The sequence below is a fragment of the Nocardia anocheti genome (assembly GCF_029675105.1).
Taxonomy (GTDB): Bacteria; Actinomycetota; Actinomycetes; order Mycobacteriales; family Mycobacteriaceae; genus Nocardia.
Genome location: NZ_JAQQFV010000004.1, coordinates 571,930 through 618,756, shown reverse-complemented (window position 1 = coordinate 618,756; position 46,827 = coordinate 571,930). Strand labels below are relative to the sequence as shown.

Below are 46,827 nucleotides of genomic sequence, written 5' to 3'. Positions count from 1 at the left end.
TCCAACTTCGGTTGGAGGGCCTTTTTGCGTTCGCCCTCCGACGATCCGCAGTCCGAACCGTAGATATTTCAGAAACCTCCGCGCGGCCGCCCCGCGTCAGTCACCATGATGCGACGTAGCTTCGGGAGGTCACCGTGGATTGGCTGTTCACTCACCAGTTTCTTCGTCGCGGCGCTGCCGCTCTCGTCCTGCCCGCCGCCCTGATCGGGGTCGTGGCCACCGCGGCACCCGCCAGCGCCGACCCGGCCCCCGATCCGCTGGCCGGGATCGCCTCGGAGGTATCGCGGGGCCTGACCTACGGTGTGCTCGGCGCCGCGAATTCCGTTGCGGGAGTGGCCGGTATCGAGCTGCCCGACACCTACGGACCCGAGACGGCCATCGTCGTGCTGGGCTACGGCCTGCAGCCCGACGGTTCCATGCGCGCCGAGCTGAGCAACCGGCTGCACGCGGCGCTGGTCCAGGCGTTCATGTCGCCGGATTCGCCGGTGATCGTCACCGGGGGCAACCCGCGCAACGGCATCACCGAGGCGCAGGTCATGGCCGACTGGCTGCATGTGCGCGGGGTGGCCCGAGACCGGATCTACGCCGAGACCGAGGCGGGTTCGACGGTGCAGAACGCCGAGTTCTCGGCGCGGCTGATGGAGGCGCTCGGGCTGCACAAGGCGGTGTTGATCACCTCCGCCGATCACATGCGCCGGGCGCTGGAGAACTTCCTCGACGCGGGTGTGCCGGTGGTCGCCACGATGACACCGGACCTCGCGCCGCTGTGGGCGCAACCTTTCGGGTCCGGTAGCTGAGCCCGACGCCGCGCCGATGTCGGTGCGGGCGTCTACGATGCGTCTGGCGTCACCACGGGCGTGGTGAGGCCGCGAGAGACAGGGGAACAGGGATGGACAGGCCGTCGTGGGCGCCGGAGGGTGTCGACATGCAGCAGCCGAGCCCCGCACGGATGTACGACGCGCTGCTGGGTGGCTCGCACAACTTCGCCGTCGACCGGATGGCCGCGGAGACGGGCACCAAGCTCGTCCCCGACCTGCCGCGCCTGGCGCTGAGCAACCGCGCCTTCCTGCGTCGGGCCGTGCGGTTCATGCTCGACTCGGGGATCCGGCAGTTCCTCGACATCGGCTCCGGCATCCCCACCGCGGGCAATGTGCACGAGATCGTGCACGAACTCGATCCGGGGGCGCGGGTGCTCTATGTCGACATCGACCCGGTCGCGGTGGTGCATTCGCGGACCATCCTGGACGGTCACGAGTACGCGGGCGCGCTCGAAGCCGACCTGCGCAAGTCCGACGACCTCATCGCCGCCGTCCGTGCCACGGGGCTCATCGACTTCGACGAACCGCTGGGCCTGCTGCTGGTCGCGGTGCTGCACCTGGTGCAGGACAGTGACGATCCGGCGGGCAAGGTGGCCGCGCTGCGCGAGGTCGTCGCGCCGGGCAGCTTCATAGCCATTTCGCATCTCACCTCCGAGCTGCGTCCCGAGGACGCCGGTAAGCTGGGGGAGCACTCGGCGAACGAGAGCAAGGTCGGGATCCAGTTCCGGCCCAAGCCCGCGATCGTCGAGATGTTTCGTGGTTGGGATCTGGAATCGCCCGGCGTGGTCGAGCTGCCACTGTGGCGGCCGGAGTCGGCGCGGGACCAGCACGAGAAGCCGGGCCGGTCACTGGGCCTCGGTGGGGTAGCGCGCAAGGGATGACACCGCCGGGCGGCGGACGATGACAGGGTGGATGAGCAGTGGGGTCGTGGGAGTTGGCGCAGCGGTGGGCTGACGTCCTCGACGGCGTCGTCGCTCCCACCCTGAACCGCTCCCAGATCGAGGACATGCTCGCCACCCTGTGCACCGGCCTGATCGAGGCGGCGCGCGGCGGCGAGAACCCCGATATCGCGCGCCGCGCGGCGCGGATGCTGGTGGCGGCCAACTATCGGGATTCCGCGGCGGTGAGCCGCACGGTGCGGGTGCTGTGCCATGACCTGGTCGACGCGTCCGTCGACGGCCCCGACGACCCGGCGCTGCCGCTGATCCGCGAGCGCGCCATCGACCTGGCCGCCGATTTCGCCGCCGGTTTCACCGCCGCCCTGCGCTCGGCGGCCCTGGCCGAGCAGGAGGCGACGCTGGCCGCCGTGCTGGCGGCCGCTCGCGAGGCCGAGCATCGCCGGGCACTGTCGGAGGCGCGGTTCGAGGCGGTGTTCGACGGGGCCCTCGTCGGCATCGGCACCGTGGACATGACCGGGCACGTGGTGAACTGCAATGCCACGCTGGCCACGATGCTCGGGCAGACACCCGAGACCATGCCCGGCCGCACGGTCGCCGACATCCTGGGCCCCCAGAACCTCAACCAGGCGTTCCAGGAACTGCAGCGGATGGTGGCGGGGGAGTCCGAGAGCTTCCGCACCGAGACCGAGCACCGGCATCCGGACGGGCGCGTCACCTATATCGACCTGTCGATGTCGGCGGTGCGCGACGCCGACAACGGCATCGAGTTCCTGATCGGCGTCGCGGTCGACGTCACCGAGCGCAAGCTGCTCGCCGACCGACTCTGGCGCGACGCCAACCACGACGCGCTGACCGGCCTGCCCAACCGCCCACACCTGTTCAACCGGCTCGCCGACGCCACCCCGCCGTTGGGCGTCTGCTACCTCGACCTGGACGGCTTCAAGGAGATCAACGATCTGTGGGGTCACCGGATCGGCGACCGGGTGCTGCGGGTGGTGGCCGACCGCATGCGCGAGACCGTGGCCAGCCAGGACGCGCTGGCGGCCCGGATCGGTGGCGACGAGTTCCTGGTGCTGGTCGAGCGCTGCGCGGGCGAGGCGCAGGTGCTCGCGCTGGCCGACGAATTGCTCGCCGAACTCACCCGGCCGCTGGAGGTGGACGGGCACGTCCTGGCCGTCGGGGTGAGTATCGGCACCGCCTACTTCGACGAATTGCCCCATGCCGTCGACGATCTCGTGCACACCGCCGATTCGGCGATGTACCGCAACAAGAACGACACGCGTCGCGATCCGGCCCGCTGAGCGAGCCGGATCGGGCACCGGTCAGATCGGCTGACGTTCCCGTCGCGCGGCCCTGGCCAGTGAGCGATCGCGCTGTTCCTCGAAGCGCAACACGTCGGTGCCGAGGCGGTCGAGGAAGGCGGCGAGGTCTTCGCGGCACTGCTCGCCGCGCGGGCCGAAGTCGGTGCGCTCGAAGACATTCCACTTGCGCAGGACCGACCACAGCACCTCCTCGAGATGCTGGCGCAGATCGTAGATGCCGTGCTTGGCCATCAGCACCCCGTTGCGCCGCCAGCCGGGCATCCCGGCGCCGGGCATCTGGAAGCCCTGCACGATGGTGTTGATGGCCTCGATGGTCTGGTCGGGCGCCAGGTCCAGCGCGGCGGCGCAGAGGTTGCGGTAGAAGATCATGTGCAGGTTCTCGTCGGCGGCGATGCGGGCCAGCATGCGGTCGGCGACCGGGTCGTCGCAGACGCGGCCGGTGTTGCGGTGGCTGACGCGGGTCGCTAGTTCCTGGAAGGTCACGTAAGCCACCGAGAACAGGAATCCGGCGCCGGAGGAGACCTGGATGTCGAAGCCGGGACGCTTGGCGTCGACCACGGCCATGGCCGAATAGCCGTTGGTCATGTGGATCATGCGGGCCTGCTCGAGCGCCACCGGATCGACGCCGCGGGTGACGACCAGGTAGTCGCGGAGGACGATGCCGTGCCGGTTCTCCTCGGCTGTCCAGCGGCCTACCCAGGTTCCCCAGGCACCGTCCTGGGAGAAGTTCTCGGCGATCTCACGGTGGTAGGAGGGCAGATTGTCCTCGGTGAGCAGGTTGGTGATCATCGCCGCCTTGGCGACCTCGCTGAGCTTGGATTGTCCCAGCTCCCAATCGTTTCCGCCCATGGCGGCGAAATCGCGGCCCTCGTCCCACGGGACGTAGTCGTGCGGATGCCAGTCCTTGGCCATCGACAGATGACGGTCGACATTGTCGGCCGCCACACCTTCCAGCTCGATGAGAAGTTCCAGTTGGGTGAGGTTCCTGGCCACGCTCGTTACCTTCCGTGCAAGTGAAAAGCATGAGTTGCGCTAGCGTAGACCCGCTGCGGAGCACCGCCGAACGACACGGTGCGGCAGCACATGTTTCTGAATTTGGGCGCGTCGCGCCGAGTACATATACGCTCCACCAGTTCAGCTCCATCAGCGGTACCCGATCAGTCGTGGCATTAGCTAGAGAGAGTGAGCGAAAAATTATGACGGACATCGTGGTCACTAGCCTGGCGGCGACCACGTCGATCGCGGGCGACGTCGACTCGACCTGGAAAGGTCTGCTCAACGGCGAAAGCGGGATCGACGTCCTCGAGGATTCCTTCATCGACGATTTCGAGTTGCCGGTCCGTATCGGCGGCCACCTCAAAGTTTCTCCCGCCGCCTCGCTGACCCGGGAAGAGGCGCGCAGGCTGTCCTATGTCGAGCAGATGGCGGTGGTCCTCGGTCGTGAGGTGTGGCGCAACGCGGGCAGTCCCGAGGTGGACCGCGACCGGCTCGGCGTCTCGGTGGGCACCGGGCTCGGCGGCGCCGAGTCGCTGATCTACGCGCGCGACAAGCTCGGCAACGGCGGCTACCGCAAGGTCTCCCCGCACACCGTGCAGGCCATCATGCCCAACGGTCCGGCCGCCTGCGTCGGACTCGAATTGGGCGCGCGGGCAGGGGTTTCCACGCCGGTGTCGGCCTGCTCGTCGGGCTCGGAGGCGATCGCCAACGCGTGGCGGATGATCGTGATGGGCGACGCCGACATGGTGGTCACCGGCGGGGTCGAGGGGTCCATCCAGGCGGTGCCGATCGCGGCGTTCACCCAGATGCGCGCCATGAGCACCCGCAACGACGACCCCAAGGCCGCCTCGCGGCCCTTCGACCGCGACCGCGACGGCTTCGTCTTCGGCGAGGCGGGCGCGATGATGGTGATCGAGACCGAGGAGCACGCCAGGGCGCGCGGCGCGACCATTCACGCGCGGCTGCTCGGCGCGGGCGTCACCTCCGACGGATTCCACCTCGTCGCACCCGATCCCGAGGGGACCGGCGCGGCCAGGGCGATGACGCGGGCGCTGCAGACCGGTGGGATCGGCCGCGAGGACGTCACCCACATCAACGCGCACGCCACCGCCACCCCCATCGGGGACACCGCCGAGGCCAACGCCATCGGCAAGGCTATCGGCGCCCACGCCTCGGTGTACGCGCCGAAATCCGCACTGGGACATTCGATCGGCGCGGTCGGCGCGCTGGAAGCCGTGCTCACCGTGCTCACCGTGCGCGACAGCGTCATTCCGCCCACGCTGAACCTGGAGAACCAGGACCCCGAGATCGATCTCGACGTGGTGTGCGGACAGGCCCGACCGGGCCGGGTCGACTACGCGGTGAACAACTCCTTCGGATTCGGCGGGCACAACGTGGCGATCGCCTTCGGACGGTACTGACACCAACTGCCACAAAAGGATTGGGAATGATCGGCGAGACATTCGACGACTATGTGGACGCGCAGGGCAATATCCGGATTCCCGGTGACCAGACCTTGATCGACTTCGTCGACAAGCACAGCGAGGCCAACGGCGACGATCTGGCCTACCGCTTCATCGACTATTCGCGCGAACGCGAGGGGGAATACCAGGAACTGACCTGGCGGGAATTCGGCGTGCGGCTGCGGGCGGTCGCGGCGCGGCTGCAGCAGGTGACCGAGCCCGGTGATCGGGTGGCGGTGTTGGCGCCGCAGGGCCTGGACTATGTGGTGGCGCTGTTCGCAGCGGTGTACGCGGGCAATGTGGCGGTGCCGCTGTTCGACCCGGAAGAGCAGGGCCACAGCGACCGGCTGCACGCGGTGCTCGGTGACTGCGATCCGGCCGCGGTGCTCACCGTCGGCAGCGCGGCCGCGGGCGTGCGCAAGTTCTTCCGCGAACTGCCCGCCGCGCAACGGCCGCGGATCATCGCGGTGGAGGCGATTCCCGACACCGTCGGGAACGGGTGGCGCAGGCCCGAGATCAATATCGACAGTGTGGCCTACCTGCAGTACACCTCGGGGTCCACCCGGGTTCCGGCGGGCGTGGAGATCACCCACCGGTCGGTGGGCACCAATCTGCTGCAGATGATCGACGCCATCGGCATCACCGAGAACGCGCGCGGAGTCACCTGGCTGCCGCTGTTCCACGACATGGGCCTGCTCACGGTGATCCTGCCGACCATCGGCGGCAAGTTCATCACCATCATGTCGCCGAGCGCGTTCGTGCGGCGGCCCTCACGCTGGATCAAGGAACTCGCGGCGCAGTCCGACGGTGCCGAGATCTATTCGGCGGCACCGAATTTCGCGTTCGAGCACGCGGCGGTACGCGGACTGCCCAAGGAATCGGAGTCGCTGGATCTGTCCAATGTGATCGGGCTGATCAACGGTAGCGAGCCGGTGTCGGTGGCCTCGATGCGCAAGTTCAACGAGGCGTTCGCGCCGTACGGGCTGTCCAAGACCGCGATCAAGCCGTGTTACGGTATGGCCGAGGCGACGCTGTTCGTCTCGGCGACCCGGCGCGAGGACGAGGCGCGGGTGGTCTACGTGGATCGGGCGCAGCTCAGTGCGGGCCGGATGGTCGAGGTCGACGAGCACGCGGCGCAGGCCGTCGCGCAGGTGTCGTGTGGGTATGTCGCGCGCTCGCAGTGGGCGGTCATCGTCGATCCGGAGACCGGCGTGGAGCGCCGCGACGGCGAGGTCGGCGAGATCTGGCTGCACGGTGACAATATGGGCATCGGGTACTGGGGTCGGGCCGAGGAGACCGCCGAGACCTTCCACAACCGGGTGACCAGGCGCAATCCCGTCGGCAGCCGGGCCGAGGGCGCGCCCGACGACGCGCGGTGGATGCGGACCGGCGATTTCGGCGCCTACCACGACGGCGAGCTGTTCATCACCGGCCGGGTCAAGGATCTGGTGATCGTGGACGGCCGCAATCACTACCCGCAGGATCTCGAGTACTCGGCGCAGGAGGCCAGCACGGCCCTGCGGCCGGGGTTCATCGCGGCGTTCTCGGTGCCGACGCGGGAACTGCCCGAGCCGGTGCGGGCCGCGGGTGGCGGCACCGACGAGATGGTCGAGGCGCTGGTGATCGTGGCCGAACGGGGCACGGGCGCGGCCAAACTCGAGCCGGGGCCGATCGTGGACGCGGTGCGCGCGGCGATCGCGCGCAGGCACGGAGTGATGGTGCGGGACCTGCTGCTGGTGCCCGCCGGATCGATTCCGCGCACGTCGAGCGGCAAGATCGCGCGGCGTGCGTGCAAGGCGGCGTATGTGGACGGCACGTTGCGCGGCGGGCATCGCCAGGACGCCTATCCGGACGCGCCGGTGGACTGAAGGTGGTTCGGCCACCGGGTGTTCCGGTGGCCGGATCTCAGTCGACGCAGGGGATGGCGTCACCGGGGACAGTGGTGACCGGGGCGCCCGCGTGGGGGAGCGGTGTCGCGGGCGCTTCGGTATCGGCCGCCGGGTCATGGACGGAGTCGGGCGCGGGGTCGGTGGAGTCGGCCGCATCGTCGGCGGAGTCGGACGCTTTCTCGGTGACGTCGGGCGCATCGTCGGCGGAGTGAGCGGGGTCCGGCGCGGCGAGGCCGAAGGCGGTGCGTACCTCGCGGCGGATGGCGGCGGGGTCGATGATGTTCACGTCCTGGCCGTCGATCACGTCGTAGCGCAGGACCGGCAGGGTGCGGAACTCGACGGGCAGGGTTCCGGCAGCGCCGAGTTCGCGGGCGAAGTCGAAGGGATTCCAGCCGTCGGAGAGCACGATGTCCTGGTGCGCCATCGTCATCAGGGACGACAGCTTGCTCAGGTCGGTGAGGGTGCCGGACTCGCGCAATTTCGCGGCCACTGCGGTGAGGAACGCCTGCTGACGGTGAGTGCGGTCCAGATCGCCGTGGAACAGGCCGTGGCGCTGGCGCACGAAGGCCAGCGCTTGGGCGCCGTCGAGGTGCTGGGGACCGGCGGGGAACACCGCGCCGGAGTACTCGCTGTCGTCCACGGGATTGTTCAGGCACACGTCGACGCCGCCGATCGCGGTGGCCAGGTCGTAGAAACCGGCCAGCGAGATCTCGGCGAAGCGGTCGATCGGCACCCCGACCAGATCGCGCACGGTCGCGACCACCGAGGCCCGGCCCGCCTCCCGGCCGCGCCGCTCCAGTACCACCGGGTCGGTCTCGCCCTGCTCGAGCAGGTGCGCGTGCACCGCGGCCTTCTTCAGGCCGTAGGCCTCTTTGATCTTGATCTGCTGGTAGCCGGGGATGCCGGAGACGCGCACATAGTTGTCGCGCGGGATCGAGAAAGCCACGACGCGGTCGCGGTCGGGTGGAATGTGCAGCAGGATCAGCGAATTGGCGTTGTAGCCGCCCTGGGTGCCGTCACCGGCGTGCAGGGCTGCCAGCACCTCCGGGGGCAGGTCGTTGCCGTCGAGATCCTTGCGGGTGTCCAGGCCGATCAGCAGGATGTTCACCGCGCCGCCCCGGGAGCGGGGCGCGTCCTGGCCGAGGGCGGTGGAGTGGGTGAAGCCGGATTCGACCTCGTTCTTGGCCGACCAGGCCATCCCGGTGCCGGTGAGCACCGCCAGCGCGAGGACCGCCGCGCACAGCCGCGCCAGGATCAGACAGAGCTGCCGCAGGCGGGTGAGCCAGCGCGGGCGGGGCGCGGTGGTGACCGGCCTGCCGACGCGCCGTGGTCCGCACCGGGACGGGTCCCGGCTCGGCGGCGCGCCCTGGTCGCGGGTCACCGCGTCGCACTACCCGCTTGCCACTGCTCCCACGGCACACTCCAGTCGCCGTTCTGCCACACCTCGAGCGGTGCGCCGCCGGTGTTGCGGATCTCCACCACGTCACCGGGCCGGGAGAATTCGTAGAACCACCGCGCGTTCTCGCCGCTGAGATTGAGACAGCCGTGCGAGACATTGGTATTGCCCTGCGCCCAGACCGTGTCGTCGAGTTGGTGCAGGTAGATGCCGTCGGTGCTGATCCGGGTGGCCCAACCGATGGTCTCCTTGTAGCCGAGCCGGGAGTTGACCGGCAGGCCGTAGGTGGAGGAGTCCATGATCACCGGGTTGGCCTTGTCCATGACGGTGTAGACGCCGGGCTGGGTCCAGAAGGAGATGGTCTTGCCCGCGATCTCCTCGCTGCCGCCCCGGCCCATCGAGGTGGGCATGGTCTTGATCAGCGTGCCGTTCTCGTAGACGCGCAGCTGCTTGTCGTTGTCGTCGACGATGGAGACATGCGAGGGGCCGACGGTGAAGCTGGTCTCGCTGTCCTCCTGGCCGTAGAGGCCGCCGCCGAGGTCCTTGCCGTAGATGTCGGCGGCGAGGGTGACCTTCGTACCCGGCGTGTAGTAGTTCTGCGGGCGCCAGTGGGCATTGCGGTTGTCGAGCCAGTACCAGGCGCCGGGGACCGCGGGTTCGGTGCGGACCGAGAGCATCTGCTCGGCGACGGCCCGGTCGGGCACGTCCTCGTCGAAGTGCGCGACCACCACCGTGCCGACGCCGTACTCCCCGGTCGGGGCCAGTGCCGCGCCGCCGGTGGTGCGGAAGTAGACCTTCGTCTGGTTGTTCGGGGCGAGGGTGGCGAACGACGAGGTGATCGGCCCGACGCGGCCGGTGACGGTGAGCGCCTCGGCCTGGATCGTGTAGGTGTGGCCGTAGCCCAGCGGTTCGGCGGGTTTCCAGGCGGTCTGGTCGGGGGTGAACAGGCCCTCGATCACGCGGCCCTCCTCATTGGTCATGGTGACCTTCGTGAGGGTGCCCGCGTTGGTGGCGACCCGGACCGGGCCGAGCGGGTCGACGTCGGTGGCGTCGGCGGCGGGCTCGATGGTGATGGCGGGCTCGGGTTCGGTGGTGGTCGCGGGGGCGTCGGTGCTCGACGAGTCGCACGCGGTGACGGCCACGGCGAGCGCGGCGACCAGACCCACCCCGAATTGCCGTCGGTCCACCGTCTCACCTCCTGCTCGCTGCACGACCCCGACCAGCGTAGCCCGGTGCGCGGCGTGGATCAGTCTTCGCTGCTGGTGCGTTCGCCGAGAAATCGGAGCAGGGCGGGGTCGGCGGAGGTGAAACGGTCGGCCTCCTGGCCGCCGGTGCACTCGAACAGGCCGATGGTCACCGTGTCGCCGCGGCGGCTCAGCACCCGCCAGATCGCGCCGGAATCCGCCCAGCGTCGCAGGGTGTCCACACGGTCCACGTCCATGCCATGCATGGTCGCACGATTACCGCTCGCGGTAGTTGGCCGCGACCAGGGCGAGGCAGCTGGCCGCGATCAGCGCGGTGATCACGTACATGACCGGGTAGCCGAAGCCGAAGTGGCCGTGCAGGGCCGAGAGCACCGCGGGCACGCCGAAGCCGAGGTAGCTCACCGAGTAGAAGACCGCGTTGAGCCCGGCCAGGTCGCCGGGGCCCGCGATGCGCTCGATCTGTTGCAGGCCCGCCACCAGGCCGATGCCGTAGCCGCTGCCCAGGACCACCGCGGTCAGCAGCGTCACCCAGATGCTCAGGGACGCGGCGGTCCAGGCGGCCAGGCCCATGCCCACGGTGAGCAGGACCAGCGCGACCACGGCGGCGCGGGCGGTGCCCGGCCGGTCGATGCGCCGGGCGACGGACTGGATGGTGAAACCGCAGCCCAGGGTGACCATGGTGACCAGGGCGGAGAAGGCGATCGGCGCCTGCTGCACGCGCGGCAGCATCAGCGTGGGGAGCACGGCGTAGGCGGTGGCGTTGGCGGTGAACAACCACAGCGCCACCGGCACCGCGACGCGCAGGAACCGGCGGTGCCCGGCGGCGGGGATCTTCAGATCCTCGCGCAGGCCCCGCGGGTGCGTCGGTCGGGTCACCGTTTCGGGGCAGCGGGTCAGCCAGACCGAGGCGGCCACGCACAGCACCGCGTTCACCAGATAGGCGGTGGAATCCGGCAGCGGACCCCACTGGGCCAGCGTGCCCGCCACCCCGGCGCCGAGGGCGAAGCCCGCGGTCAGACTCATCGCCGAGCGGCGCGCGCCGGTGCCCGCGGCCGCGGTGTCGTAGGGCGGCTGCGACAGTTCCTTGAGCCAGCTGCCGCCGACGGCCATCGCCAGGCCCAGCGCGACACCGCACAGCATCCGTCCGGCGGCCAGCATCGGCACCGAGTCGGCGCCCGCCGCGAGCAGCAGCGAGCCCGCCGCGGCGACGAGCGGGGCGGGCAGCATGAGCGGGCGGCGGCCGAAGCGGTCCGACAGCGGCCCGCCGATGAGCAGGGCGGGGACGATACCGAGGACGTAGTAGAACAGCAGCAGGTCGACCGCGGTGAGCGGTAACCCGTGCGCCTTGTACATCACCAGCAGCGGCGTGAACTCGTTGCCGCCCCACGCGATCGCCACCATCGCCGCGCAGACACCGAGCCAGGACCGCGCGCGCGACGTGCGGACAGCGGGCAGCCGCTCGCTGGTGAGAATCGCCATCACAGGCCCTTTCCGTCGTGCGCGCACCGGGGAACGCGTACGGGGCGAAATGGTGGCAACCGGTCTCATTTTAGGCGTGGACGTTCGCTGTACTACCGTCGGCCTGTGCGGGAGCTGCGGATGGGATGTGCCATGTGGACCCATCCGCGATGGCAGGAACGGTTGCCCGCGTCGGGGGAGCGATTGCGCGCCTACGCCGGGTACTGCGGCGCGGTGGAGGGCAACACCACCTTCTACGCGACGCCCTCGGCGTCGACCGTCGAGTCCTGGGCGCGCCAGACCGCGCCGGACTTCCGGTTCGTGCTCAAGCCGCCGCGCGCGGTCACCCACGAGCGCAGACTCGTCGACGCGGGCGCCGAGCTGGCCGCCTTCCTCGACGTGATGGCACCGCTCGGCTCGCGGGTGCACGCCCTGTGGATCCAACTGCCCGCCTCGTTCGGGCCGACCGATCTGGGCGCGCTGGCCCGGTTCCAGCGCGAACTGCCCGCCGGGCTGCGCTGCGCGGTGGAGGTGCGCCACCCCGCGTTCTTCACCGACGACCGCGCCGCCGTCCAACTCGAACGCGTGCTCGGTCGGATCGGGGCCGAATGGGTGCCCTTCGACACGACGGTGCTGTTCGACGGCCCGGCGGGCGATCCGTCGGAGTTCGAGGCGCGGGCCAAGAAACCGCGGGTCCCGCGCCGCACGCGCGCGCTCACCGAGTACCCGATTGTGCGCTACCACGGCCGCGCCGACCAGGACCGGACCGTGGCGGGCTGGCGGCCGTGGGTCGAGACCGTGGTGACGTGGCTGCGCGAGGGCCGTTCGCCGACGGTGTTCGTGCATACCCCCGACAACGCCTCCGCCCGCGAGCTGGCCCGCCGCTTCCACGACGAGGTCCGCGCCGAGCTCCCGGAGTTGCCCGCACAGCCGAGTCCGGCGCCGACCGAACCGATGACGCTGTTCTGAGGCGGACATCGGGAGGTGACCTGCCCCGATTCCACGCACACCTGTCGGACCCCCGTGGCATGCTGTGCGCCACTACTGGGGAGTGGGTGGGCCGACTCGAGGGGACCTGCCATGTCTACGGATCCAACGTCGTTGTCCTACGCGCCGCACTGTGAACCGCGGCTGTCGCGGTCGGGCGGTGAACTCCCGGCTGCCGCGAACAGCACTGCCGCCCAGGTGATTCGCGGCTATCCCCGGAACCGGCGCTCGGGGGCGCCGCTCGGTATCCGGCTCGCGGTGCGGCGGGGCTGTCAGCGCGACGGACAGTCCGGCACCGAGTCGACCGCGGGTGTCACCCGACGGCCGGACGTCGGATTCGCCGAGGGCGCCGAACGTTTCGCCGAGCAGGCGGTGCGATCACTGCTCGAGGTCATCGACCGGCGCCGCACTCTCGCCCAGCTCGACGCGCTGGTCGATCAGCGGGTGCTCTCGGCCGTCGAGACGATCCTGCGTCGCGATCTCGCGCCGGGCCGGTCGCTCGGGGCCGCCACCGCGATCAATGTGCGGCTGACGTCGAGGGAGACCGACGCCGCCGAGATGTTCGCCACCTATCAGCGAGGCAAGCGCACGCTCGCGCTGGCGGGTCGGGTCGAAATCACCACGCGGGGTTGGCGGTTGGTCGCGATGCGGCTGTACTGACGGCGATCGGCCCCGCACCGCCGCATCGGTACGGGGCCGAAGACCGGATGGTCCCCGCCGCCCGAAGAGCGGGGACCGGATGCCGCGCCGGACCTGGGGGAGGGTGGGGTTGTGCACCCCAGCGCGGCGGGGAGAGCTGGTGCGCGGTTTCCGTGGCCGGTCTCGGGCGGCGCACCACCTGTTATTCGGTGTGTGGGCGATCCCGGCTTGGTTGCGCGCCATCGTTTTCCGGGTTGCCGTCGGGAAGTCGGCGCGCGCCGTTGGCCACCTCGACGATGAGATCGTCATAGCCACAGGCGAGTTCGTGCAGCCGCAGCTGGGCCGCGCGCAGTTCGGATTCGCCGCCACCGGCCAGGGCGCGGTAGGTGAGGGCGGCGAAATGCGCCATGCGGTCGATCACGGCGCCGATGCTCTCGGTGTGCATGGGCGCGGTGTGCGCGGGGCGCGGCGAGCGGATCACCACCCAGCGGTCGATCTCGCACACCAGACGCGCGCGCTCGCCGTCGATCTCGCGGGTGTCGCCGGGGGCGAGCTGTTCGCGGCGTTCGTGCAGCGCGGCCAGTTCGTGTGCCGCGCACAGCACCGGATCGCCGTCGCCGGTGACGCCGCAGACGGCCCGCATCATCTGTGCTCGCGCGGGCAGCGACGGGTCCCGTCGTGGCCCACTCGATGCGCCGTCGCTGTCGGTCTCCACCCGCTCGCACCCGCCCTCGTCCGCTCCGCACGCCTGTCGACAGGCATTCGTCCCGGCGCGGAATCCGGATAGGTCACCGCGCCGACAGCGAAAACCGGCCGCGCACAGGTGCTGTGCGCGGCCGGTCGAGGTCATCGGGTGCGGCGAACCTACAGGCTGCGCGCGATGATCTCCTTCATGATCTCGTTGGTGCCCGCGTAGATCAGCTGGACGCGGTTGTCGACCCACATGCGCGCGATCGGGTACTCGTTCATGTAGCCGTAGCCGCCGAACAGCTGCAGGCAGGTGTCGGCGATCTGCATGGCCTTGTCGGTGGTCCACCACTTCGCCATCGCGACGGTCGGGATGTCGAGTTCGCCGCGCAGGTGCTTCTCGATGCAGTCGTCGATGAACACGCGCGCGATGCGGGCCTCGGTGGCCACCTCGGCCAGCTTGAACTTGGTGTTCTGGAAACCGAACACCGGGCGGCCGAAGGCCTCGCGCTCCTTGGTGTAGCGCAGGGTGTGGTCCAGGGCGACCTCCATGCCCGCGACCGCGCCCATCGACACGATCAGGCGCTCCTGCGGCAGCTGCTGCATGAGCTGGATGAAGCCCTGACCCTCCTGGGTGCCGAGCAGGTTGGTCACCGGGACGCGTACGTCCTCGAAGAACAGCTCGGAGGTGTCCTGGCCCTTCTGGCCGATCTTGTCCAGCACGCGGCCGCGACGGAACCCGGCGCGGTCGGCCTCGACCAGCACCAGCGAGACACCGGCCGCGCCCTGGGTGGGGTCGGTCTTGGCGACCACGATGATCAGGTCGGCCTGGGCGCCGTTGGTGATGAAGGTCTTGGAGCCGTTGATGACGTACTCGTCGCCGTCACGGATGGCCTTGGCCTTGACCGCCTGCAGGTCCGAGCCGGTGCCGGGCTCGGTCATGGCGATGGCGCCGACGACCTCACCGCTGGCCATCTTGGGCAGCCACTGCTTCTTCTGCTCCTCGGTGCCGTAGGCGAGCAGGTAGTGCGCGACGATGCCGTTGTGCAGGCTGACGCCCCACGAGGTGTCCACCGCGCGGGCCTGCTCCTCCATCAGCACGGCCTCGTGGGCGAAGGTGCCGCCACCGCCGCCGTACTCCTCCGGGATCGACAGACACAGCAGGCCCACTTCACCGGCCTTGTTCCACAGGTCGCGGTCCACGTGGTGCTGCTCGCGGTACTTGTCGATGTTCGGCACGAGTTCCTTGGCCATGAAAGCGCGGGCCAGGTCGCGCAGGGCGTCCAGGTCCTCGTTCATCCAGCTGGAACGATTGGCGGCCATCGAGTCTCCTTACGGCTCGGACATCACCGGTCCAGATGTGACCGGTGGTTACGGCTACCAGTGTGCACCAGTATTGGCGGCGTGACAATAATATCGGAGAAATAGCCTCTCACCAGCGGATCATCGGTAACGGAGACAGGGGATGGATGAGCGCGCGGCGCATCGTCAGCTCCGCGAGCTTGAGGTGGAAGCCGCTGTCCGGGAGTCGTCGGACGACGCCCGCGTAGGTCGCGAACGATAGGCCGAAGCGTCGCGCGCCGCACGAGACGTCGATCAGATCGGCGCGGCGGAACAACTCCACCGGATCGGCGGCGCGACCGGCCGGGCGGATGCGGTGGTGGTCGCGGATCATCCGGCAGACCAGTTCGGAGAGGTCCTCGCGGCTGTGCGCGATCAGCCAGTCGCCCGCCAGCGCGCAGGACGGCTCGAGATAGTCGAAGGTGGCCGCGGCCCAGATGCCCAGATCGTGGAAGGTCGCCGCGGTGACGAACTCCTCGCGCGTGCTCGGTGGCGGTCCCGGCTCGCCGGTGCGGGCGAAGAGCAGGTCGGCGAAGCGCAGCACCCGCAACACGTGGTTCTGGTAGGCCTTGCGGTCGGCGCCCAGGCGCGCGATCCACGGCTCGAGCCGGTCGGCGACGGCGCGGTCCGGCTCGGTGTACTCGGTCAATTCTCCACCCTCGGAATCGATCTCGCGGGTGGGCCCCGAACCCCTTCGGCGGCCCCCCGTTTCGCACCACCCTATTGCGCGCGCGGCCGGGTCGCCCGGTGAACCGACACGCCCGGCGTACTCGGGACACGAACACTGTTCGGCAACAGTCGAGCACCGAACGGCCGGAAACTCCGCTGCGGACGGCGGGCGGCGATTATCTTCGCAGCCCGCGAAATCCGCAGGTTCCGTTGCGCGTGTCGCGCGCGGCGCGCCGTGTCTGGGGAGCGGTGTCCGAGCATCGGTTTCGCGCTCGAGGGTGGATGGACTAAGAATGGCGTGTGCCGTTCACACGTGTGGTCACCCGCCTGCCTTCGCGACGCCGGGGCGGTGGTGTGGCATGACCATCGAGACTCCGCTCGAGGACGACGTCACCCAGCTCGCCCAGCGCGTGGAACGCGCGCGCGGGCGCCTGGCCTATCAGTTCGACCCAGCGCTCACCGACGCGCTGTCGGAAGACGAGCTGCGCGCCGAACGGGAACTGGCCGAACGCATCCGTGAACAGGATCGCGAACAGCGCTGGAAGCACACCCAGGCGATGGCGCAGGCGTCCGACCGGGCCCGCCAGACCACCGAAGCGATCGAGAAGGCCGACATGCGAGATCTGCTGCTCGCCAGAAAGGCGATGGCCTCCCAGCGGCGCGAATCGAGCCCGCACGCGAAGCTGGCTTCGCTGTACCGGCATCGGTCGTGGTCGCTCAAAGCGCTGGCGGGCGTCGTCGGCGCGGGCATGCTGTGGTCGGCGGTGAACGTCCAGCAGAACATCGCGCCGGGCGGGCCGAGCGATCCGCTGTTCTGGTTCAGCTATCTGCTCGAGGCGATGATCAGCGTGTGTCTGATCATCATCATGGTCGGCACCAACAAGGTCGCCGAGTGGGGCGTCATCGACAATCGGCGTCAGGTCGCGCTCGCCGAGCTCGCGCTGCTGGGTCTCACCGTCACCCTCAACACCTATCCCTATGTGCGCGACGGGCGCTGGTACGACGCCGCCGTGCACGCGGTGGCGCCGGTGATGATCGGTGTCGCGCTGCTCATCCACGACGCGGCCAGCGCGCGCTACGGTCTGGCCATCACCCGCGCGACCAGCCAGGTCAGGGACATGCCCGACCCGGCCGAGAGCCTGCTCAACCGGCAGCCCGCCGATTCGGTGCGCCTGACCTACCAGCCGCCGATGACCGGCACGCCCGGCCCCGAGCCGATCACCAGCACCGCGCCCACCGTGCCGGTCACCCGGGAGCCCGCCTGGACGCCGAGCGAGCCCGTCGGCAATGGTCGTCCCACCGAGAAGCGCAAGCGCTTCGGCATCGGCAAGCCCTCGTCCTCGGAGAAGGCCACCAAGAAGTCCGCGGTGCCCGCCGCCGCGCCCGAGCCCGCGCCGACGCCCGCCGCCGAGCCCGTCGAGCAGACCAAGCCCGCCGACGCGGTCCCCGCGGCCCGCAAGAGCACCATCTCCGATATCGAGGCCCGCGTCGAGAAGGCCTTCGCCGAGGCCAACTTCGGCTACGAGGCCATCGAGCCGGTCAATGTCTACGACACCGGCCAGTTCCGCATCGCCGAGAGCCTGGAGCAGGAACTCAACGCCATGCGTGAGGCCCGTCGCCAGGCCCGCAAGGAACGCGCGGGCTCGTAGGTCCTGAAACACCGTTCCGGCGGCGCACCCTCGTGGGTGTGCCGCCGGAGTCGTCTCTAGCCGAAGATGCTGCCGCCGGTTCCGGCCTGCTGGCCGCCGCCGGTGCCGCCGATGAGCCCGCCCGGGGGCAACTCCGAGGGCTGCACGATGACGAAGCCGCGGCCGGTGAACGACAGCGTGCTGGCCTCGCCGGTGCTGCGGCCCATCAGACGACCCAGGCCGAAGGAGTCGTTGCGTTTGATGCCGGTCTGCAAGCTGGAGGACCAGGCGACGGCGGCATTGGGGTCGGCGTAGGTGGCCTGGTCGACGGTGAGGACCACCGGCGACCCGTGGGTGGTGATGGCGATGCGGCCGCGACCGGTGAACACGCAGTTGAACAGGCCCGCGTTGGAGGCGTAGCCCGCGGCGCCCTGCACGCGGCCGATGTCGTACTGCAGGGTCGGGTCGAAGGCGAGCACATTGGCGCCGTTGATGGTGAGGCCGTCGCTGCCGTCGAGGTCGATGAGGTGCACGTCGGCGGCGCTGTTGGCCAGGAACAGGTCACCGCGCCCGCTGACCTTCATCAGCGGCACGCCCTCCCCGGTCAGATGCTGGCGGATGGCCCGCCCGATTCCGCCCGAACCCAGGGCCTGGAACTGCAACTCGCCCTGGTAGGCCACCATCGACCCGGACCGGGCCATCACCTCCCCGTTGAGCCCGACCTTCACCATCTTGCCGCCCTGCTTCTGGATGCCGAGGCCGTTGACCTCGGCGTGCGAGGGATCGAACAGGTCGCTGTGCACGGGCGGGGCTCCTTGCTGAGAGGCGAACGAAGAGTGCTGCTGGCCCGGGGTGTTCGGGACCGGCATACCGGGTGCGCCGGACGGACCACCCGGATACGGCGGCGGGTACTGGGCGGGGGAGTTCGGTGTCGCCGGGGGGAAATGGCCCGGCCCGGACGCGCCGCCAGGAGGCGCGGGTGGAGCGAACTGCCCGCCCGGCGGCGGCGCGAATTGTCCAGGCGGCGTGGGCGGGAACTGTCCGGGGGCTCCCGGCGGGGCAGCGGGATATCCGGGAGGCGGATTTCCGGCGGGTGGATAGGCGACAGTCGGAGCGGCACCAGCGGGTGGTGCCGGTTCGGGCTCGTCGTCGAGGTTGACGCCGAAGGCCGAGGCGATGCCCGCCAGACCGTCGTCGTAGCCCTGACCGATCGCGCGGACCTTCCAGCCGCCACCGCGCCGGTAGATCTCCACGCACACCACACCGCTCTCGGTGGTGAGCCCGGAGATCGGGAAAGTCAGGGTGTCCGAGCCGGATCCGATGGTGGCGGTGAGCTGGCCGACCGCGGCGAAGGTGGCGGGTCCGCGGCCGTCGAGGCTGGCGGTGACCACCACCCGGTCGATATCGGCGGGCAGCGCCGAGGTCCGCACCTGCACCACGTCGGGGCCCCCGTTGCCGTGCCGGTAGACCACGCCCGGCCCGGCGGGCTGGTTGAAGAACACGAAATCCGCGTCCGAGCGCACCTTCCCGGCCTCGGTGAGCAGCAGCGCCGATACGTCGACCGAGGCGGAACTGGCCACGGTCACGGTCAACTCGTCACCGGGCGCGGGCCGGTTCTCCCCACGAGCCAGCGCGGTCACGACACCACACCTCGCGAACGGGTGCTTTGTCCGATTCGGAAGTCTTCCACGACCTCGATAGTGCCGTGTGTGTCGCGACCGCGCCAGCGTCAGCCGCGATCCAGCGCAATCTCCAGATGCACCGTCTGGAAGCCGCTGTGTGGACCGCGCGCGTCGTGCACGATGTCACCGAAGGTCAGCCAGAACTCCAGCGCGCCGGGGGTGCGCGCGTCGGTGTGCAGGTAGAGCCGGTCGAACGCGGGGGTGTCGCGGACGTGATCCACGGCCGCCCGGACCAGCTGGGTGGCCAGCCCGTGCCGCTGGTGTTCGGGCCGGACGTAGACGCGGAACAGCTGGGCGGTGGTCTCGTCGGGATAGCGCGCGGCGAGTTCGGCCGGGTGCGGTGGATGCGCGGGGCCCTGGGCACGGATCGCCGTGGTGGCCACAACGGTCCCGTCGAGTTCGGCCACCCACAGTCGATTGCGCGGATGCCGCAGATACGCGCTGTCCGGATCGATCACGTCCTGGTGGTATTCGGGCAGGTAGCCGATGCCGAAGACCTGATAGAAGGTGTCGAGCATGACGCTGCGCGCGCCCGCGAGATCCTCCGCCCGCGCGAGCCGGACCCGATATCCGGCGGCGACGGCCGTCATCGCAGCGCGCCGAGTTCGCGGTCGAGCACTTCCAGTCCCTCGACGGCGACCGGCCCCGGGCCCGTGTACCCGAAGGGTGCCACGATGATCCGGTCGGAGCGGATCGCGTCCACTCCGGCCAGTTCCGCGCGCTGCCGCAGCGCCGCGCGCACCGATTCGGGGGTCTGGTCACCCTGGGTGAGCAGGATGATCACCTCCGGATCGCGGGCCAGCAGGGTCTCGGTGCCGATCTCGAAATTGCGCTTGGTGACATCGCCGTAGACGTTGTCCAGCCCGAGGATGCGCATCTGCTCGTCGACGGTGCTCTGGGTGCCGTAGGCCTTGAGCTGGGCACCGTCGCGCGAGATGATCAGCGCCGCCGCCTTGGTCCTGGTCCGGTCGTCGCGGTGCCGTGCGGTGACGGCGTCCACCCGCGCCCGCAGCGCGGCGACCTCGGCGTCGGCGGCGGCCGAGGTGCCGAACAGCTTTCCGTAGAGGGTGATGTCGGCGAGGATGTCGTCGAGCGAGCCCTTGGCGTCGCGGCAGTACCCGCGGGTGACGATCAGCGGAATGTTCACCGCGGCGAGGTCTTCGGGCGTCACCGAGAGCCCTTCGACGCTCACCACCAGGTCCGGGGTGCGGTTGATGATCTCCTCGCGCGCGAGTTCGGCGGTGGGCGCGGTGATCTCGATGCCGTCCAGGGCCGGGCCGTACTGACCGGGGAACGCGGCGGCCTCGAAGGTCCGGGTGACGATGTGGTCGGCGGCACCGGCGGCGGCGATGAGCGGCGCGGCCACCGACCCGACGGTGACCACCCGCTGCGGCGGACTGGCGAAGGTGACATCGCGACCGCAGCTCGAGATCGTCATCGGGAAGCCGGGCGCGGTGGCGGTGGTGGCCGGGGCGGGCGTGCCGCATCCGGCGACCACCATGCTGGTGAGCAGGGCGAAGGGGATCGCCGCGCGGCGCAGCGGGGTGGAGCGGGTGTTCATGGTGTTCCTTTCGGGGAGTGCGAAATTCAGGACGCGCGCAGCCTGCGGATGAGCACCAGCAGCAGTGGCGCGCCGACGGCGGCGGTGACGATGCCCAGCGGCAGCTCGCGCGGCGCGAAGACGGTGCGCGCGGCGACATCGGCGATCACCAGGAACAGCGCCCCGATCAGCGCGCTCACCACCAGCAGATGCCGATGCGTGCCACCGACGCACAGCCGCGCGACATGCGGCACGATCAGCCCGACGAAGCCGATGGACCCCGCGACCGCCACCACGGCGCCGACGGCCAGCGCCACGATCAGCAGGGCCCACAGCCGCACCCGCTGCGGGGCGACGCCGAGCGTGCGCGCGGTGTCCTCGCCCGCGGCCAGCGCGTCCAGACGCGGGGCCATGAGCAGCACCGCGAGGCAGGCCGCCGCGACGACGGCCGCCGTGGTCGCCACCGACGGCCAGCCCGCCGAGGCGAGCGAACCGAGCAGCCAGAACAGCACGGTCCGGGCGGCTTCGGGCCGATCGGAGGCGAAGACCAGGAAACTGGTGGCCGCGGCGAAGATGTAGCCGATGGTCACCCCGGCCAGCAGCAGTCGCAGCGAGGTGAGCTGCCCGTTCATCCGGGCGATCACGAACAGCAGCACGGTCGCGGCCAGCGCCCCGGCGAACGCGCTGGCGGCCAGCGCGGCGGTGGTGGTGGCCGCGGTGACACCGAACAGCAGATACACCGCGGCCCCGGTGGACGCGCCGGAGGTGACGCCGAGAATGTGCGGGTCGGCCAGCACATTGCGCACCACGGTCTGCAGCACCGCGCCGCTGACCGCCAGCGCGGCCCCGACCAGCGCGCCGAGCAGGACCCGGGGCACCCGGACCAGCCAGACGATGGAGTCCTGCGCGGTGCTCCAGTCGGCGACGTCCGGAAGGCCGAGGGTGTGCCCGCCGATGATGCGCAGCACCGTCATCGGCGGGACGGTCACCGGCCCGAGCCCGGCGGCCAGGACGATCGCGATGGCCAGCGCGGCGGTGAGTCCGCCGATCCACCAGCGGGTGCGACCTCGGTCGCGGCCGTGGTCGAGGTCGTCGACGCCGGGGTCGTCGAGCAGCGTCGTCGTCATCGGGCGGTGGCCTTTCGGTCGGCGGGATCGGTCGGTTCCGCCGCCACCTCGGCGGCCGGGCCGAACAGCAGTTGCACGGCGCCGAACGCGCTGGTCCGGCGCACGGTGATGCCGTAGACGGGTTCGAGGACGCGCGGCGTGAGGACTTCCTCGACCGGCCCCGCCGCGACGATGCGACCCCCGTCGAGCAGCACCAGCCGATCGCAGTAGCGCGCGGCGAGATTGAGCTCGTGCAGCACGACGATGGTCGTGGTGGTGGCGAGTTCGCGGACCAGGCCGAGCAATTCGTGCTGGTAGCGGATGTCGAGGTGGTTGGTGGGTTCGTCGAGCAGCAGGTGGTCGGCCTGCTGGGCCAGGGCCCTGGCGATGAGGACGCGCTGGCGTTCGCCGCCGGAGAGGGTGGCGTAGGCGCGGTCGGCGAGACCGCGCGCGCCCACGCGTTCCAGGGCGGCCGCCGCCGCGATCCGGTCCGCGCGCGAATACCCCTGGAACGCGCCGACCCACGGGGAGCGGCCCAGCAGCACGGTCTCGGCGACGGTCACCGGGGTGTCGGGTGGGGATTCCTGGGCGACCACGGCCAGCCGCGCGGCCAGGTCGCGTCCGCGCAGGTCCGCCACCGGCGTCTCGTCGATCACCACCGTTCCGCCCGCTGGCCGCAGCGCGCGATACATCAGCCGCAGCAGCGTCGACTTGCCCGACCCGTTGGGGCCGATCAGCCCGACGGTCTCGCCGCGCTCGGTGTGGAAGGTGATGTCGTCGAGGGTGATTCGTCCGTCGTAGGAGAAGCGGAGCTGGTCGACGGTGATCATGACGGAGTACTCCCGGGGAGGGCGGCGGGGTGGTCGACGGGATGGGGTCGCGCGGTGGGGCGTGGCAGCGGTCGCCACGAGTGATGGACGCTGGTCGCGCAGGCGAATTCGGCGCAGATCGCCTGGGCGGAGGCGAGTTTCGCGGGGTAGTCGGGGTCGTCGTCGGCGAGCAGGATGCCGGTGGTGGTCCCGCTGTGGGCGACCACCACGCCGAGCCCGCCCAGCGCCCGCGTCGCCGCGATGGTGGATGCCAGGTGCGGGCGCTCGCGCAAGGTCGTGCTGAGTACCGCGCTGCGGGTGGCCACCGCGCCGATTGTGGCGAGGTCACCGTGTGCGACGGCGGTGCCGAGTTCGGTGAGCAGTCCGCTGTACTCGCGCTTGGTCGTAGCGGTGAAACACGGTTCGACACGGTTGAATTCGACGGTGTCGATCAGCCCGCCCTCGTCGCTGGTGACGATGGTGAGCGCGGGCAGGGTGCCCAGTCGGGCGAGCAGCCGGACCTCCCGGTGGCAGTAGGCGACCGTGCCCGGATACATCACCCCGTCGGAGGGCTCGATGACGCGCAGGTCGGCCTCGAGTTCGGTGATCGGCAGCACCCGGCGTTCGGCGTCGGCGACGGCGCGCGCGGTGGCGACCAGATCGGCGGTGGAACTGGCCAAGCCCTTGCCCTCGGGCAGGTCGCCGCGCAGGGTGAGTCGTCCGCCGCGCAGCACACGGGACCTGGCGACCATGGCGCGGGCGAGCCGCCGCGCCTTCGACTTGTGCGGCGGGGAAACGCTGACCGGGTCGTCGCCCGGCTCGAACACGGCGACCGACCCCCGGCGGATGGGCAGCGTGACGAGGAAATGCCGATCGTGCTCGGTGACGCCTTGCAGCAGTTCGCCACAGCTACCGACCGCGCGCCCGGTGCCGACTCTTGGTGGGGGAGTGTACTGAGCCGTCATCGTGGTGCTGACCTTTCGGAAGGTGCCGTGGCGTGCGGAGTTTCCGCGGATCGGTCGTCGGGCAACAGATTTCGCCGATGCAGGGCGAGAACCGCTGCCGCCGAGGTCATCCCGGCGCCCGCGCACAGCAGGGCGGGCGGCCAGCTCAGCGCGCCGCCGGTGCGGTCGAGAACCGCGCCGGTGAGGGCGGTGCCCGCGACCGTGCACAGGCCCGAGGCCAGGTAGAACGCGCCGAAATAGGTTCCGGTGAGCCGGTCGGAGGCGAAACGGCCGATGGCCTCGTTGACGAAGGGCTGGGCCGCCGTCACCCCGAGGGCGAGCACGACCGCGGCCAGCACCACCGGCGCGACGCGAATCATGGTGTCGGCGAGACCGTTTCCCGCGGTGTCGGCCAGCCCGGCGCAGGCGGGCGGGATCAGGAAGGCCCCGCCGATGACGGCCATCCCCAGCGCCATCGCCGGACCGCGCCGCGGCGAGCGCGCCAGCACCCCGGTGACGCGCACCTGCAGGACCACCACGGCGATGGTCTCCACCACGAACAGCGTGGCCACCGCCGCGGGCCCGTGTCCGGGTGCGGCACTGTCCTGGGCCTGGAGGGTGAACAGGAAATAGATCTGGCTCTGCAACGCGAACATGGGCATGAGGGCCAGCGCGAACGCCCAGAACCGGCGGTCGGTGAACACCGTCGCGAAATCCGTGCCGAGCCCGGCCGTGGGCGTGGGCACCGGACGCACCGGCAGCAGCGCCCACTGCAGCACCGCGAGTACCGCGAAGATCGCCGCGGCCACCACCGCGCTCATCCGGAAACCGGCCGCGATCAGCAGGGTTCCGACCACCGGCCCGATCGCGGCACCGGCATTGCCGAACACGGCGAACAGCGCGAACGCCTGCGCCGAGCGGGTGCCACTGTCGCGGGCGATGAGCGCGCGGACCGCCGGATTGAACAGCGCCCCGGCGAACCCGGTCAGCACCGCGGCCGCCAGCACCACCGGCAGCGAACCGCCGACGGCGAACAGCGCGAATCCGATCGCCCGGATCGCCAGCCCGGCGGTGATCACCCCGCGCGCGCCCAGCCGGTCGGCCGCCGAACCGCCGACCAGGAACAGCCCCTGCTGGCTGAGATTGCGGACGCCGAGCACGACGCCGACCACGGCCGCCGACAGGGCCAGATCGTCGAGCAGATAGTCGGCCAGGAACGGGACCAGCAGGTAGAAGCCGATATGGCCGACGAGATGGTTCATCAACAGCAGTCGCACCGCCCAGGGCAGCGCGGCGAATTCCCTCACGCGGGCACCTCGGCGGGATCGCGGACCAGCGCGCAGCGGCCCCAGCTGCGCACCTCCTGGTCGGGGTCGGCGACGGTCGTCGGCGCGGTGGCTGGCGTGGCGAACAGGCCGTGCGCCCGACACCAGGTGTCGTCGTAGATGGTGCGCAGGTAGCGGTGCGGTCCGTCGGGGAACACCGTGAGCACCCGGCTGTCCGGTTCGCGCGCGGCTGCCCAGCCCGCCACCAGCGCGGCGGCACCGGTGCTCCAACCACCCGCGAGACCCGTCGCGGCGGCCAGCGCCCGGCACGAGGCGACGGCTTCGGCCGCGCCCACCCAGTGCACCTCGTCGAAATCGGGATAGGCCACATTGCGCGGCAGGATGCTGCTGCCGAGCCCGCGCATGAGTCTGCGCCGGTCGGGCTGACCGAAGATCCGCGAGCCGACCGCGTCCACCCCGATCACCCGCAGCTCGGGCCAGCGGCCGCGCAGCACCTGGGTGAGCCCGGCGCAGTGTCCGCCCGACCCGATCGAGGCGACCAGCACGTCGACCCGCTCGACCTGGTCCAGGATCTCCTCGCCCATCGCGCGATAGCCGCTGGCGTTGTCAGGGTTGTCGTACTGGTCGGGCCAGTACGCGCCGGGCAGCTCGGCCCGCAACTCGGCCAGCCGGTCCAGCCTGGCCTGCTGCCAACCGCCGATCGGATGCGGTTCGGTGACCACCTCCAATCGCACGCCGTAGGCCGAGAACAGCGCGCGCAGATCGGGTTCCAGTTCGTCGTCGACGACCAGCACCACCGGATGGCCCAGCGCCTTGCCCGCCAGCACGAGCCCCATCCCCAAAGTGCCACTGGTGGATTCGATGATCGGCGCACCCGGTGCCAGCTCACCCCTGCTCGCGGCGGCCCGCAACATCGACACGGCGGCCCGCGCCTTCATCCCGGCGATACTCGCGGACTCCAATTTCGCGGTATACCAGCCTGTTCCGGCCGGAATCCGGACGACCGGCGTGCGCCCGATCAGGTCGAGCAGGGCGGGCTGGGGCGCGATCATCGCGGCTCCCGATAGGTGACGATGGTGCTGGGCCCGCCGTCGAGGGAGAAGAACGGGTACGGCTCCGCCGAGACCGCGTGCACCCCGCTGCCCAGGAACCACGGCAGCACCGCGCTCCCGGTCTGCGCGAACAGCACCAGCGACAGCTCGCGTTCGAGCGCCACCCTCCGAAGGTCGTCGAAACTGCCGTTCCCCAGCGACATTCCGGTGACCAGCAACCCGTCGTAGTCGCCGGGCGCCGCCGCGACCGACTCGAACACCGGCTCACCCCACTCGGTGACCCCACCCGCCAGATCACACGGCAGGTACCCGATCGACCGGGCCCGCAGCTCGGCGAGCAGCGACCCGACCACCCCGACCACCAGGACCCGACGCACCCCGGCGGGCAACAGATCGACCACCACCGCGGCCCGGCGGCGGGATTTGGTCAGCGAGGTCGGCCCGTCGATCACCACGGGCGTGCCCTCGGTTCCGGCCGCGCGCGGGTGGGGACAGCTGTGCATCAGATATACGTCCAGGGCGGCGACGCGGACGGGTGGTGACGGGTGGTCGAGCAGCTCGGCGACGGTGGCCGCCACACAGTCGTCGACGAGTTCGTCGGTGGCGGAACCGGGTTCGACCCCGCACGAACCCACCGCGGCACCGACGCGGACGCTGAGCACCTCGTTGCGGTAGCCGCCGGTGCGGCCGGGGTGGCGGGTGCCGTAGCTGGTGCGGAACGCGGTCGAGGCGCGCAGGGTGGCCGGGTCGGGCCCGAGCAGGCCGTCGCGAGCGGCGCCCAGCAGCTCGGCCAGCGAGGACGGACGCAGGGTGGACACGATCACGCGGCACCGCCGTCGAGCTCGAACCGGACACCCGCGAGCAGCGTGCGGGCGAGATCGCCTGCGGTGCCGGGCTTCTCGTCGGTGACCAGCACGTGGCCGAGATAGCTGTTGTTGTCGGTCGCGGGGCGCACGGCGGTGCCGAGGTCGGCCAGCCGGTGCTCGACGACGCGCGGGTCGTCGGCCCAGCCGTCCGTGCCGTCGATTCGGGTCAGGGTGCCGGTGCGGTCGGGCACGGCGAAGGCCACGGCCGCGCTGGCGACGCCGGTGTCGCGCGGGGTGAGATCGGGGATCGCGCCTGTGACGACCTGGGCTTGGACGGCGGTGAGATCGATCCCGGTGACCCGGCGCACGAGTTCGGTGATCCGGTTGCCGCCGGGACGGGGGTTCACCTCGATCAGTCGCGGACCCCGGGCGCCGAGCCGGATCTCGGTGTGCGCCACCGTCGCGTCGAGTCCCAGCGCCTCGACCGCCGAGACCGCCAGTTCGGCGATCGCGGTGGCGTCGGCCGGGGCGAGCGCGGCCGGGAACATGTGCCCGCACTCGATGAAGGCCGGAGCGCCGGTGAGCTGCTTGTCGGTCACGCCGATCACGGTGGTCCGGCCACCGGCGGTCACCGTCTCCACGCTGAATTCCGGTCCGTCCACGCACTCTTCGAGCAGGATCTGCGGGGCGCGCCGCTGGCCGCGCGCGTTCACGGCGAAGGCGGCGATCCGGTCGACGGCGGCGCGCAACTCGTCGTCGTCGGCGACCAGGCCGACGAACATGCCACCGCACAGGTCGACCGGCTTGACCACCAGCGGATACCCGATCTCCTTCGCCGCGACGGCGATCTCGTCCCAGCCCTGCGCGACGGCGAATTCCGGCCCGGCCACGCCCGCGGCTCGGGTGATCCGCCTGGTCCGGTCCTTGGCGCAGGCATCGGCGACCGCCGCGCGGCCGGGACCGGGCAGCCCCAGTTCCGCGGCGATGGCGGCGACCGTCGGCAGGTAGTAGTCGCAGGAGGTGAGCACCCCGTCGAAACCGAAGACGCCGTGCAGGTCTCGCACGAACGGCAGCAGCGTCGCCTCGTCGTTGGTCTCGGCCGTGAAGACGTTCTCCGCCCCGAGCAGGGGGTGCGGATGGGTGGTCGCGGTGCGCAGGTAGTGCCCGAGATCCCTGGTCAGAAAGCTGAATCGATGTCCGCTGTCGGCGATGCCCGCCGGGAGCAGGCTGCTCATCGAGCCGACCCAGCTCTCCACCATCAGTAGATGTCCCACGTGTTCCTCCATGCCCTCATCGAGGTGTAAATGATAACCATTATCGTTAACATGTCGATAGCCGAGCACCCGTTCGGCGGAAATCTGATGAGGAAACCCATGTTGTTGAGGAAAATCGTTGTGCCCGTCGCACTTTCGCTGGCGGCGCTGAGTGTTACCGCCGCGACCGGTCAGGCGCAGGCGCCCGAGCAGCCGGTCTCGTTCACCGCGCACGCCACCGACACGGCCTCGATCATCGAGATCGAGCACGGCGACCTGGTCGTCGCCGACGGCGCCCTCCAGGTCCGCGACCGGGCGGGCACCGTGGTGGCCGCGACCCCGCTGACCTTCACCATCGACGACTTCCGGTTCCCGATCGCCGCCGAGATCAGCGGCGGCAAGGCCACCCTGACCCCCGAGCTGGACATGGCCAAGGCGGTCTACCAGCCGGTCGCGCTGCCGTTCGAGGACAAGGCGCCGTGGAAGTCGGAGTACGACCGGGAGCAGGCCGCCTGGTCGCGGATGACCAGCACGATCAGCCTCGGCGCGGCCGTGGCCACCCTGGTCGGCGGAATCGGCGGGGCCGCGGTCGGCTGCGTCCTGGGCGGTATCGCCGGTGCCACCGTCGCCTCGGCGACCATCATCGGCCTGTTCGGACCGTTCATCCCGGCGGCCGCCGTGGGCTGCATCGGCGGCGTGCTGGCCATGGGCTCGCTCGGCGCGGTCGCGGGCCAGATCCTGATCACCGCCCCGGTGGCGATCGGAGCGGCCATCCAGTACTTCACCACCATCAACCAGCCCTTCACCGCGCCAGCGAAGTAAGCGATCGGTCCTGCGGCGGGGGCCGTCGCGCATTACGCTGCGGCTATGAGCTCCGCCGTCCATGGATTCACTGATGACGCCCTCGGCACGCTGGACGCGGTCGGCGTCGCCGCGGCACTGCGCGCCGGGGAGGTGAGCCGGGCCGAGGTGATCGCGGCCGCGATCGAGCGGACCCGAAGGGTGGACCCCAGCCTGGACGCGGTGCAACTGGCCTGTTTCGAGCGGGCGCAGTCGTCACCGGAGACCGCGGGGGTGTTCGCCGGGGTCCCGGCCTTCGTCAAGGACAACACCGATATCGCCGGGCTGCCCAGCTGCCACGGGTCGGCGGCGTTCACCCCGCACCCGGCCACCGCGACCGACGGACCGGGCGCGCAGTTCCTGCACTCGGGCGTCGTCGTGCTGGGCAAGTCGACGCTGCCGGAGTTCGGTCTCACCGCCAGCACCGAGTTCATCGGCCGCGCGCCCACCCGCAATCCGTGGAATCCGGAGTACTCGGCGGGCGCGTCCTCGGGCGGGTCGGCGGCGCTGGTCGCCGCGGGCGCGGTGCCGATCGCGCACGCCAACGACGGTGGCGGCTCGATCCGCATCCCGGCCGCGGCCAACGGCCTGGTCGGGCTGAAGACCACCCGCAACCGGCTGTTGGACCAGCCCGGCGCGCGCAGCCTGCCGGTGCAACTGGTCACCGAGGGCGTGCTCACCCGCTCGGTCCGCGACACCGCGCACTACCTGGCCGCGGTCGAGCAGTTCCGGCCGAATCCGAAGCTGCCGCCGGTCGGGCTGGTCGAGGGTCCGACCGCGCGCCGCCTGCGTATCGGCCTGATCACCGCCGACGTGCTGGGTCGCCAGGTACATCCCGACAACGCGACGATCTTGGCGTCGGCGGCCGAGGTACTCACCGGGCTCGGCCACGAGATCGTCGAGATGCGCTTGGCGGTGGACCCGGGCTTCGTCGAGGACTTCAAGCAGTACTGGGCGGTGATGGCCGCGGCCATGACGCTGTCGTTCCGGATCGGGCACCGCGGCTATTTCGACGCGGGCAAGCTCGATCCGTTCACCAAGGGTCTGATCGGCCTGGTCAAGCGCAATCCGTTCGCCACCGCGGCGGCCACCTGGCGGCTGCGCGCGGGCACGGCCACCTACGACCGGCACTTCGCCGATGTCGACGTGCTGTTGACCCCGGTGCTCTCCCATCCCGCGCCGCGCATCGGTGAGCTGGCTCCGGGCCAGCCCTTCGAGGAACTGTTCACCAAGCTGGTCGACTACGTCGGCTTCACGCCGCTCAACAATGTCGGCGGTGGGCCCGGCATCTCGGTGCCGCACGGCCTGCTGCCCGCGGGTCTGCCGGGTTCGGTCCAGCTCGCCGCGCGTCGCGGCGACGAGCGGACCCTGCTCGACCTGGCCTATCAGCTGGAGTCGACGAGCCCCTTCCCCCGGATCGTCGACCGTCCCGCCGCCGCGGGCGCCGCCTGATCAGTTCGGCCGCGCGGCCACATTGATCGGGCGCAGCCGTCCGGGGCTGGCCGTTCCGGCCTCGAAGGCCCAGTGCTCCCCGGTCCAGCCGGGGTGGTCGAGCCGCCAGCGGGCGACCAGTCGCGCGTCCTCGAGCGAGGTGACGACACCGGCCGAGCCGGTGTACTGCAACCGCTCGTACTTGTGACGGGTGATGGTGTCGACCGAGTCGACGGTGGCGAGCGAGGACATGGACCCTCCGGGGATCACGAGAGACGGTGAGATGTGTGACGAGAGCGCTCCCCGGACGGCTGGTCCGGGTGGCCGCGGTGGCGCGTCACCGCTCGATGCCGAGTATGCCGCGCACCGTCTCGCCACGGTGGTCTTTTTGAAAATCCTGTTCTTCCGATTAACAGGTATTCGCCTGGGCATCGCGAAGATCGGTGAAAGAGTTACGCCTCACCAATGAGGGCGTACGCGGCCGGGAGTCACCACGCGCGCGAGAGCCTGCCTGACCTGCGCAAGCGTGCCCGCGCCGAGCGTTTCGCCCCACCCGCGAGTGAATTCGGCCAGGGCCGCGTCGGCCGCACGGGTACAGGCCCACCCGCGCTCGGTGAGGGTGATCAGCCGGGCGCGCGCGTCGGCGGGGTGCGGATTGCGGTCGGCGTAACCCTTGCCGACCAGATCCTCGACCAGCTGACTGGCCGCCTGCTTGGTGACGCCGAGGTGCTCGGCGATCTCGCCCACGGTCGCCCCGTCGGGCGCCATCCGCGCGAAGGCGAAACCGTGCGCGGGGCGGATGTCGGGGAAGCCCGCGGCGGCGACCCCGTCCTGCACCGCCCGACTCACCTCGGCCGCCGCGGCGAGCAAGAGCAGCGGAAGGTCGCCGGTGGGCGGCGGATTCGTGGGCACGAAGTCATTGTGGCACTTGACATGGTAGTCAACCAGGTTGACCATATAGGCAAGTTGCTTGACTGAATGGAGAGATTCATGCCTGTCGTCCGCGCCACCGACGCCCCCGTGCACGAGGTCCACAACGCCCGCTTCACCTCGCTGATCCGGCCCGGCATCGGCAGCGCCGAACTCTGCGTCTGGCAGACCGAAGTCGCGCCCGACTCGACCGGCGTACCGCATCGCATCCTCGGCGAGGAGGCGTTCGTGGTGTTGTCGGGGGAGGTGGTGCTGACCGTCGACGGCGAATCCGCGCGGCTGGAACCCGGCGACGCCGTCGTCGCCCCGGCGGGCTCGACCATCGCGCTCGCCAATCCGGGCGCGGTGGCCGCGACCCTGCTCGTCACCGTGCGGACCGGCTTCGCCGCGGAACTGCCCGATGGCTCGACCTTCACCCCGCCCTGGGCGTCCTGAGCCGTCCACCGACCTGTTTCGGCCTTTGAACTTGAAAGTTTGGTGACCCGAACAATATAATTCTGGAATGAGGGTTGGGTTTTATCGTGCGTCGGGTCGCCGGGCGCTGGCGGCGGTTGTGCTGAGTGCGGTGGCGATCGCGCTCACCGCCTGTGGTGGGGTCAGGGCGGAGGACGACGGCAAGAAGGTCGTCCTCACCACCTTCACCGTGCTGGCCGACATGGCCCGCAATGTCGCCGGAGACCATCTGCGGGTGGAGTCGATCACCAAGGTGGGCGCCGAGATCCACGGGTACGAACCCACCCCCGGGGATATCAAGAAGGCCGCCAAGGCCGACCTGATCCTGGACAACGGCCTGAACCTGGAGGCCTGGTTCGCCCAGTTCGTCGCCGATCTGGACGTGCCGCACGCGGTGGTCAGCGAGGGAGTCACCCCGATGGACATCGGCGAGGACGCCTACCGCGGCAAGCCCAATCCGCACGCGTGGATGTCGCCGGTGAACGCGCAGATCTACGTCGACAACATGGTCCGCGCCTTCACCGACCTCGACCCCGACAACGCCGCCGCCTACCGCGCCAACGGCGACGCCTACAAGGCCGAACTCGGCGCCGTCCGCGACGACCTGGTCGCCACGGTGAACACCCTGCCCGCCGACCATCGCGCCCTGGTGACCTGCGAGGGCGCCTTCTCCTACCTCGCGCGCGACGCCGGTCTCACCGAGAAGTACATCTGGCCGGTCAACGCCGAACAGCAGGCCACCCCGCAGCAGATCGGCTCGGCCATCGACTTCGTGCGCCAGCGCGGGGTGCCCGCGGTGTTCTGCGAGTCGACGGTGTCCGACGCGCCGATGCGGCGTGTCGTCGAGGCCACCGGCGCCCGCTTCGGTGGCACCCTGTACGTCGACTCGCTGTCGGAGGCCGACGGCCCGGTCCCCACCTACCTGCAGCTCATCCGCCACGACGCGACCACCATCGCGACCGCCCTGTCCGGAGTGCCCAAGTGACCGCACCGGTTGTCGAGATCCAGGACGTGACAGTCCATTACGGGGACGTGCTCGCCCTGGACAATGTCGAGCTGACGCTGAAATCCGGCCGCGTGTGCGGGCTGATCGGGATGAACGGCTCGGGCAAGTCCACGTTGTTCAAGACCGTCATGGGCCTGGTCACCCCCGACCGCGGCCGGGTGCTGATCAACGGTCGCGCCCCCGTCGCTGCCCGCAAGGCGGGCACCCTCGGCTACGTCCCGCAATCCGAGGACGTCGACTGGAGTTTCCCGCTCTCGGTGCGCGATGTCGTCATGACCGGCCGCTACGGGAAGATGGGCTTCACCCGTCGCGCGAGCAGGGCCGACCGCGCCGCCGTCGCCGAGGCGCTGGCCCGCGTCGACCTCACCGAGCTGGCCGACCGCCAGATCGGCCAGTTGTCCGGCGGGCAGAAGAAGCGGGCGTTCGTGGCGCGCGGCATCGCGCAGGAGGCCACCATCCTGCTGCTCGACGAACCGTTCGCGGGCGTCGACAAGCGGTCCGAGGCCACCATCACCGCGCTGCTGCGCGAGCTGGCCGCCGACGGCGCGACCATCCTGGTCTCCACCCACGACCTGCACGCCCTGCCCGCCCTGGCCGACGAGGCCGTGCTGCTCAACCGGCGGGTGCTCGAACACGGCGACCCGGATGTGGTGCTGCGCCCGGAGAACCTGGCCAAGGCCTTCGGCCTCGATGTGGACGCGTGAGGAAGACCTGATGAGCCTCGAGGAATTCTTCATCGAACCGCTGCGCTACGAATTCATGGTGCGCGCGCTGGCGACCACCGTTACCGCCGCGCTGGTCTGCGCGGTGCTCTCGTGCTGGCTGGTGCTGATCGGCTGGTCGCTGATGGGCGACGCCGTCTCGCACGCGGTGCTGCCCGGGGTGGTGCTGGCCTACATCGTGGGCTGGCCGTTCGCGGTGGGGGCGGTGGTCTTCGGCTTCCTGGCCGTCGCGCTGATCGGCGTCGTGCGCGACACCAGCCGGGTGAAAGAGGACGCCGCCATCGGCATCGTGTTCACCACGCTGTTCGCCTTCGGCCTGGTCCTGGTCTCGGTGACCCCGAGCCAAACCGACCTCAACCACATCGTTTTCGGCAATCTGCTGGGCGTGAGCCGGGGCGAGATGGTCCAGATCATGATCCTGGCCGCCATCGTCCTCACCGCGCTGGTCCTCAAACGCCACGACTTCACCCTCTACGCCTTCGACGCCACCCACGCCCACGCCATCGGCCTGAACCCGCGCGTGCTGGGCACCGCCCTGCTGGCGCTGCTGGCCCTGACCTCCGTGGTCGCCCTGCAAGCCGTCGGCGTGGTCCTGGTGGTCGCCATGCTCATCATCCCCGGCGCCACCGCCTACCTACTCACCGACCGCTTCTCCCGCATGCTCCTCATCGCCCCGACCATCTCGGTCCTCTGCGCGGTAACCGGCCTCTACCTCAGCTACCACCTCGACACCGCCGCCGGTGGCATGGTCGTGGTCACCCAGGGCGTCGCCTTCACCCTCGTCTACCTCTTCGCCCCCCGCCACGGCATCATCGGCCGCCGCCTCACCGCCACCCGCGCCCGCGCGGCGACCGCGAAAGCCGCGGTCTAGTCCGCCTGTCGGTCGGTCCTGCGATGATCGCGCGCATGAACGCCACCGGGGACGACGTCCGCGCCCTAGCCCTCGCGCTGCCCGAGGTCAGCGAGCATTTCGCCTGGGGCATGCCGATATTCAAGGTCGCGGGCAGGCTGTTCCTCACCCTGCCCGAGGAGGAGACCTCGATGGCGGTGCGCTGTCCGATCCTCGACCGCGACGAGCTGGTGGCGGCCGAGCCGGACAAGTTCTGGATCGCCGCGCACGAGGCGAACAACGCCTGGGTGCGGGTGCGGCTGGCCGCCCTCGACGACCGCGACGAGCTCGCCGCCATCGTCACCGACTCCTGGCGGCAAGCCGCGCCCCGCGCCCTGGTCACCGACCAGGAGGGCGGTTAGACCGGGGTGATGGTGGCCTCGATGGTCTGGATCGAGTCGACCGGGATGACGAAGGTCTCCACGATCTCGACGGTGGTCAGGCGCACGCCCGCGACCCCGGTGTCGAGCAGGTAGCGGGTGCTGACGGTGTCGCCGGATTCGGACATGGTGAGGTCACGGATGCCCTGGATCACGCGATACTGCAGGCCGTGTTCGAGGTCGTGGGCCAGCTGCGGGCCGGAGTAGCCGGTCTGGAAACCGGCTTCGACGCGGGTCGCGTCCGGGGCGAAGGGGACGGCGCTGGCGTCGTGGGAGACCAGCGCGTCGAGGTAGCTGCGGGCGATGGCCTGGCGGGGGGTGTCGGCCGGGTTCGCTTGCGCCGCAGCGCTTGCCGTGCCGAGGGTGACCAGCACGGCGGCCAGGGCTGAAACATGGGTGATTCGCATGCAGAGATGCTGGCGGTCCGGACCGGTCCGCGCAAGCGGGGCCCGGTAGGCTCGGAGCTCCTATGGCACTCAGCGCAACCCTGCACCATTTCGCCGTCCAACTCGCCGACGTCGACCGCGGCGTCTACGAGGACCTCGAGCTGCGGGTCGCCCGCCACCCGTCGGAGACCCTCGAGTACATGGTCACCCGCATCCTCGCCTACTGCCTGCAGTACGAGGAGGGCATCGTGTTCAGCGAGGGCGGTATCTCGGCCACCGACGAACCGGCCGTGCAGATCCGCGATCTGACCGGCCGCGTCACCGCCTGGATCGAGGTCGGCGCGCCCGATGCCGACCGGGTGCATCGCGGCAGCAAGCTGGCTGGTCGCGCGGCGGTCTACACGCACCGCGATCCGGCCAAGGTGCTGGCGCAGTACGCGGGCAAGAAGATCCATCGCGCCGAGGACATCCCGCTCTACGGCGTCGAGCGCGCCTTCGTCGACGCGGCCGCAGCGCTGGTCGATCGCCGCAACACCGCGGTCCTCTCGGTCACCGAGGGCGTGCTCTACCTGGACCTCAACGGCACCAGCCTGCGCGGCGAGATCGCCGAACACCGGCTGGCCTGAGCCCGTATCGTCGCCAGGGTGTCCGATGTCAGTGTGCTGAGCCGGTTCGTGCTGCCCGCGTTCCTGCGGCTCACCCGCCGCAACCGCAAGTACGTCGACGTGGCGGCGGCCCACGCCTACATCGCGCGGTGCGCCGCCGCGCCCGCCTCCTATCAGCCACCCACCCGACTGCGCGGGGTCACCGTCACCTCGACCGTCGATCAGGGCAGGCCGGTGTTCACCCTCACCCCGTTGTCGGGGCGATCTCGCGGCGGGCTGATATACGCGCACGGCGGCGGCTGGGTCGGCGAGATCGTCTCCCAGCACTGGCGGCTGGCCGCGCGGCTGGCCGCCGAGCTGGACCTCACGGTGACCGTCCCGATCTACCCGCTGATCCCCACCGGTACCGCGGCCCAGGTGATTCCGTGGTTCGCTGAGCTGTTCCTCGCGAGCACCGAGCGCTACGGGCCCACCTTCCTGGTCGGCGATTCCGCGGGCGGTCAAATCGTCCTGTCCACCGCGCTGCACCTGCGCGACACGGTCCAAGTAAAAGTGCCACGCACCGTGGTGATCTCACCCGCGGTCGACCTCACCCTGGAGAACCCGGCCATCGACGACGTGCTCCCCGACGACCCCTGGCTCGGCCGCGAGGGCGCGCTCGTCTTCGGCGAACACTGGCGCGGCGAACTACCGATGAAGGACCCGATGGTGAGCCCGCTGTTCGGCGATTTCACCGGCCTCGGCCCGCTCACCGTCTTCAGCAGCACCCACGACATCCTCAACCCCGATACTCGCCTGCTCATCGGCAAGGCCCGCGCCGCCGACGTCGAGGTCGACTATCACGAGCGCGCGGGCCTCGTCCACGTCTACCCCCTGACCCCCACCCCGGAGGGCGCCGCCGCCCGCCACACCATCGTCGAGATCCTCCGCGCGGACCTGACCGGCTGAGCCCGATGACCGGTAGTCGCTCATCGCCCTGATACTCGGACGACACGGGCCGCGGTGTTGCTGACTCAGCGCTGGGACAGGTGCAGGTTCAGCAGGATGGTGAGCTGGGTGACGGCCTGGTCGAAGGGGTGGGGTGACTTCAGGGCGCGGCTGTGCACGATGGTGCCTTCGATGGTGGTGAGCAGGAAACCGGCCAGGGAGACGGCGGTGGCGCGTTCGATGCCGGTGGCGACGATGCCGTCGGCCAGGCGGGCGGTCCACTCGGCGAAGGCCTGACCGGCCACCGACTGCACGGCCGGGTCCAGTTCGTCCAGCGCGGCCGCCATCATGAACGAGCCCGCGCTGAAATCGGACTCCTCGAGCGGCACGCGCCAGAAGGCCAGCAGATCGGTGACCCACTGCTGCACCGACGGCGTGGTCTGCAGCGCGTCGGCCATGGCGCTCACGTGCGAGTACACCAGCCGCGACACGATGCGCGCCGCCGTCTGCACCAATTCGCCCTTGCCGGAAGGGAAGTGCTGATACAGCGAGTTGCGTGAGGTGTTGCTGCGCTTGAGCAGTTCGCTCAGCGCGGCCGCGTGCACGCCGTGCTGCTGGACAGTGCTGATGGTGTGTTCGATCAGTCGGGCGCGTGGTCCGGCGGCCATCCGATCTCCTCCCAACCCTTGATTGAACCGATCGGTTCATGTTAGACCTATTCCAGGTGAACCGATCGGTTCATATGGAGAGGATGCCATGCCCACCCCCATCGCCACCGCTGTTCCGGTCACCCATACGGGAATTCTCGGCCTCGGCGTCTACCGCCCGCGCCGGGTCGTGCCCAATGCCGAGATCGTCGAGGCCATCGATTCCTCCGACGAGTGGATCAAGACCCGCTCCGGGATCGAGGCTCGGCACTGGGCCGACGACACCGAGACCATCGTCGGTATGAGCGTGGCCGCCGCCCGCGACGCGCTCACCGCGGCCGGGATCGCGGCCGAGCAGATCGACGCCGTCGTGCTGGCCACGTCCTCGCAGATGGTGCTCGGCCCCTCGGCGGGTGCCGTGGTCGCCACCGAACTCGGCATGCACGACACCGCCGCCTACGACATCTCCGCGGGCTGCGCGGGCTTCTGCTACGCCCTGGCCGACGCCGCCAACCTCGTGCGCGCGGGCCAGGCCCGCCACGTTCTGGTGATCGGCGTGGAACGCCTCTCGGACCTGCTCGACACCGCCGACCGCACCTGCGCGTTCATCTTCGCCGACGGCGCGGGCGCGGTCGTGGTCGGTCCGGCCGAGCAGGAGGGCATCGGCCCGGTGGCCTGGGGTTCCGACGGCAGCCGCACCTCGGCGATCAAGCAGGACAAGGACTTCGCCGAATACTTCATCGAGGTGGCCGAGAAGGGCGCCGAAGCCGTGCGCCCGTACATCCGGATGAACGGCACCGAGGTCTTCCGCTGGGCGGTGACCTTCCTGGAGAAGGCGTGCCGGGAGGCGCTGGCCAACGCGGGCGTCGCGGCCGACGCGCTGGACGCGTTCGTCCCGCACCAGGCCAACAGCCGCATCACCGACGCCCTGGTGCGCACCCTGGACCTGCCGGACTCGGTCGCCATCGCCCGCGACATCGTCGAGACCGGCAACACCAGCGCCGCCTCCATCCCGATGGCCATGGAACAGCTGCTGCGCACCGGCGCCGCCCGACCCGGCGACACCGCCCTGCTGCTCGGCTTCGGCGCGGGTCTGGCCTACGCGGGCCAGGTGGTGCACCTGCCGCCCATCGCCTGAATCGGCTCAGTCGGCCGCGTGATCCGGGGCGCGGCCGGTGACGTAGTCGCGCGCCCAGCGGTAGTCGGGTTTGCCGCTGGGGGAGCGGGAGATGGTGTCGGCCAGCCAGATCCGGTGCGGGATCTTGTATCCGGCCAGGTGCGGGCGCAGGTGGGCGCGCAGGGCGGCGGGGTCGAAGACGTGGCCGTCGGTGAGCGAGACGATCGCGGCCACCTGGTGACCCCAGCGTTCGTGTGGCACCCCGATGACCACCGCGTCGTAGACGGCGTCGTGGGATTTCACCACCGCCTCGACCTCCTCCGGGAACACCTTCTCGCCGCCGGTGTTGATCACCATGTTGCCGCGTCCGATCAGCGTGATCGACCCATCGGTCTCGGCCCTGGCGCGGTCGTCGGTGACGACGATGCGAGCACCGTTCACAGTCTTGAACAGCCGTTCGGTGCGCTTGGGGTCCTTGTAGTAACCCAGCGGCACCGCGCCGGTCTTGGCCAGCCAGCCCTCTTCACCGGGCGCCACGAGCCGCCCGTCCGCGTCGACCACCACCGCGCCGCGCCCGGTCTGCACCCGGGGCCCGCGCCCGGGATCATCGTCCTTCTGCGCGAATCCGATACCGCCGAAACCGGTTTCGGACGACCCGATCGAATCCGAGACCATCGAGGTCGGGAACTGTTCCAGCAGCGCGTTCTTCACCGGCTGCGACAGCAATGCCGCCCCGGAGGCGATCACCAGCAGCGACGACGCGTCCACCGGCCGGGCCGCGAACTCGTCGAGCAGCGGGCGGGCCATGGCGTCGCCGGTGATCACCATGACGTGCGGTCGGTGCGTGGCGACGGATTCCCAGATCCGCGCCGGATCGAACCGGGGCTCGAACAGCACCGCGTTGCCCGACCACAGCGCGGTGAAGGTGGGCATCATCGCCGCGGCGTGGATCAACGGCGGCAGCACGAACCAGGTGCTCGGCACGGCTTGCGCGCCGGTGGCCGACTGCTGATACTCGTCGCGTACCGGCTCGCCGCTGTAGAAGTCGATGCCGCCGCCGAGCACGCGCCACATGTCCTCCTGACGCCACATCACGCCCTTGGGCAGGCCGGTGGTGCCGCCGGTGTACATCATGAACAGGTCGTCGGCGGTACGGGTCACGGTGGGGCGGAAGGGTTTTCCCCGTGCGATCAGGGCGTCGTAACGCAGGTCGTCCGCGCCGGGTTCGCTGGCGGCGCGGTCGTCCTCGACGCGGATCACCGTGCGTAGCGCGGGGGTGTGCGCCAGGGCCTCGTGTACCGCCGCGCCGTAACACGCGTGGTAGAGCAGAACTTCGAGGTCGGCATTGCCGTAGACGTAGGCCAGTTCGGTCGGCCCGTAGCGGTAGTTGATGTTGATCGGGACCGCGGCCAGCTTGAAGCAGGCGATCAGCGTCTCCACGGTCTCGATGCTGTTGTGCAGCTGGAAACCCACGTGGGTGCCGTGCCCGACGCCGAGCGCGGCCAGCTGGTCGGCGAGCCGGTTGGCCCGGATGTCGAGGTCACGGAAGCTCAGCCGCCGCTCCCGCTCGAGCAGCGCCACCCGGTCGGGCACGGCGTCGACGGCGTGTTCGAACAGGTCGGCGAAGTTGTTGGCCATGGCGATCCATCTCTGCGCGACCGCTCACACGACGGTGAGCGGGAGGGGTTTTCCGCGATCGGTGAAGGCGAAGGCGGCACCGGTACTGAAGCGGGTGATCGCCACCTCGGACGCCTCGCGGAAGGGCTGTCCGGCCTGGTCGACGGTGACGGTCCAGCCGTCGGGGCCGGTGTCGGTGACGGTGGTGGTGAAGCGGGGATTCACGCCGCGCACCAGCGCGTCGAGCGGGCGGGGGTCCTCGGGGGTCAGCAGGGCGGGCCAGGTGCCGTCGGTCAGCGCGTCACTGGTGGCCGGAAAACGCACGCGCACACGGCTGTTCACCACTTCGACGTCGATTCCGGTGTAGCCCAGCGGGTTCAGGGCCGGGTGTACGCGCAGGACGGTGGCCAGGGCGTGCGCGTCGTCGCCGAGGTCGAGGCAGCGGCGCAGGCGTTCGGAGGTCAGGCCCGCGATACCGGTGAGCTGCTTGCGACCGATCTCGCGGGCGGTCGCGGCGTCGGATCGGTCGCGCAGGGCGATCAGGAAACCGAGGGTGAGCAGGTGCTGTTGCAGGCAGATCTCCTCGGCCAGTCGCCGCAGGGCGCTGTGCGAGAAATCGGCGAAGCGCAGGTCGCTCAGCAGCGGGCCGGAGTAGTCGGCCGAGCCTTCCTCGCTCGGATCGATCGCGACCGATTCCTGCTGTGCCGCGCGGGAATCGGCGACCAGCGCCGCGTGTCGGGGAATCGGCGGCGGGACGTGCGCGGGATCGATGACGACGGTCCACGCGCACACCGGCGTGCGGTCGGCGGGCACCCGGGGCGGCCGGTGTACCGGCCGCACCTGGGCGTGCGCGTTGGTGGCCAGGGCGGTGGCGTCGAAGGTGGGGTCCTCGATGTCGTGGCACATGGCCACCACGAACGGCTCGCCCATCGGCTCCACATCGGCGAGCGCGCCGCAGTGGTCGAGCCAGAACTCGCCGTGATCGTGGTCGTCCACCCGGAAACGGAAGTCCATGAACTGCGGTGGGGCGCCGATGTCGAGTTGCAGGCCCTTGAAGATGGTCTCCACGCTGTCGCCGGTGAAGCGCAGCGCGCGCTGCATGCGGCGGGTGTAGACCGGGCTGGCCAGCTGCCATTCCTCGATGGCGACCGCGGTCATCCCCTCCCGGCCGAACGCGGCGATGGTGTGCGCCATGCCCGACCGGTCGATGAGATGACCGCACAGCAGCAGCTCCGGGACCAGCGCCGCGAGCTGGGCGCGCGAGAGCGCGGCGAATCCTGGCATCGGCGTCACCAGAGCGAGGCCGGTGACTCGCCGACGCGGTACCAGCCCGGCAGCGGCTCGGCCGACACCGAGCGTTCGATGCGCTTGTGCATGCCGGGGGAGAGCGCGTCGTCGCGGATCATGTCCAGGAACAGCGCCGAGACATTGCCGAAGTCGAAGAAGTCGCGCTGCCAGGACCACTGGAAGTCGCCGCCGTAGCGGAACCAGCTGCCGCCGATGCCCTCGGGCGAATACGGCCGCCCGTCGGCGCGGGTGTGCTCGTTGACCTGCTTCCAGAAACCGATCACCGTGCCGCTGCGCTCGTCGACGACGAATTCCTGATACGGATACGTCCAGCCCTCCAACCCCAGCATCTCCTGGCCGAGGGCCAGTTCGCGGATCTCCTCGCGGCCCACCGCCATGAACTCCTGCTGGGGCCCGTAGTTCCAGCCGTAGGTGGCCTCGGCGGTGTACATCTGCGCCAGCGGACGCCAGTCCCCGGCGCGCTCACAGTCCTGGTTGGCCACCACCCAGCGCCGGACCATCTCGTCGAGTTCGGCGCGATCGAAAGTCGTCATGGGTGGGTCCCTTTCGCGGAATCGGGCTCGTCGGCGATCGACAGGGCCCGGGTGGGGCAGTAGCGGACGGCGGCCCGGACGGCCGCGTGCTCGTCGGCGTCGGGGGTGGGGTCGACGATCTCGACCGTGCCGCGCTTGGGCACGGTGAACACCGAGGGCGCCTCGTCCTGGCAGACCCCGTGCCCCTGGCACAGATCCGCGTCGACCTCGATCCTCATGCCGCACCCCCGTCGGAGAACAGCGGCGCCTCCGGCTGCACCTCGACGAGCACCATGTGCACGCCGCGCGGCAGCGAGACCACCGTGGTGACGGCGTCGGCGAGATGCTCGGGCTTGAGCATGTACGGATGACGGGCGAAACCCCAGTCCTTCCAGTCCTGGAGCAGCGGACCGACCACCTCGGGCGTGGCGTCCATGCCCATGCCGGTCAGCGTGGGACCGGGACGCACCAGCGACGCGCGGATTCCGGTTCCCTCCAGTTCCATTCGCAGTTGCGTGACCATGGCCTCGAGGCCGGTCTTGGCCGCGCTGTAGGCGCCCGTACGCGGACGTGGTTCGTCGGCGCAGTCGGAACTGATCACCACCAGATCGCCGCGCTGTCGGGCCCGCATCCCGGGCAGCACCCGGTGGATCAGGCGTTGCGCGCCGACCAGATGCACCTGCACCTGGAGCAGGAACCGCTCCGGGTCCATCTCCCCGACCAGCGCGAATTCGATATCCCCCGCACCGGAGACCAGGATCTCGGCCGGGCCGACGGCCTGCTCGGCGGCGCGCACGAACTCGTCCACCGAGGCCGCGTCGGTGACATCGAGCCGGTACGCGACCGCCTCGCCGCCGCCCGCGCGGATCTTGGCGGCCAGCTCCTCGCACCGGTCGACCCGGCGTGCGCCCAGCGCCACCGGATGACCCCGTTCGGCCAGCGCCACCGCGCTCGCCGCGCCGATGCCGGAGGACGCGCCCGCCACCAGCGCGGGTCGGCGGTCGGGATGGGGAGTGAAGCGGGGCATCAGCGGACCTCCACGGTGATCGGAAGATGGGCGAAGCCACGGACATTCGTCGAATGCACGCGGACGATCCCGGCGTGGTCCACCCGGAAGGCCGCGACCCGCGCGACGAATTCACCGAGCACGATCCGGGCCTCCAGCCGGGCCAGATGCGCGCCGAGGCAGAAGTGCACGCCCGCACCGAAACTCGCGAGCGTCCCGCCGTCCTGCCGGTCGATCACATAGCTGTCGCCGTCGGTGAAGGCCGCCGGATCGCGGTTGGCCGAGCCGATCAGCAGCAGCACCTTGGCACCGGCGGGGATGGTCGCGCCGTGGTAGTCGAGGTCGACGGCGGCGGTGCGCGCGACGATCTGACTGGAGGTGTCGTAGCGCAGGGTCTCCTCGACCCAGTCGGCCACCAGGTCCGGCTCGGCGACGACCTTGGCGTACTCGTCGGGATTGGCCGCCGCCCAGTACAGGGCGTTGCCCAGCAGTTTGGTGGTGGTCTCGTTGCCCGCCACGACCATCAGGAACAGGAATCCGATGACCTCCTCGTCGGTGAGGGTGTCGCCGTCGATCTCGGCGTCGAGCAGGGCCGAGGTGAGGTCGTCGGCCGGGGTGACGCGGCGCTGGGCGACCATGTCGGTGTAGTAGCCGAACAGCCGGATGGAGGCGTCGATGGCCGCCACCGGCACATCGAGCACGCCCTCCGCGCGGTGCACCACCAGATCGGCCAGCCGCCGGATCTCGGCGCGATCGGGCTCGGGCACCCCCATCAGCTCGGAGATCACATCCATCGGCAGCTTGCCCGCCACCTCGTCGATCCAGTCGAAATCCCCGCGCGCCACGGCGGGTTCGAGATGCTCCAGGGTGATCTCGCGGATCCGGTCGGTCATCTCGGCCACGCGCTTGGGAGTGAACCCCTTGAACACCAGCTTGCGCATGCGCATGTGTCGCGGGTCGTCCATGGCCAGGAACGACATCACCCGGTGCGCGTGCGGCCCCCACGCCGCCGGATCCAGCGACACCCCGTTGGCGCTGGAGAGCCGCTCGCTGTCGCGGAAGGCCGCGAGCACATCGGCGTGCCGCGACAGCGCCCAGAAGTCGAGCTCCGGATTGTGATACAGCGGCGCCTCGGTGCGCAGGCGGTGATAGGTCGGGTACGGATCCTCGTGGAATCGGTAGTCGTACGGGTCGAAGGTCACGGGTTCCACAGCGGCGCTCGTCATCGCGAATACCCCGGTTCCGGAAGGTCGTCCCCGCCGTCGGCCGGGGTGTTCGACCGTAAGGGAGACACATAGCTGGACATGTGTCTGGACGGTACCACCGACACCGGTTCGGGACAACGCTTTCGCTCCGGAAAGGGGGCTCGACCGGCGCCTGAGCTGGTCGACGAAGGCTGGTCAAGAATCTGGACCAGTGTCTGGAATGTGGTCTAAATCATATGGTACGGTCCCTCGCATGGCAGGGGTAGACGGCGAGGTCGCGGCCGAACCGGCGCGGGCGGGACAGCTGCTCCGCCGGAATTTCGCCGAGACCGTGCTGGCGAGCCTCGCGACGCTGGGGCGCGCTCTGCGGATGGGCGCGGCGGCGGTGCGTTTCGGCACCGGTGACGCGCTGCGGCTGCGATTCCCGCTCGGCGAGACGGTGGCCCAGGCGTGGTTCTTGCTGCGCGTCACCGCGGTGCCGAGCGTGCTGATGGCGGTGCCGTTCGGGGTCATCGTGTCCGCGCAGGTCGGCAATATCGTCTCCGAGCTCGGCGCCGACTCGATGATCGGCGCGGCGGGCGGGCTCGGGGTGATCAAGCAGGGCGCGCCGATGGCGACCGCCATGCTGCTGGGCGGGGCGGGGGCCGCCGCGATCGCCGCCGATCTGGGCGCGCGGACCATTCGCGAGGAGGTCGACGCGCTGCGCGTGATGGGTGTCGACCCCGTGCGGCGACTGGTGGTCCCGCGCGTCGCGGCGATGATGCTGGTGGCGCCGGTGCTCAATGTGGTGATCATCGTGGTCGGGATCGGCTCCGGTTTCGCGGTGGCGGTCTCGGCCCTGGACGTCACGCCGGGCAGTTACTGGCAGTCCTTCGGTGCCTTCACCACGCCGCTCGATGTGTGGGTGTCGCTGGTGAAGGCGGTGATCTTCGGGTTCCTGGTGGTGGTCATCGCCTGTCAGCGCGGGCTCGAGGCCAGCGGTGGTCCGCGCGGGGTCGCCGACGGGGTCAATGCCGCGGTGGTGATGTCGATCGCCGCGGCGGTGGTACTCAATACCGTGATCACCCAGGTGGTCACGATGTTCTTCCCGGTTCGGATGGCCTGATGACGGCCGAGGGCGGGGTGTGGCGGCGCGGGCTGGGGCCGGTGGAGTCGATCGGGTTCGTGGTCGGCTTCGGCTGGCAGGTGCTGTCCTCGGTGCCGTACACGCTGGGGCACTACCGGAAGCAGACAGTCACCACGATCACCGACATGACCTGGGGTCGCGGGTCGGTGATCATCGGCGGCGGGGTGGTGCCGCTGATGCTGCTGCTCGGTGCGGCCATGGGCGCCTCGATCGGGATCGAGGCGTTCAGCGCGCTGAACCTGCTCTCGCTCGGCCAGCTCAGCGGCCTCATCTCCGCCTTCGGGGTCACCAGGGAGCTGGCGCCGATCGCGGCCGGGATCGGTTTCGCCGCGCAGGCGGGGTGCCGGATGACCGCCGAGATCGGCTCCATGCGCATCTCCGAGGAGATCGACGCCATCGAATCGCTGGGCATCCGGTCGGTGCCGTTCGTGGTGACCACGCGGGTGATCGCCGGAATCGTCGCGGTGGCACCGGCTTTCGTCGTCGCGTTGATCCTGAGCTATCTCTCGTGCGCGTTCGTGGTGACCACCGTGCACGGCACCCCGACCGGCACCTACAACCACTACTTCGACCAGTTCGTGGTCGGCTGGGACGTGTTCGCCGCCGTGGTCAAGGTGACGGTGTTCGCGATCGCGGTCGTGCTGATCCATTGCTACCAGGGCTATTTCGCCACCGGCGGGCCGGAAGGGGTCGGCATCGGGTCGGGGCGGGCGATCCGCGCCAGCCTGGTCGCGATCATCGCCCTGGACATGCTCGCCACCATCGCACTGTGGGGATTCCGGTCTCCCGTCTCGTTCACCGGGTGATGCCATGCCTGCCTATGCCCTGTCGGGAACCGAGGTCGGTCCCGCGCGTGCCCGCCTGCTCGGCGTGCTCACCGTGGTGCTCGCGCTGCTCGGCGCGCTCGTGTGGCGGGTGCTGCCCGAGGGCGGTCCCGCCGACGAGATCCGGATCGCGCTGCTCGTCGGCCAGGTCGGGACCGGGGTCGAGCCGGGAACCGAGGTGCGCCTGGACGGCGTGCGCGTCGGCACGGTCGACACCATCGAGATCGCCGGTGTCGGACGACAGCGGATCACGGTGGCGCTGAACGGTTCCCAACTGTTCGGCCTGTCGGATGCCGTGACCCTGGACTACGCGCCCGGCAATCTCTTCGGTATCAGTGCCGTGGAACTGCACTCGCGCGCGGGCGGCACGGTGCTCACCGACGGCGCGGTCGTGGACCTGACCGGTGCCGCCGAGCGGGTCCACGACGCCACCCTCTCGGCGCTGCTCACCGCTACCGGCGCGCTCACCGAGGAGGTGCTGACACCGAAGCTCGCCGCCCTGCTGAGCACCCTCGCCCGCGACCTCCCCGCCTTCACCCCGGTGTTCGAGGCGATCGGCGCGACCACCCGCTCCTACACCGAGACGCGAGAGCTGGCGCCCTCGTTCCTGTTCGCGCAGGTCGGTTCCGCACTGAGCGGCCTCCCGCCGATGCTCACCGGCAGCCTCACCCTGCTCAACGCCGAGTACACCAACGCGTATCTGAGCGTTCCCGACCAGCTCACCCGCTTCGGCGCGATGTTCAATGGCATCCAATACCAGCTGCTACCCACCGTGACCCGCCTGTTCAATACTTCCCGCCTGTACTTCGGCGGCATCCTGCCCATGATCGGGCTGGTGCTCGACCGGGTCGCGGGTTCGGTGCGTGACCCGCAGCGTTCGGCGGGGGAGCTGACCGAACTGCTCACCCGGCTCGACGCCGCCTTCGTCGACACGCCGCAAGGCCCGGTTCTGCGCGCGGGTGTGTCGCTCGACGGTGTGCCCGCGCTGTCGGGGCCGCTGGGCGCGTTGCTCGAGGCGGGT

Annotated in this window: 49 protein-coding genes (1 of these 49 only partly in view); 21 read left to right on the top strand and 28 right to left on the bottom strand. The window is 70.3% G+C overall.

Annotated features, from left to right (window positions below):
- Window positions 1-134: 134 nt before the first annotated feature.
- From QC180_RS13935 to QC180_RS13925, 3 genes are all read left to right on the top strand, one after another.
- Window positions 135-797, top strand: a complete 663-nt coding sequence (locus QC180_RS13935; RefSeq protein ID WP_278263120.1) for a YdcF family protein — start codon at window positions 135-137, stop codon at window positions 795-797.
- 92 nt (window positions 798-889) lie between these two features.
- Complete coding sequence (locus QC180_RS13930; protein ID WP_278263119.1) at window positions 890-1,699, top strand: SAM-dependent methyltransferase; 810 nt, start codon at window positions 890-892, stop codon at window positions 1,697-1,699.
- Window positions 1,700-1,737: 38 nt separating this feature from the next.
- Window positions 1,738-3,018, top strand: coding sequence for a sensor domain-containing diguanylate cyclase (locus QC180_RS13925; RefSeq protein WP_278263118.1), 1,281 nt, complete (start codon window positions 1,738-1,740; stop codon window positions 3,016-3,018).
- Between the two features lie 21 nt (window positions 3,019-3,039).
- On the opposite strand, the gene QC180_RS13920 is transcribed toward QC180_RS13925, so the two are convergent.
- Complete coding sequence (locus QC180_RS13920) at window positions 3,040-4,032, bottom strand: acyl-ACP desaturase (protein ID WP_278263117.1); 993 nt, start codon at window positions 4,030-4,032, stop codon at window positions 3,040-3,042.
- Window positions 4,033-4,202: 170 nt separating this feature from the next.
- On the opposite strand from QC180_RS13920, the gene QC180_RS13915 reads away from it, so the two are divergent.
- Window positions 4,203-5,456 carry a KasA/KasB family beta-ketoacyl-ACP synthase gene (locus tag QC180_RS13915; protein ID WP_474646436.1) on the top strand — a complete coding sequence of 418 codons (1,254 nt, stop codon included), beginning with the start codon at window positions 4,203-4,205 and terminating at the stop codon, window positions 5,454-5,456.
- A gap of 26 nt (window positions 5,457-5,482) precedes the next feature.
- Window positions 5,483-7,366, top strand: coding sequence for a long-chain-fatty-acid--AMP ligase FadD32 (fadD32, locus tag QC180_RS13910; protein WP_474646435.1), 1,884 nt, complete (start codon window positions 5,483-5,485; stop codon window positions 7,364-7,366).
- A gap of 37 nt (window positions 7,367-7,403) precedes the next feature.
- Here the strand turns inward: fadD32 and QC180_RS13905 are convergent, their stop codons facing one another.
- The 4 genes from QC180_RS13905 to QC180_RS13890 are packed head-to-tail and all read right to left on the bottom strand — an operon-like array spanning window position 7,404 to window position 11,467.
- A complete protein-coding gene (locus QC180_RS13905) occupies window positions 7,404-8,768 on the bottom strand; it encodes an LCP family protein (RefSeq protein ID WP_278263115.1) in 1,365 nt (454 codons plus the stop codon).
- Complete coding sequence (locus QC180_RS13900) at window positions 8,765-9,970, bottom strand: L,D-transpeptidase (RefSeq protein WP_278263114.1); 1,206 nt, start codon at window positions 9,968-9,970, stop codon at window positions 8,765-8,767. The genes QC180_RS13905 and QC180_RS13900 overlap by 4 nt, the downstream gene beginning before the upstream one ends.
- A gap of 59 nt (window positions 9,971-10,029) precedes the next feature.
- Window positions 10,030-10,224, bottom strand: coding sequence for a hypothetical protein (locus QC180_RS13895; protein ID WP_278263113.1), 195 nt, complete (start codon window positions 10,222-10,224; stop codon window positions 10,030-10,032).
- Window positions 10,225-10,243: 19 nt separating this feature from the next.
- A complete protein-coding gene (locus QC180_RS13890) occupies window positions 10,244-11,467 on the bottom strand; it encodes an MFS transporter (protein ID WP_278263112.1) in 1,224 nt (407 codons plus the stop codon).
- A gap of 105 nt (window positions 11,468-11,572) precedes the next feature.
- On the opposite strand from QC180_RS13890, the gene QC180_RS13885 reads away from it, so the two are divergent.
- Window positions 11,573-12,415 (top strand): DUF72 domain-containing protein, encoded by an 843-nt coding sequence (locus QC180_RS13885; RefSeq protein WP_278263111.1) that lies wholly within the window; start codon window positions 11,573-11,575, stop codon window positions 12,413-12,415.
- A gap of 111 nt (window positions 12,416-12,526) precedes the next feature.
- Window positions 12,527-13,093, top strand: coding sequence for an Rv3235 family protein (locus QC180_RS13880; RefSeq protein ID WP_278263110.1), 567 nt, complete (start codon window positions 12,527-12,529; stop codon window positions 13,091-13,093).
- Between the two features lie 181 nt (window positions 13,094-13,274).
- Here the strand turns inward: QC180_RS13880 and QC180_RS13875 are convergent, their stop codons facing one another.
- From QC180_RS13875 to QC180_RS13865, 3 genes are all read right to left on the bottom strand, one after another.
- Complete coding sequence (locus QC180_RS13875; RefSeq protein ID WP_278263109.1) at window positions 13,275-13,787, bottom strand: DUF4254 domain-containing protein; 513 nt, start codon at window positions 13,785-13,787, stop codon at window positions 13,275-13,277.
- Between the two features lie 149 nt (window positions 13,788-13,936).
- Window positions 13,937-15,082 carry an acyl-CoA dehydrogenase family protein gene (locus QC180_RS13870; protein ID WP_278263108.1) on the bottom strand — a complete coding sequence of 382 codons (1,146 nt, stop codon included), beginning with the start codon at window positions 15,080-15,082 and terminating at the stop codon, window positions 13,937-13,939.
- 109 nt (window positions 15,083-15,191) lie between these two features.
- Window positions 15,192-15,749, bottom strand: a complete 558-nt coding sequence (locus tag QC180_RS13865) for a hypothetical protein (protein ID WP_278263107.1) — start codon at window positions 15,747-15,749, stop codon at window positions 15,192-15,194.
- A 379-nt stretch (window positions 15,750-16,128) separates the two neighbouring features.
- Here QC180_RS13865 and QC180_RS13860 point away from each other — a divergent pair, with 379 nt between their 5' ends.
- Window positions 16,129-17,418, top strand: a complete 1,290-nt coding sequence (locus QC180_RS13860; protein WP_278263106.1) for a hypothetical protein — start codon at window positions 16,129-16,131, stop codon at window positions 17,416-17,418.
- A gap of 56 nt (window positions 17,419-17,474) precedes the next feature.
- Here the strand turns inward: QC180_RS13860 and QC180_RS13855 are convergent, their stop codons facing one another.
- The 10 genes from QC180_RS13855 to QC180_RS13810 all read right to left on the bottom strand — a co-directional run bounded on the left by QC180_RS13855 (window position 17,475) and on the right by QC180_RS13810 (window position 27,896).
- Window positions 17,475-19,037 carry an AIM24 family protein gene (locus QC180_RS13855; RefSeq protein ID WP_278263105.1) on the bottom strand — a complete coding sequence of 521 codons (1,563 nt, stop codon included), beginning with the start codon at window positions 19,035-19,037 and terminating at the stop codon, window positions 17,475-17,477.
- 89 nt (window positions 19,038-19,126) lie between these two features.
- Entirely contained in the window at window positions 19,127-19,669 is a 543-nt protein-coding gene (locus QC180_RS13850) for a GNAT family N-acetyltransferase (protein WP_278263104.1), read from the bottom strand.
- The gene (locus tag QC180_RS13845) at window positions 19,666-20,640 is read right to left on the bottom strand and encodes an ABC transporter substrate-binding protein (RefSeq protein ID WP_278263103.1); all 975 of its coding nucleotides are present in this window, start codon (window positions 20,638-20,640) and stop codon (window positions 19,666-19,668) included. Before QC180_RS13845 ends, QC180_RS13850 begins: the two co-directional genes overlap by 4 nt.
- Window positions 20,641-20,666: 26 nt before the next feature.
- Window positions 20,667-21,746, bottom strand: coding sequence for a FecCD family ABC transporter permease (locus QC180_RS13840; RefSeq protein ID WP_278263102.1), 1,080 nt, complete (start codon window positions 21,744-21,746; stop codon window positions 20,667-20,669).
- A complete protein-coding gene (locus QC180_RS13835; protein ID WP_278263101.1) occupies window positions 21,743-22,555 on the bottom strand; it encodes an ABC transporter ATP-binding protein in 813 nt (270 codons plus the stop codon). Before QC180_RS13835 ends, QC180_RS13840 begins: the two co-directional genes overlap by 4 nt.
- Window positions 22,552-23,499 (bottom strand): GHMP family kinase ATP-binding protein, encoded by a 948-nt coding sequence (locus QC180_RS13830; RefSeq protein WP_278263100.1) that lies wholly within the window; start codon window positions 23,497-23,499, stop codon window positions 22,552-22,554. Before QC180_RS13830 ends, QC180_RS13835 begins: the two co-directional genes overlap by 4 nt.
- Window positions 23,496-24,785: an MFS transporter gene (locus tag QC180_RS13825; protein WP_278263099.1), complete on the bottom strand. Its 1,290-nt coding sequence runs from the start codon at window positions 24,783-24,785 to the stop codon at window positions 23,496-23,498. The genes QC180_RS13830 and QC180_RS13825 overlap by 4 nt, the downstream gene beginning before the upstream one ends.
- Window positions 24,782-25,816 carry a PLP-dependent cysteine synthase family protein gene (locus QC180_RS13820; protein WP_278263098.1) on the bottom strand — a complete coding sequence of 345 codons (1,035 nt, stop codon included), beginning with the start codon at window positions 25,814-25,816 and terminating at the stop codon, window positions 24,782-24,784. Before QC180_RS13820 ends, QC180_RS13825 begins: the two co-directional genes overlap by 4 nt.
- Window positions 25,813-26,640 carry a hypothetical protein gene (locus QC180_RS13815; RefSeq protein ID WP_278263097.1) on the bottom strand — a complete coding sequence of 276 codons (828 nt, stop codon included), beginning with the start codon at window positions 26,638-26,640 and terminating at the stop codon, window positions 25,813-25,815. Before QC180_RS13815 ends, QC180_RS13820 begins: the two co-directional genes overlap by 4 nt.
- A complete protein-coding gene (locus QC180_RS13810; RefSeq protein ID WP_278263096.1) occupies window positions 26,637-27,896 on the bottom strand; it encodes an ATP-grasp domain-containing protein in 1,260 nt (419 codons plus the stop codon). The genes QC180_RS13815 and QC180_RS13810 overlap by 4 nt, the downstream gene beginning before the upstream one ends.
- 99 nt (window positions 27,897-27,995) lie before the next feature.
- On the opposite strand from QC180_RS13810, the gene QC180_RS13805 reads away from it, so the two are divergent.
- Window positions 27,996-28,697 (top strand): DUF8020 domain-containing protein, encoded by a 702-nt coding sequence (locus QC180_RS13805; protein WP_278263095.1) that lies wholly within the window; start codon window positions 27,996-27,998, stop codon window positions 28,695-28,697.
- 45 nt (window positions 28,698-28,742) lie between these two features.
- Window positions 28,743-30,167: an amidase gene (locus QC180_RS13800; protein WP_278263094.1), complete on the top strand. Its 1,425-nt coding sequence runs from the start codon at window positions 28,743-28,745 to the stop codon at window positions 30,165-30,167.
- Here the strand turns inward: QC180_RS13800 and QC180_RS13795 are convergent, their stop codons facing one another.
- Together QC180_RS13795 and QC180_RS13790 are read right to left on the bottom strand one after the other, a co-directional pair.
- A complete protein-coding gene (locus QC180_RS13795) occupies window positions 30,168-30,398 on the bottom strand; it encodes a hypothetical protein (protein ID WP_278263093.1) in 231 nt (76 codons plus the stop codon).
- A 207-nt stretch (window positions 30,399-30,605) separates the two neighbouring features.
- Window positions 30,606-31,058: a MarR family winged helix-turn-helix transcriptional regulator gene (locus QC180_RS13790; RefSeq protein WP_278263092.1), complete on the bottom strand. Its 453-nt coding sequence runs from the start codon at window positions 31,056-31,058 to the stop codon at window positions 30,606-30,608.
- A gap of 78 nt (window positions 31,059-31,136) precedes the next feature.
- On the opposite strand from QC180_RS13790, the gene QC180_RS13785 reads away from it, so the two are divergent.
- From QC180_RS13785 to QC180_RS13765, 5 genes are all read left to right on the top strand, one after another.
- Window positions 31,137-31,511 (top strand): cupin domain-containing protein, encoded by a 375-nt coding sequence (locus tag QC180_RS13785; RefSeq protein ID WP_278263091.1) that lies wholly within the window; start codon window positions 31,137-31,139, stop codon window positions 31,509-31,511.
- 67 nt (window positions 31,512-31,578) lie between these two features.
- Window positions 31,579-32,514: a metal ABC transporter substrate-binding protein gene (locus tag QC180_RS13780; RefSeq protein WP_278263090.1), complete on the top strand. Its 936-nt coding sequence runs from the start codon at window positions 31,579-31,581 to the stop codon at window positions 32,512-32,514.
- Complete coding sequence (locus QC180_RS13775) at window positions 32,511-33,239, top strand: metal ABC transporter ATP-binding protein (RefSeq protein ID WP_278263089.1); 729 nt, start codon at window positions 32,511-32,513, stop codon at window positions 33,237-33,239. The genes QC180_RS13780 and QC180_RS13775 overlap by 4 nt, the downstream gene beginning before the upstream one ends.
- Window positions 33,240-33,249: 10 nt before the next feature.
- Window positions 33,250-34,128, top strand: coding sequence for a metal ABC transporter permease (locus QC180_RS13770; RefSeq protein WP_278263088.1), 879 nt, complete (start codon window positions 33,250-33,252; stop codon window positions 34,126-34,128).
- Window positions 34,129-34,163: 35 nt separating this feature from the next.
- The gene (locus QC180_RS13765; protein ID WP_278263087.1) at window positions 34,164-34,508 is read left to right on the top strand and encodes an MmcQ/YjbR family DNA-binding protein; all 345 of its coding nucleotides are present in this window, start codon (window positions 34,164-34,166) and stop codon (window positions 34,506-34,508) included.
- Here QC180_RS13765 and QC180_RS13760 read toward each other — a convergent pair.
- Entirely contained in the window at window positions 34,505-34,933 is a 429-nt protein-coding gene (locus tag QC180_RS13760; protein WP_278263086.1) for a DUF8021 domain-containing protein, read from the bottom strand. The two genes, QC180_RS13765 and QC180_RS13760, sit on opposite strands and share 4 nt — an antisense overlap.
- A gap of 62 nt (window positions 34,934-34,995) precedes the next feature.
- On the opposite strand from QC180_RS13760, the gene QC180_RS13755 reads away from it, so the two are divergent.
- A complete protein-coding gene (locus QC180_RS13755) occupies window positions 34,996-35,538 on the top strand; it encodes a YaeQ family protein (protein ID WP_278263085.1) in 543 nt (180 codons plus the stop codon).
- 18 nt (window positions 35,539-35,556) lie between these two features.
- Window positions 35,557-36,465: an alpha/beta hydrolase fold domain-containing protein gene (locus tag QC180_RS13750; protein ID WP_278263084.1), complete on the top strand. Its 909-nt coding sequence runs from the start codon at window positions 35,557-35,559 to the stop codon at window positions 36,463-36,465.
- 65 nt (window positions 36,466-36,530) lie between these two features.
- Here the strand turns inward: QC180_RS13750 and QC180_RS13745 are convergent, their stop codons facing one another.
- Complete coding sequence (locus QC180_RS13745) at window positions 36,531-37,112, bottom strand: TetR/AcrR family transcriptional regulator (protein ID WP_278263083.1); 582 nt, start codon at window positions 37,110-37,112, stop codon at window positions 36,531-36,533.
- An 88-nt stretch (window positions 37,113-37,200) separates the two neighbouring features.
- Between QC180_RS13745 and QC180_RS13740 the strand changes: the two genes are divergently transcribed.
- Window positions 37,201-38,229 carry a beta-ketoacyl-ACP synthase III gene (locus QC180_RS13740; protein WP_278263082.1) on the top strand — a complete coding sequence of 343 codons (1,029 nt, stop codon included), beginning with the start codon at window positions 37,201-37,203 and terminating at the stop codon, window positions 38,227-38,229.
- A 6-nt stretch (window positions 38,230-38,235) separates the two neighbouring features.
- Here QC180_RS13740 and QC180_RS13735 read toward each other — a convergent pair whose 3' ends face one another.
- The 6 genes from QC180_RS13735 to QC180_RS13710 are packed head-to-tail and all read right to left on the bottom strand — an operon-like array spanning window position 38,236 to window position 43,877.
- Window positions 38,236-39,846 carry an acyl-CoA synthetase gene (locus tag QC180_RS13735; protein WP_278263081.1) on the bottom strand — a complete coding sequence of 537 codons (1,611 nt, stop codon included), beginning with the start codon at window positions 39,844-39,846 and terminating at the stop codon, window positions 38,236-38,238.
- Window positions 39,847-39,870: 24 nt separating this feature from the next.
- Window positions 39,871-41,109 (bottom strand): hypothetical protein, encoded by a 1,239-nt coding sequence (locus QC180_RS13730; protein ID WP_278263080.1) that lies wholly within the window; start codon window positions 41,107-41,109, stop codon window positions 39,871-39,873.
- A gap of 5 nt (window positions 41,110-41,114) precedes the next feature.
- Window positions 41,115-41,666 carry a Cif family virulence factor gene (locus QC180_RS13725; protein ID WP_278263079.1) on the bottom strand — a complete coding sequence of 184 codons (552 nt, stop codon included), beginning with the start codon at window positions 41,664-41,666 and terminating at the stop codon, window positions 41,115-41,117.
- Window positions 41,663-41,884 carry a ferredoxin gene (locus QC180_RS13720; RefSeq protein ID WP_278263078.1) on the bottom strand — a complete coding sequence of 74 codons (222 nt, stop codon included), beginning with the start codon at window positions 41,882-41,884 and terminating at the stop codon, window positions 41,663-41,665. The genes QC180_RS13725 and QC180_RS13720 overlap by 4 nt, the downstream gene beginning before the upstream one ends.
- A complete protein-coding gene (locus QC180_RS13715; protein WP_278263077.1) occupies window positions 41,881-42,672 on the bottom strand; it encodes an SDR family oxidoreductase in 792 nt (263 codons plus the stop codon). The genes QC180_RS13720 and QC180_RS13715 overlap by 4 nt, the downstream gene beginning before the upstream one ends.
- Window positions 42,672-43,877: a cytochrome P450 gene (locus QC180_RS13710; protein ID WP_278263076.1), complete on the bottom strand. Its 1,206-nt coding sequence runs from the start codon at window positions 43,875-43,877 to the stop codon at window positions 42,672-42,674. Before QC180_RS13710 ends, QC180_RS13715 begins: the two co-directional genes overlap by 1 nt.
- 232 nt (window positions 43,878-44,109) lie before the next feature.
- Between QC180_RS13710 and QC180_RS13705 the strand changes: the two genes are divergently transcribed.
- The 3 genes in view from QC180_RS13705 to QC180_RS13695 are tightly spaced (at most 4 nt apart) and all read left to right on the top strand, a layout consistent with a single transcriptional unit that may run on beyond the window.
- A complete protein-coding gene (locus QC180_RS13705; RefSeq protein ID WP_278263075.1) occupies window positions 44,110-44,961 on the top strand; it encodes an MlaE family ABC transporter permease in 852 nt (283 codons plus the stop codon).
- Window positions 44,961-45,788, top strand: coding sequence for an ABC transporter permease (locus QC180_RS13700; RefSeq protein ID WP_278263074.1), 828 nt, complete (start codon window positions 44,961-44,963; stop codon window positions 45,786-45,788). The genes QC180_RS13705 and QC180_RS13700 overlap by 1 nt, the downstream gene beginning before the upstream one ends.
- 4 nt (window positions 45,789-45,792) lie before the next feature.
- Window positions 45,793-46,827, top strand: partial view of an MlaD family protein gene (locus tag QC180_RS13695; RefSeq protein WP_278263073.1) — the 5' portion only. It continues 9 nt past the right edge of the window; only the first 1,035 of its 1,044 coding nucleotides appear in the window; the start codon lies at window positions 45,793-45,795; the stop codon falls past the right edge of the window.

Coding starts and splice junctions, on each gene's coding strand:
- QC180_RS13840 (WP_278263102.1), bottom strand. CDS start 21,746: ATGACGACGACGCTGCTCGACGACCCCGGCGTCGACGACCTCGACCAC.
- QC180_RS13850 (WP_278263104.1), bottom strand. CDS start 19,669: ATGACGGCCGTCGCCGCCGGATATCGGGTCCGGCTCGCGCGGGCGGAG.
- QC180_RS13820 (WP_278263098.1), bottom strand. CDS start 25,816: ATGATCGCGCCCCAGCCCGCCCTGCTCGACCTGATCGGGCGCACGCCG.
- QC180_RS13735 (WP_278263081.1), bottom strand. CDS start 39,846: ATGGCCAACAACTTCGCCGACCTGTTCGAACACGCCGTCGACGCCGTG.
- QC180_RS13720 (WP_278263078.1), bottom strand. CDS start 41,884: ATGAGGATCGAGGTCGACGCGGATCTGTGCCAGGGGCACGGGGTCTGC.
- QC180_RS13740 (WP_278263082.1), top strand. CDS start 37,201: ATGCCCACCCCCATCGCCACCGCTGTTCCGGTCACCCATACGGGAATT.
- QC180_RS13880 (WP_278263110.1), top strand. CDS start 12,527: ATGTCTACGGATCCAACGTCGTTGTCCTACGCGCCGCACTGTGAACCG.
- QC180_RS13730 (WP_278263080.1), bottom strand. CDS start 41,109: ATGCCAGGATTCGCCGCGCTCTCGCGCGCCCAGCTCGCGGCGCTGGTC.
- QC180_RS13770 (WP_278263088.1), top strand. CDS start 33,250: ATGAGCCTCGAGGAATTCTTCATCGAACCGCTGCGCTACGAATTCATG.
- QC180_RS13835 (WP_278263101.1), bottom strand. CDS start 22,555: ATGATCACCGTCGACCAGCTCCGCTTCTCCTACGACGGACGAATCACC.
- fadD32 (WP_474646435.1), top strand. CDS start 5,483: ATGATCGGCGAGACATTCGACGACTATGTGGACGCGCAGGGCAATATC.
- QC180_RS13830 (WP_278263100.1), bottom strand. CDS start 23,499: ATGACGGCTCAGTACACTCCCCCACCAAGAGTCGGCACCGGGCGCGCG.
- QC180_RS13845 (WP_278263103.1), bottom strand. CDS start 20,640: ATGAACACCCGCTCCACCCCGCTGCGCCGCGCGGCGATCCCCTTCGCC.
- QC180_RS13710 (WP_278263076.1), bottom strand. CDS start 43,877: ATGACGAGCGCCGCTGTGGAACCCGTGACCTTCGACCCGTACGACTAC.
- QC180_RS13860 (WP_278263106.1), top strand. CDS start 16,129: ATGACCATCGAGACTCCGCTCGAGGACGACGTCACCCAGCTCGCCCAG.
- QC180_RS13890 (WP_278263112.1), bottom strand. CDS start 11,467: ATGGCGATTCTCACCAGCGAGCGGCTGCCCGCTGTCCGCACGTCGCGC.
- QC180_RS13870 (WP_278263108.1), bottom strand. CDS start 15,082: ATGGCCGCCAATCGTTCCAGCTGGATGAACGAGGACCTGGACGCCCTG.
- QC180_RS13715 (WP_278263077.1), bottom strand. CDS start 42,672: ATGCCCCGCTTCACTCCCCATCCCGACCGCCGACCCGCGCTGGTGGCG.
- QC180_RS13805 (WP_278263095.1), top strand. CDS start 27,996: ATGTTGTTGAGGAAAATCGTTGTGCCCGTCGCACTTTCGCTGGCGGCG.
- QC180_RS13795 (WP_278263093.1), bottom strand. CDS start 30,398: ATGTCCTCGCTCGCCACCGTCGACTCGGTCGACACCATCACCCGTCAC.
- QC180_RS13755 (WP_278263085.1), top strand. CDS start 34,996: ATGGCACTCAGCGCAACCCTGCACCATTTCGCCGTCCAACTCGCCGAC.
- QC180_RS13785 (WP_278263091.1), top strand. CDS start 31,137: ATGCCTGTCGTCCGCGCCACCGACGCCCCCGTGCACGAGGTCCACAAC.
- QC180_RS13780 (WP_278263090.1), top strand. CDS start 31,579: ATGAGGGTTGGGTTTTATCGTGCGTCGGGTCGCCGGGCGCTGGCGGCG.
- QC180_RS13800 (WP_278263094.1), top strand. CDS start 28,743: ATGAGCTCCGCCGTCCATGGATTCACTGATGACGCCCTCGGCACGCTG.
- QC180_RS13725 (WP_278263079.1), bottom strand. CDS start 41,666: ATGACGACTTTCGATCGCGCCGAACTCGACGAGATGGTCCGGCGCTGG.
- QC180_RS13745 (WP_278263083.1), bottom strand. CDS start 37,112: ATGGCCGCCGGACCACGCGCCCGACTGATCGAACACACCATCAGCACT.
- QC180_RS13895 (WP_278263113.1), bottom strand. CDS start 10,224: ATGGACGTGGACCGTGTGGACACCCTGCGACGCTGGGCGGATTCCGGC.
- QC180_RS13765 (WP_278263087.1), top strand. CDS start 34,164: ATGAACGCCACCGGGGACGACGTCCGCGCCCTAGCCCTCGCGCTGCCC.
- QC180_RS13760 (WP_278263086.1), bottom strand. CDS start 34,933: ATGCGAATCACCCATGTTTCAGCCCTGGCCGCCGTGCTGGTCACCCTC.
- QC180_RS13700 (WP_278263074.1), top strand. CDS start 44,961: ATGACGGCCGAGGGCGGGGTGTGGCGGCGCGGGCTGGGGCCGGTGGAG.
- QC180_RS13705 (WP_278263075.1), top strand. CDS start 44,110: ATGGCAGGGGTAGACGGCGAGGTCGCGGCCGAACCGGCGCGGGCGGGA.
- QC180_RS13930 (WP_278263119.1), top strand. CDS start 890: ATGGACAGGCCGTCGTGGGCGCCGGAGGGTGTCGACATGCAGCAGCCG.